Genomic DNA, 42,216 nt, shown 5'->3' with positions numbered 1-42,216 from the left:
CCCTTGCCCGGCCCCCCACCCGCCCCCCTAAAGTCAGGACAGCACCGCACCCCGGCCGTGTGCCCGAGTGGTTCAGGGACTCGCCTGCAAAGCGAGATACGCGGGTTCGATCCCCGCCACGGCCTCTGACGACAGCCGGCGTGTCCGCGGCTGGCCATAATCTGTCCCCCATCCATCGTGAGGGGGGCGGAATGCCGAAAGTGCCGGAAAGCCGGCGCATAGGACGTATGGCGGTGAACGCAGTGCGCGGACTGCTGGAGCGGCACGGCCACATCGTGCAGGAGATCGACGGCGGCAACGACCACGGCGAGGACCTGCACGTCACGTTCGTCCGGGACGGCCTGCGGACGGAGGATTCCGTGGCCGTGCAGGTGAAGGGCGGAGTCTCGACCCGGACCAGGCGCGGGCACCGCGTACCGGTCGGCGATCACGGGGGCAACTGGCGCGACGGCAGCATCCCCGTGCTCTGCGTCGTCCACGATCCCGAACGCGGCGGGCTCTTCTGGGCCAACGCCACCCGTCAGCTGCGCCGGGCCAGGGCGCTGCGCAAGGCGGTGAAGTCGATCGTCGTCTCCCGGGAGTCGCGGCTGGACGATGCCGGCATCGACGCGTTCGTCCAGGACATGCGGCGCTACCTGGCGTGGGAGCGCGAGGGGGTCGGCAGATGGGCGGATATGGCCGGTGTCGAGTTCGCCCCGGACGACATCGTCAAACCCTTCGAGAACGAGGTCGGCGAACCCATGGTCTTCTGGCAGCGCCGCGGGGAGCAGCACGCGACGCTGCTCCACCACGACATGGACTGGGAACCACTGGCTATCCGGGAGGGGATGCTCCGCTTCAAGCCGATCCCGTTGATCGGCGATGCCATCCTCGACGAGGCGGAAGCGCACTGGCTGATGGGCTGCTTCAAGTCCACGGAATGGTGGCGCCGGCCGATCGGGCAAGGCGAGCCCGTGTGACGCAACTCGCCTGCTTCCCCGGTGCGTTGCGGTGTGCATGGTGATCCCCCCGTCCCGCCGGCGGTGGTGGGCCGCCGGCGTTTTCGCCGTTGTCTCCGCCGGGCGTTGTCGGGCCGGCTGTGCGTCGGAATGACGCGTGGGAAATCACGGTACGTGACGGGTCTGACAATGGGCGTTACGGAGGGTGAAGGGGCAGGTCAGGGCGTGGGGAGGGGTTGGGCGACGGCGGCTTGGGGGCGGATGGGGAGGCGGCCGATGGGGCGGCCGGTGGCGGCGCGGACGGCGGAGGCCACGGCGGCCGGGGCGGTGACGACCGGGACGGCGCTGGCGGCCTTGGCGCCGAAGGGGGCGACCACGTCGCGTTCCTCGATCAGCTTGACGATCCGGATGTCGGGGGCGTCGAGCGCGGTCGGCAGGGGGTAGCCGGTGAGGTCCGGGTGGCGGACCTGACCGCGGGTGGTCCGGAGGTTCTCCATCAGCGCGGCGCCCAGGCCCTGGGTGACCCCGGCCTCGATGCGGGCGCGCAGCTGGCGCGGGTTGAGCACGCGGCCGACGTCCTGCGCGACGGCCATCTCCACCACCCGGACGGTGCCCAGCTCGATGTCCACGTCGGCGACGCAGCGGATCGCGCAGAAGGCGAGGCCGACGAACGCGTCGCCCTGGCCGGTGTCGTCGAGCGGTTCGGTCGGGTGCGGCCGGCACTGCGCGGTGGCCCACAGCTCCTTGCCGTCCAGCGCCTCGGCGACCGTGGTGCTCAGCACCCCGTCGTACGACGTGATCTTGCCGTCGGCGATCTGGAGCAGCTCGGTGGACATCCCGAACTTGTGGGCCAGCGGCTGGAGCAGCTGGGTGCGGACCATCTTGGCGGCCCGCTCCACGGCGCCCCCGGAGACCCAGGTGTGCCGGCCGTGGCAGGCCCGGCCGGCCGGCGGCTGGTCGGTGTCCACGCCCGCGACGTGCACCTCCTCGACGCCCAGCGTCTCCTGGACGATCTGCCGCGCCAGCGTGGCGAACCCGGAACCGGTGTCCACCGCCGCGCAGATGACGGTGGCGACCGACCCGCTGACCTTGACCGTCGCGGTGGACACCTCGTCGGTGCCCTCGGCGCCGAGCATGTGCACCATGCCCAGGGCGTAGCCGACCCCGCGCCGCACCGCGCCCGGCTCGCCGGCGCCCTCGGGGCCGCCCGGGAGCAGCCACTCCGCCTCGGGGGTGTCCTTGGGCAGCTCCGGCAGCGGCGCCTCGGTGACCGCGCGCAGCAGCTCGGCAACCGGGGCGGGGCAGGTGACGGTCTGCCCGGTGGGCAGCAGGTCGCCGGTGGCCATGACGTTGCGCCGGCGGATCTCGTCCGGCTCCAGGCCCAGCTGGGCGGCGAGCTTGTCCATCTGGCCCTCGTACGCGGCGCAGACCTGGAGCGCGCCCTCGCCCCGCATGTGGCCGGACGGCGGGTTGTTGGTGCGCACCGCCCAGCCCTCGACGACGGCGTGCGGGACGACGTACGGGCCGCAGGCGAACGAGACGGCCGCGGCCAGCGCCTCGGCGGAGGTGTCCGCGTAGGCCCCGGCGTCCATCAGGATCTGCGCCTCCACCTTGACCAGCCGGCCGTCGGCGTCGGCGTGGTGGCGGTAGCGCAGCAGCGTGGGGTGGCGGTGGGTGTGGGCGAGGAAGGACTCCTCCCGGGTGGCGGCCAGTTTGACCGGGCACCCCGTACGGAGCGCGAGCAGGCCCAGGGACAACTGGATGCCGGGGTCCTCGCGGTCCCCGGTGGCGCCGGGCACACCGGTCACCACGACCTTGACCTGCTCGGGCGCCAGCCCGAAGGACGCGGCGGCCAGGTCGCGGTCGGCGTGCGGGTCGGTGGACGCGGTGTAGATCTCCACCCCGCCGTCGGGGCGCGGCACGGCGAGCCCGGCCTCCGCCCCGATGGGCGCCGGGTCCTGGCGGCCGATCCGGTAGAACCCCTCGACCATCACCTCGCCGACCGCCTCCGCGTCGCCGAAGCGGAGCGGGATGTGCCGGATGAGGTTGCCGTCCGGGTGCAGCGGCTCGGCCTCGAAGGCCAGCTGGGGGTCGGTGACGGCCTCCAGGACCTCGTACTCGACCACGATGGCGGCGGCGGCCAGCCGGGCGGTGTCGGGGTGGTCGGCGGCCACCGCGGCGATCGGCTCGCCGTGGTAGCGGACCTCGTCCTTGGCGAAGACGGGCCGGTCGGCGGTGCCCCGCCCGTAACCCCGGTCGCCGGGCACGTCCTCATGGGTGACGACGGCACGCACCCCGGGCATCTCGGTGGCGTGCCGGGTGTCCACGGAACGGATCCGCGCCCGGGGGTGCGGGGAGCGCAGCACCGCCGCCCACAGCAGGCCCTCGGCCCACAGGTCGGCGGCGTACGGGAAGGTGCCCTGGGTCTTCGCGGCCGCGTCGGCGGCCGGGAGGGAGGCCCCCAGCCCGTGCGCCGGCGGCTCGTCGGGGATCGGGACGCCCGCCGCGGGCGTCGCGGTGACGGCGGCGCCGTCGGTCGTGCCGGTCATGCCCAGACCTCGCTTCGCTCACGCCCGCCCGTGCGAGGCGCGCGCCTGACGCTGTATCGCTCGCTCATCCGGTGCCCCCCGGCTGCGCGTCCTGGTTGTGCGGTGCCCCGTCCACCGGGTCGGCGGGACCCGCCTGGTGGGGGATGCGGGCGGTGCCGTCCGGCTCCCCGGCGGCGTCCGGCCCGGCGGTGTCCTGCCCGGCGGCCTCGGAACGGGACCTGACGACCTCGGCGACGGCGTCCAGGACGCCCCGGTAGCCGGAGCAGCGGCAGAGGTTGCCGCAGAGCGCCTTGCGGGTCTCCAGCTCGGTGGGGGCGTGGTTGCCCTCCAGGAGGTCGTGGACGGTCATCGCCATACCGGGGACGCAGAAGCCGCACTGCACCGCCCCGGAGGCGGCGAGCGCCCGCTGGACGTCGGAGGGCACGCCGTCGCGCGCCAGCCCCTCGACGGTGCGGACCTCGCTGCCGGCCGCGGTGGCGGCGGGCACCAGGCAGGACGCGACCAGCCGCCCGTCCACCTGGACCGAGCAGGCCCCGCACTCCCCCTGGGAGCAGCCGTCCTTGGCCCCGGCCAGGCCGAGCCGTTCGCGCAGCACGTACAGCAGCGACTCGCCGATCCAGGCGTCGGTGACCGGGCGGTCGGCGCCGTTGACGCGCAGCACGTAGGACGCGGAGGGGTGTTCGTCGTGGCTGTCGGGGACGGCGGGGGCCGGGTCGGCCTCCGGGGTCGCCTCGGGGGCCGGTCCGGGGGGCGTGGCGCCGCTGGAGGGCGCCGGCTCCTCGGTGGCGGCCGGGGCGGCGGGCGCGCCGGGGGCCGGGCCGGGGTCGGTGCCCGTGCCCGTGCCAGGGTCCGTGCCGGCCGTGGCGGGGGCTGTGCCGGGCTCGGCGGCCGGGGCCGGGCCGGGAGTACCGGGCTCCTCCGGCCGGTCCGCGTGCGGGGCCTGGGGGGCCTCGGGGGACGTGCCGGAGGCGCTCACGGCCTCGGCCGGCTCGCGGTCGCCGGACGGGCCCTCGGTCCCGGGCTCGGCCCCGGCCTCCGCCCCGGACAGCCCCTCGGGCGCGTACGGTTCGCCGCTCACGTGCTGGTCGGGTACGTGCTGGTCGTACGCCTGCTGGTCCCCGGGGGTGTGCGCTCCGCCCGCGGCCCCGGCTTCCGCGTACGCGTCCGGGCCCGCTCCCGCGTCCACGGCGGTCTCCGCCTCGGACGGAGCCGGAGCCGGGTGCGCCGCGGGCGCGGGGTGCTCGGCGGCAGGGGCGGGGTGCTCGGCGGGCGCGGCAGGTTCGTGCTCGCCGGGCGCCCCGGCGTCCACCGCGGCACCGGTCTCAGCGACGCGCGCGCCGGCGTCCGGAACACCGGCCTCCGGAACGGCGCCCGCGGCAGCCGCCTCCGTACCGTCCCCGGCGGCCCCCTGGCCCCCGCCGCCCGTGAACGCGTCCGCCGCGAACTGCCCTGTCAGGTCGGGGTGTTCGCCCTCGACCACCGGGACCGACCAGGTGTCCGCGCCCCCGGGGGCGGGCACCTCCTGGCCCGTCCCGTGGGCCGTCTCCGGGGCGGCCGGCGGCCACTGGGCCAGCGCGTCGGCGGGCAGCGACCAGTGGCCGGTCGCCGCCCCCGTACCGGCATCGTGCGCGCCGGCACCGTGCCCGTACGGGTCGTCCGCGGGCGCCTGGTGGTACGGCTCCTCGGCAGCGCCCCCGTGACCCTCCGGACCCGCGCCGACTCCGGGGTCGGCGGCGGTGCCGGCCAACCCGGCAGCGCCATCAGCGCCTACGGCCCCGTGAGCCCCGACAGCCCCGGCGTTCCCCCCGGTGGCGTCGAGGCCGGCGGTGAAGTTCCAGTGGCCGGTGGCGCCGGCCTCCCCGGGGCCGGACGCGGGCGCGCCGCCCTCGTAGGCCGGGGCGGGGTAGCCGCCATCCGCGTAGATCGAGGCGCCGCCGTGGCCGGGCAGCCGGTCGTCGCCGACCAGGTATTCGCCGGACTCCTCCAGGACGTCGTCCGCCGCCGGGACCGCCCACGCGCCGGCGGCCGCCTCCGGGCTGCCCGCGACCGGCCAGTGCACCTGCTCGCCGCCCCACGGCCGGCCGCCCTCGGGGGCGTTGGCCTGGTAGCCGGACGCGTCCTGGTGCGGGGCGCCTTGGTGGTGGCCACCCTGGTGCGGCACGTCCTGGTGCGGCATGTCCTGGTGCGCACCCTGATGCGCGCCCCCCTGGTGCGGGTCCTGGTGGGCGCCGACCGCGCCGTGCTGCCCCCCGTGATCCCCGTGGCCTCCAGGGCCCCCGTGCGCCCCGTAGCCCGCCGCCGGGTCCGCGTACCCGTCGTTCGGGCCGGCGAACGGCATGGTCCAGTGCCCCGTGGCCGCCGGGTCGGTGGCCGCGCCCGGTACCGGGGGCGCGGGGTGCGCGGGGAACGAGGCGGGCGGGGTGTAGCCGTGGCCGGGGGCGGCGAGCGGGTCCGCGCCCGGGGTGCCGTAACCGGCGCCGTACGCCCCGGTGGTGAAGCCCTCGGGGAGCTGGACGAAGGCGGTCGCCTCCGACTCGTACTCGCCGCCCTGCGGCAGCGGCTGCCAGCCCTGCTCGGGGTGCGGCTGCTGCGGTCGGCGGTTGTCGGCGTCACTCATGAGAGCGCCCTCCCAAGTGCGCGGCGGGCCAGGGCTGCCACCGTACGGCGCAGGTGCAGCGCGGCGGGCGGCAGGGTCACCGGTTCGGAACCGTCCGCGGGCGGCGCCGGGTCGGGGATGCAGGCGGCGGCCACGTAGTCGCCGAAGGCGGCCAGCGCCTCGGGGACCAGGCCGCGTTCGCCGTCCCAGTCGATGAGCGAGGCCACCCACTGCTCGGCCTCCAGGGGCCGCAGCGGCATCGCGGCGACCGCGCCGACCGCGCAGCGCACCGCGCGCCGCGCCGGGTCCAGGACCAGCGCGACGGAGGCGGTGGCGCGGCCGGGGCCGGTGCGGCCGGTGGCCTTCAGGAAGGTCTGCGGGGCGTGCAGCAGCGGTACCCGGACGAAGCCGACGAGTTCACCGGGGCGCAGCATCTCGCGGCCGGTCAGCAGGTGGCTGACCGGGATCTCACGGCGGGCGCCCCCGGGGCCGGCGACGATCACCGTGGCCTCCAGGGCGGCGAGCACCGGAAGGGTGTCGCCCGTGGGAGCGCAGGTGACGATGTTGCCGCCGAGCGTCCCGGCGTTGCGGATCTGCGGCGGGCCGGCCGCGCGGGCGGCGGCGGCCAGGCCGGGGATCAGGGCGGCGAAGTCGGGGCGCCCCATACGGGCGAGGGTGAGGCCGGCGCCGAGCAGGGCGTGGCCGTCGAGGTACTGCCAGCCGCGGATCTCGCTGATCCGGCCGAGGCCCACCAGGCCCGCGGGTCTGAGGAGTCCGGCGTTGACCGCCGCCATGAGGTCCGTGCCGCCCGCGACGGGCACGGCGGCGGGCATGGCGGTCAGTGCCGCCACCGCCTCGTCGAGCGAGGCCGGCAACGTCACCGATTGCGACGCGTGCGGTGCGTGCGTGGTCAACCCAGCTGCCCCTTCCCCGGTGTCCCGGCAGTTCCGCTCCGCCGTACGGTACGTGCTCACGGCCCGGACGTGGCAACTCTGGCACATCTTCGCGGGCCCGGTACGCGAGGGGCCGCGAAGCGGTGTTCCGTCCGCGCGGAGGGCGCCGTTCCGGCGGTCGTCGGCCGGTTCCGGTGAACGGGGACCACCGTCCCAGGGACCGGCCCGGCGGGCGCCCTCCTTGCGCGGGGGCTCACACGTTTGGGGGCGCCCCGTCGAAGGGGCGTCCGAGGATGCCGGGGCGTTTCTGCCAGGGCAGCGGGCCGCCGGGCGGGCGGTAGGCGACGCCGAGGGCGTCGAGGCGGGCGTAGTGGGCGGCCATCCGGCGGGTGAAGTCCTGGTAGTCGCGGGCGGCCGGGGCGGGCAGCCGGGACCAGGCGACCTCGGCGAACGCGGCCAGCCGCGGGAAGACCTGGTAGTCCAGGCGCTGCTGACCGTCCATCGCCTCGGTCCAGGCGTTGGCCTGCGTGCCCAGGACGCGCGCGGCCTGTTCGCGCGTCAGTTCCGGGGGCACCGGCTCGAAGCGGTAGACGTCCTCCAGGGTGCGGACGTAGCCGATCGGCACCGGCTCCTCGGGGCCCGCGTCCTGACGGTGGTCCAGATAGACGTGCTGCTCGGGGCACATGACGACGTCGTGGCCCGCCTTGGCGGCGGCGATACCGCCCGCGTAGCCGCGCCAGGAGGAGACCGCCGCGCCCTCCGCCAGGCCGCCTTCGAGGATCTCGTCCCAGCCGATGAGGCGCCGGCCGCGGTCGGCGAGCCAGCGGTCGAAGTGGCGCAGGAACCAGCTCTGCAGGCCGTCCACGCCGTCCACGCCCAGCTCGGCGATCCGGGCGCGGGCGGTGGGCGAGGCCCGCCACTGGTCCTTGGGGCACTCGTCGCCGCCCAGGTGCACGAAGCGGGAGGGGAAGAGCGCGAGCACTTCCTCCAGGACGTGTTCGTAGAAGCGGAGGGCGGTGTCAGTGGGGGCCAGTACGTTGGGACTGACGCCCCAGGTGTCCCAGACCTCCAGGGAGGTGGTGTCGATGACGTCGGTGTTGCCCAGTTCCGGGTATGCCGCGATGGCGGCCTGCGAGTGCCCGGGGATATCGATCTCGGGGACGACGGTGATCTGCCGCTCGGCGGCGTAGGCGACGATCTCGCGCAGATCGTCCTGGGTGTAGTAGCCGCCGTGCGGGCGCGGGTCCCACAGCGGCGAGTCGCGGTGCCCGAGCCGGGTGCGGCGGCGCCAGGCGCCGGTCGCGGTCAGCTCCGGGTAGCGGCGGATCTCGATCCGCCAGCCCTGGTCGTCGGTGAGGTGCAGATGCAGCACGTTCAGCTTGTGGGCGGCGAGCAGGTCCAGATAGCGCAGGACGCCGTCCTTGGGCAGGAAGTGCCGGGCGACGTCCAGCATCAGGCCGCGCCAGCCGAAGCGCGGCGCGTCCTCGATGGTCTGCTCCGGCAGCCCGGGGGCGCGGCCGGGGGCGAGCGGGGCGCGCCGGAAGGCGTCCGGGCCGAGGAGCTGACGGAGCGTCTGCGCGGCCCAGAAGACGCCGGCCGGGCCGCCGCCGGTGAGGCGCACGCCCCAGCGGGCGTCGGCGTCGAGGCGGTAGCCCTCCGGCGGGAGGGCCGGGTCGAGGGCGAGCGCGAGGGTGTCCGGGGCCTCGGCGGAGCCGGGCGGCAGCGGCAGCGCGAAGGCGGCGCCGAGCGTGGCGCGCAGCCAGCGGGCGGTGTCCTCGGTGCCGGGGACGGCGGCCAGCGCGGTCTGCGCACCGAGCCGTACGGTCCTGCGCCCGGTGCCCTCGCCGTCCGCGTCGCGGCTGAGCGGTGCCGGGATCAGGCCCGTGTGGGGAACGGTCTCCAGATCTGTCACGCCCGGAAGTCTTCACCTCCGCGGCGCCGGGGGAAACCCGCCGCGCGCGCCGGGGACGGCGACGGGCCCGGGCCGCTGCGGGACCCGGGCCCGTACGGGCCGCGGCGCGGGGGCGGCGGTGGCGTACCGGCCTACGGGAGGCCGGTCGCCCGCCCGCCTACTTCTTCCCGCCGTCCTTGTCCTTGTCGCCGCCGGCGCCCATGGACTCGAAGATCTCCTTGCACAGCGGGCAGACCGGGTACTTCTTCGGGTCGCGGCCCGGTACCCACACCTTCCCGCAGAGCGCCACGACGGGGGTGCCGTCGAGCGCGCTCGCCATGATCTTGTCCTTCTGGACGTAGTGGGCGAAGCGCTCGTGGTCGCCGTCGCCGTGCGACACCTGCGGTGTCGGCTCTACGAGGGTCCCCGTACCTGCCCCGCGCTCGGGCTCAAGAGTGCTCATAGGTGCCAAGGGTACTCACGCGCGCGGCGAGCCGGGAGCGGCGGCCCGCGGCCGCGTGCACCACCAGCCCCAGGGCCGCGACCCCCGCCGCCATCCAGGGCAGCGCCGCCGCGGACGGGCCGGCCGCCAGCGCCAGGCCGCCGAGCGCGGAGCCCACCGCGCTGCCCAGGTAGAGCGCGGAGTTGTTCAGCGCCAGGGCGACGGTGCCGCGCCGCGCGCTCGCGGCCAGCAGCCGGTGCTGCTGCGGCACCTGGAGCGCCCAGCCGGCCGCGCCCCAGGCCACCAGCGCCACCACCGCGCCGGGCAGCCAGGCGGCGGCCAGCGCCGGCAGCAGCGCCTGGGCGGCGGCGATGACCGCCAGCACCCCGCCGGCCAGCGCCCGGACCCGGCCGGTGCGGTCCACCAGCGGCCCGGCCAGCACGCTCCCCAGCACCCCGCCGGCGCCCCACGCCCACAGGTACGGGGTGACCTCGCGGACGCCGCCGGCCGCGGCCAGCACCGGCGCGAGGTAGGTGTAGAGGCCCAGGCTGGCCACCGCGGCCAGGAAGGACACCGCCACGACGGGCGCCACCGCCCGGTCGGTCAGCGCGGCCAGCCGGGCCCGTACGGGGACGGCGGGCCCCGCGGGCACCTGCGGCAGCAGCGCCGCCAAGCCGCCGAGCGCCACCGCGCCCAGCCCGGTGACCAGCCACAGCGTGGCCCGCCAGCCGGTGTGCTCGGCCAGCAGCACCCCGACCGGTACGCCCAGGACGGTGCCGGCGCTCATCCCGCCCATCACCAGGGCCAGCGCCCGGCCGCGCCGCTCCTCCGGGACGAGCGCGGCGGCGGCCGCGGTGGACAGGGCGGAGTACACCCCGGCGCCGGCGCCCGCGACGGTCCGGGCCGCGAGCAGGGTCCCCAGCGAGGGGGCCAGCGCGGTCAGGCCGTTGCCGAGGGTGAAGACCGCCAGCGCGGCCAGGATCAGCAGCCGGGGCCGGACCCCGGCGAGCAGCCCGGCGACCAGCGGCGCGCAGACCGCGTACGCCAGCGTGAAGACCGTCACCAGCTGGCCGGCCAGCGACACCCGGGTGCCGGTGTCGGCGGCGATCACCGGCAGCAGTCCCGCCATCACATAGGCGTCCAGGCCGAGGGTGAACGCCCCCAGCGTCAGCAGCCACACCTTCCGCATCGCTCCACTCCCCTGGTCCTCCGGGCCGGGGGCGGTCCCCGGTCCCGGTGCGGACCGACGCGGCGAAACGTAGGCAGTCTCCGGATGACGGCGGAAATGCCGGCGGGGAGCATTTATGCTCGGGCGGCATGAATGGCGGAGGCGGTATCCGGGAGAGCGGCGGCGGCCAGGGGGACCACGGCGGCGGGGCCGGGTACGCGGCCGGAGCGAGCCATGGCCGCGACCTCCCCGACCCGCTCGCCGACCCCGTGCTCGACGGCGTCGAGCTGCGGCAGCTGCGGGGATTCCTGGCCGTCGCCGAGGACCTCAGCTTCACCCACGCCGCCGCCCGGCTGCGGACCGGCCAGCCCGCGCTGACCCGCGCCGTCCGGGCCCTGGAGGGCGCGCTCGGCGTCCGGCTGCTGGAGCGGACCACCCGCCGGGTCGCGCTGACCGACGCCGGACGCCGCCTGTACGCCGACCTCGCGCCGCTGCTGCCCCGGCTCACCGCCGCGCTGCGCTCCCCGGCCGGTCCGGCGCTGCTGCGGCTGGGCTTCACCTCGCTGCTGCCGGCCGCCTGCCGGGCGCTGATCGCGGACTTCGAGGCGGCGACCGGGGCCGGGGTGCGGCTGGTCCGCCGGGACGCGCCGCTGGCCGGACTGGAGACCGGGGAGTCGGACGTGGCGGTGGTGCGCGGCGAGGTACCGGCGGACGCCGGGCTGCGCACCGTGCCGCTGCTCCGGGAGCCGCGGGTCGCCGCCGTACCGCGGACCGCCGCCCCGGAGGCGCTGGCCCGCCGGCGGGTGCTGGACTGGGCCGAGCTGGCGGAGCTGCCGCTGGTGGTCAACACCGTCACCGGCACCACCCGCCCCGACCTGTGGCCCGCCGATCGCCGCCCCCGGCCGGCCTGCACCGCGGGCAACGTCGACGAGTGGCTGGAGGCGGTCGCGGCCGGCCACGGCGTCGGGGTGACGACGGAGGCAGTCGCCGCCCGCCATCCGCACCCGGGCATCCGCTACGTCCGGCTGAAGAACGCCCCGCCGGTGCCCGTCCGCCTCGCGCTGCCGGCCCGCGACGCCCACCCGCTCGCCGCGCACTTCCTCGCCCTGGCCACCGCCCGGCCCCGGCCCTGACGACGGCGGGAAGCGGTCCCGGCAAGCCGGTCGGCCCCACCCGGGCCGCGCGGCACCTCCGCTACGACCCCACCGGCACCCCGCCCCGCTCCCGCCGCGTGCCACGCTCCCGCTCCCCCGCCGTCAGCCCCAGCTCGGCGGCGAAGGCCAGCGCGGCCTCCGGGCGGACCTCGTACCAGCAGTCCGGGCCGCAGACCGCGTCCAGGAGCGCGGAGACGTCGCGGGCGCGGACCGTGCGGGCCGCGGCGGCCGCGATGAACGCCCGGACCGTCGCCGCCGGATGGACCTCGGTCTCGGTGCGGGCCACGAGGTGCTCGGTGATCTCCCGGACCGCGGCGGCACCGGGCGCGGCCCAGCCCATCGCCATCCCCAGGCCGTCATCGGGCAGCCCCGCGGGATACGGGGCGCGGGCCCAGGCGCCGTGCTCGTACCAGTAGGCGAAGCCGAGGAGGTTGCCCTCGGCGTCCTCGCGCAGCCGCTCCCAGGGGAGCCAGTCGGGGCCGCCGGCCAGGAAGTCGACCGGTTTGTCGCCGCTGTGGGTGTAGCTGCCGTCGGAGTCCTGGCCGCAGAGCAGGGCGCGGCCGCCGTCGTAGAGGCGCAGGCGCCACCAGTACGCGCCGCCGGCGTTCCAGCACTGGAGGCCGTGCGGGCCGAAGGAGTACTCGTCGCCGTCGTCCATGGCCGCGGCGGCCACCGCCAGCGTCGCGGCCCGCGCCCACACCTGCTCCGGGGCGTCCAGATCCCCGGGCACGCTCGGCCTGTGCATGGTGCTCTCCCCCGTCCGTCCGGCGCGGCCGCGACCGGGGCTCCCCGGGGCAGGGGAGGCCGAGCCGGCGGAGCGTCCGCGCACCGTTCCTGGCACTGCGAACGATAGCGACGGGGTCTGACACTTCCCCATGACGAAGCCGTCACAAAAAGCCCGGCGAACGCCCGGGCGCACCACCCGGCGCGCACCACCCGTCCCGCGCCCCGGGGCGCCGACCGCCCCGACTCAGTTCAGCGACGGATCGTCCGGATACGTGGCCACCATCGCCAGCTCGTTCCGCTGCCGGCGCAGCACCGACCGCCACAGCCGCTCCGGATCGGGCGAGGAGACGTCCCCCGGCTCGGACTCGACGACGTACCAGGCGCCCTCCACCAGCTCGTCCTCCAGCTGGCCGGGCCCCCAGCCGGCGTACCCGGCGAAGATCCGCAGGCTGCCCAGGACCGCGGCGAGCAGCTCCGGCGGGGCCTCCAGGTCCACCAGGCCGATCGCGCCGTGCACCCGGCGCCAGCCCAGCGGCTCGTCCCCGGGGCCGGTGCCGTCCACCGCCGCGGCGTCCGCGCCGGGCGCCCCGCCGCCGGCCGCGGGCGGCCCGTCGCCGCCGGCCGCCCCGCCGGGCACCACGGCCACGCCGAGCGCGGAGTCCAGCGAGACCGGCCCGCCCTGGAAGACCACGCCCGGCTCCCCGGTCAGCCCGGCCCAGGGGGCGAGGATGTCGGCGACGCCCACCGGGGTGGGGCGGTTCAGGATCACGCCGAGGGAACCCTCCTCGTCGTGGTCGAGCAGGAGGACCACCGCGCGGTCGAAGTTCGGGTCGGCGAGCGCGGGGGTGGCGACGAGCAGCCGCCCTGTGAGCGAGGACACCTCGGTCATGGCCACATGATCCCGCACTTCCGCCCGGAAGGGGGAGTCGGCGTCCGGTCCGCCGGGTGAACAGGGCGGGCGTACGGCGGCAGCCCCCGGCGCACGCCCGGCCTCCCGTATGCCGCATCCGGAACATCCGGCACAAGCCTCACAAACAGCGATTACGAATCAAAGGGGGGCCGTAGCGCAGCGTGTTGTGACAAAGCCATTACACGGCCCTACCAGGGGCGCCGCCACGGGCACCCCCTCGGACGCCCTTACCATTTCTCGTGGCCCAGACCGACTCCAGGAACGCGAGATCCATGACCGTCTCTACTGACGACGTACTGCTTGTCCACGGCGGCACCCCGCTGGAGGGTGAGATCCGGGTTCGCGGCGCGAAGAACCTCGTCCCCAAGGCCATGGTCGCCGCCCTGCTCGGCAGCGGTCCGAGCCGGCTGCGCAACGTCCCCGACATCCGGGACGTGCGCGTGGTGCGCGGGCTGCTCCAGCTGCACGGCGTCACGGTCCGCCCCGGTGACGAGCCGGGCGAGCTGGTCCTCGACCCGTCGCACGTGGAGAGCGCCAACGTCGCGGACATCGACGCGCACGCCGGCTCCTCGCGGATCCCGATCCTGTTCTGCGGCCCGCTGCTGCACCGGCTGGGCCACGCCTTCATCCCGGGCCTGGGCGGCTGCGACATCGGCGGCCGGCCGGTGGACTTCCACTTCGACGTGCTGCGCCAGTTCGGCGCGAGGATCGAGAAGCGCGACGACGGCCAGTATCTGGAGGCCCCGCGCGGGCTGCGCGGCACCAAGATCCGGCTGCCGTACCCGTCGGTCGGCTCGACCGAGCAGGTGCTGCTCACCGCGGTCCTGGCCGAGGGCGTCACCGAGCTGTCGAACGCCGCGGTCGAGCCGGAGATCGAGGACCTGATCTGCGTGCTGCAGAAGATGGGCGCGATCATCTCCATGGACACCGACCGGACGATCCGGATCACCGGTGTCGACAAGCTCGACGGCTACACCCACCGGGCCCTCCCGGACCGCCTGGAGGCCGCCTCCTGGGCGTCCGCGGCGCTGGCCACCGAGGGCAACATCTACGTCCGGGGCGCCCAGCAGCGCTCGATGATGACGTTCCTGAACACCTTCCGGAAGGTCGGCGGCGCCTTCGAGGTGGACGACGAGGGCATCCGCTTCTGGCACCCGGGCGGCTCGCTCAACGCCATCGCCCTGGAGACCGACGTCCACCCCGGTTTCCAGACCGACTGGCAGCAGCCCCTGGTGGTGGCGCTGACCCAGGCGTCGGGCCTGTCGATCGTCCACGAGACGGTCTACGAGTCCCGGCTGGGCTTCACGTCCGCGCTCAACCAGATGGGCGCGCACATCCAGCTCTACCGCGAGTGCCTGGGCGGTTCGGCCTGCCGCTTCGGCCAGCGCAACTTCCTGCACTCCGCGGTCGTCTCCGGCCCCACCCGCCTCCAGGGCGCCGACCTGGTCATCCCCGACCTGCGCGGCGGCTTCTCGTACCTGATCGCGGCGCTGGCCGCGCAGGGCACGTCCCGGGTGCACGGCATCGACCTGATCAACCGCGGCTACGAGAACTTCATGGAGAAGCTCGTGGAGCTGGGCGCGAAGGTGGAGCTGCCGAACGGCAACCCGCGGGGCTGACCCCCGCCGCCCCGCCACAGGGGCGCTCACCGGGCCTCAGAAGGCGCCGCACGGCCGCGATCCGCTCCGGCCGGCGGCGCCTTCGCCGTACCCGGACGGGGCGCGGGGCCGTGCCTCGCGCGGCCCGGCCCCGTACGAAACCCGCGCGCGGCCCTGGACCGGGCGCAGGCGGGCATACGAGAGGGCGGCCACCCTCGGGAAGGGTGGCCGCCCGCTATGCCGTGGGAAGGGCCTTACTTGCCCTTGGCGGCTTCCTTGAGCTTCGAGCCCGCGGAGACCTTCACGCTGTAGCCGGCCGCGATCTGGATCGGCTCACCGGTCTGCGGGTTCCGCGCGGTGCGAGCGGCACGGTGGGTGCGCTCGAAGGTCAGGAAGCCGGGGATGGTGACCTTCTCGTCGCCCTTGGCGACGACCTCGCCGACGGTCTCGGCGAGCGCGGCCAGAACGGCGTCGGCGTCCTTGCGGGTCACCTCGGCGCGATCGGCCAGTGCGGCCACCAGCTCACTGCGGTTCATGTATGTACTCCCGTGTTCTTCTTGCCAATGCGGCGGGCCACGCGGCGGAGCCGCACATTTGGGGTCAGCGAAGCCGATGCTGCCAGGGCCCTCGGACAGTCTCCGGACCCGGGTCTGCGATGCCAGACCCTCGCGCCCGACTACGCATCCTGCCCCCACCTGCGGCGGTAAAGCCAATCCGGCACCCCTGGAGGGTCACCCGCCACCCTATGGGTGGCCCGGTGGAGGCCAGATCCGCGACGCGCCGTCTCAGACGCCCGTGGCGGCCGTCACAGCCTCGCCGGCGGCCTTGGCCGCGTCCCGTACCGCGCCGGCCACCGCGCCCGCGACCTTCTCGTTGAAGACGCTGGGGATGATGTAGTTCGCGTTGAGCTCGTCGTCCAGCACGACGTCGGCGAGCGCGCGGGCGGCGGCCAGCATCATCTCGGTGTTCACCGTACGCGACGCGGCGTCCAGCAGGCCGCGGAAGACGCCGGGGAAGACCAGGACGTTGTTGATCTGGTTGGGGAAGTCGGAGCGGCCGGTGGCCACGACGGCGGCGGTCTGACGGGCCAGCGCCGGGTCGACCTCCGGGTCGGGGTTGGCCAGCGCGAAGACGATCGCGCCGTCGGCCATCTTGGCCACGTCGTCGCCGTCGAGGACGTTGGGCGCGGAGACGCCGATGAAGACGTCGGCGCCGACCACGGCCTCCTTGAGGGTGCCGGTGACGCCCTCGGGGTTGGTGTTGTCGGCGATCCAGCGCAGCGCGGAGTCGGGGTCGGCGTCGACGAGGTCGGCGCGGCCGGCGTGCACCACGCCGTGGATGTCGGCGACCACCGCGTGCCCGACGCCGGCGGCCAGCAGCAGCTTGAGGATGGCGGTGCCGGCGGCGCCGGCGCCGGACATCACGACCCGGACGTCGCCGATCTTCTTGCCGACCACGCGCAGCGCGTTGGTGAGCGCGGCGAGCACCACGATGGCGGTGCCGTGCTGGTCGTCGTGGAAGACCGGGATGTCCAGGGCCTCGCGCAGCCGGGCCTCGATCTCGAAGCAGCGGGGCGCGGAGATGTCCTCGAGGTTGATGCCCGCGAAGCCGGGGGCGATGGCCTTGACGATCTCCACGATGGCGTCGGTGTCCTGCGTGTCCAGGCAGATCGGCCAGGCGTCGATGCCCGCGAACCGCTTGAAGAGGGCCGCCTTGCCCTCCATGACGGGCAGGGCGGCCTTGGGGCCGATGTTGCCGAGGCCGAGGACGGCGGAGCCGTCGGTGACCACCGCGACGCTGTTGCGCTTGATGGTCAGGCGGCGGGCGTCCTCGGGGTTGTCGGCGATGGCCTGGCAGACCCGGGCGACGCCGGGGGTGTAGACCATCGACAGGTCGTCGCGGTTGCGGATCGGGTGCTTGGACGACATCTCGATCTTGCCGCCGAGGTGCATCAGGAAGGTCCGGTCGGAGACCTTGCCGAGCGTGACGCCCTCGATGCCGCGCAGCTTGGCGACGATCTCCTGGGCGTGGTCGGTGGAGGTGGCGGCGATCGTGACGTCGATCCGGAGTTTCTCGTGGCCGGACGCGGTCACGTCGAGGCCGGTGACCGACCCGCCGGAGGACTCCACGGCCGTGGTGAGCTGGCTGACGGCGGTGCCGCTCGCGGGAACTTCCAGTCGCACCGTCATCGAATACGAGACGCTAGGCGCCGTTGCCATGGCCGACTTCCTCTGCTTTCCCTGGTTTCTCTCTGGGCGGCCCCGGTACTCAGGGGTGCCCGAGCCGGAGCGCGTTGTTCGATCGTCCCACCTACCAGCCGGTACACGGTAACCAGCTACGAATTTCGGAAAGACTCTTCCACCATACGAGAGTTACTCGGTGAAGTGGAAGCCCCCTCCAGGGTCGCGATCCGGCCATCCGGAAACCGGCGCCGGCGCGGCGGTGGAAAACGACCGCGGGCGCCCCTCCGGAAGGAGGAGCGCCCGCGCTGTGCTTGATGACACCGACCCGCCATGCTCGCCTCGCGGCAAGTGGTCGCTCGTAGCGACGATGGTTGGGCCCGGGGGCTTGGATCGGGCCGGTGCCACACCCAGGCTAACAAACCCTCCCGGCAAGCGAATCCCGTCCCGCGCAATCACGTAAGCCACGCGGCGGACGCCGGCCGCGGCCGTCAGTCGCGCAGCAGGTCGGGGACCCCGTCCGCGTCCGGGTCGTCCGGGGCGGCGGAGAGCACCGTCAGGCGCTGGGTGGCGCGGGTCAGGGCCACGTAGAGCACCCGCAGGCCCGCCGGGGACTCGTCGGCGATCTCGGCGGGCGAGACCACCAGCGTGGCGTCGTACTCCAGGCCCTTGGCCTCCAGGGAGCCCAGCGCCACCACCCGGTCGCCGAGCCCGGCCAGCCAGGCGCGGGCCTGCTCGCGGCGGCGCATCGCCACCACCACGCCGACCGTGCCCTCGACCTCGTCCAGCAGCCGGGCGGCCTCGGCGGCGGTGGCGCGGGCCAGCGCCGCCTCGTCCGTACGGGCCGCGCCCCCGGAGCCGTCCGGGCCCGGTACGACCGCGAAGCGGGGCGTAAGGCCCGTCGAGCGGACCGCCCGGGGGGCCGGGGTGCCGGGCATGGCCAGCGCCAGCACCCGGGACGCCAGGTCGGCGATCTCGGCGGGATTGCGGTAGTTCACGGTGAGGGTGAAGCGGCGGCGGGGGCGGGTGCCGAGCGCCTCGTCGCGGGCCTGCGCCGCCTCGTCCGGGTCGGACCAGGAGGACTGGGCCGGGTCGCCGACCACGGTCCAGGTGGCGTGCCGGCCGCGGCGGCCGACCATCCGCCACTGCATCGGCGTCAGGTCCTGCGCCTCGTCGACGATGATGTGCGCGTAGTCGGCGCGCTCCTCCTCCAGCCGGTCGCGGCGGGAGCGGCCGCCGGCGAGCCGGTCGGCGTAGGTGGTCAGCTCCTCCAGGCCGGTGAGCTGGTCCAGCGGGTCGGCCTCGCGCGGGCGGGCCGGGCGGGCCGGGGCGCCGAGGATCTGCTGGAGCTCGTCCAGCAGCGCGACGTCGTGGACGGACAGCGGGCCCTGCCCGTCGTCGCCCAACCGCCGCAGGGAGCGGGCGAGTTGGCGCGCCTCGCGGGGGTTGAGCAGGCGGCGGGACCAGCGGCCGAGGCGGCGCTCGTCGGCCATCGCCGCGAGCACCCCACGCGGGGTCAGCTCCGGCCACCAGGCGTCCAGGAACGCCTGGAACTCCGGCTCGGTGGTGAGGTCCTCGTCGAAGCCCTGGCGGGCCTCGGCGACCAGCTCCGGGTCGGTGTAGCGGCGGGCGGCGCCCGACTTGGCCCACAGGGCGTCCAGGATGAGCCGGCGGGCGCGCGGGCGCAGGAGGTTGACCGGGGCGGTGCCGCCCAGCGCGGTCTGCCGGACGGTGCGCAGCTCGGCCGCGTCCAGCTCCAGGCGGGCGCCGAACGCGACGACCCGGAGGCGGTCCGGGACGGCGGGCGCCGCCTCGGGGTCGTCCAGGGCGAGCTGGCCGGTGTCGGCGGCGCGGGCGGGCGCGGTGGCGCCCTCCAGCGCGCCGCGGGCGGCCCGGCGCAGCAGCTTCGCCATCCGCGCCGAGCCCTTGATCCGGGCCACCGCCGGCGGGTCGTAGGCACTCGCCTCGGCGCCGTCGACGAGCGAGCCGAGCGCCCGGATGGCGACCTGGCCCTCCTCGCCCAGCGAGGGCAGTACGCCCTCGGTGTAGGCCACCAGGAGCGGGGTCGGGGAGACGATCAGGATGCCGCCGGCGTAGCGGCGGCGGTCCTGGTAGAGGAGGTAGGCGGCGCGGTGCAGGGCGACCGCGGTCTTGCCGGTGCCGGGGCCGCCCTCGACCTCGGTGACGGAGGCGGCGGGCGCCCGGATCACCAGGTCCTGCTCGGCCTGGATGGACGCGACGATGTCCCGCATGGTGTGGCTGCGGGCCCGGCCCAGCGCGGCCATCAGCGCGCCGTCGCCGACCGCCGGCAGCTCCTCGCCGTCCAGGGTCGCGGTGACCTCCGGGCGCATCAGGTCGTCCTCGACGCCGAGCACCCGGCGGCCCTTGGAGCGGATGACGCGGCGGCGGACGACCCGGCCGGGGGCGACCGGGGTGGCGCGGTAGAAGGGGGCGGCGGCCGGCGCCCGCCAGTCGATGACCAGCGGGGAGTAGTCCGCGTCCAGGACGCCGAGGCGGCCGATGTGCAGGGTCTCGGCGATCGCGGCGCGGCCGTCGCGGATCGCGCCGTCGGCGGGCTCGACGGAGGTGTAGGCGCCGTCCGGGCCCTTCTTGCCGTCCTTGCCCTGGAGCAGGTCGATCCGGCCGAAGAGGAAGTCCTCGTACTCGGAGTTGAGCCGGTGCAGGTGCATACCGGCCTGGAAGACCTGGGCGTCGCGTTCGGCGAGCGCGCCGGGCGTGCCGACCTGGCCGCGCCGGGCGGCGTCGTCCATCAGGAACTCCGCCTCGTGGATCTTCTCCTCGAGGCGCCGGTAGACGCGGTCGAGATGGGCCTGTTCGGCCTCGATCTCGCGGTCGCGGACGGAATCCGGTGCGTTCTCCGGTGCGTGCGTGGCGTTGTGCGCGGCCACCCAGGCCCCCTTCTGCTGTGCGTAGGGCAGCCGTCAACCGTACGCGAACGCGGCACCGCGCGCACCTGGCGGTACGGACAAAAACGGACGGAGCCGGTCGGATGTTGTCTCAAGGCGCGGTCCGGACGGGCGGGAGGCGACCCGGGGCGCGGTCCGGACGGGCGGGAACGGTCAGCGGGCGCCCCCGGAGCGGCGGCGGTGGCGGGCGACCCGGGCGCGGTTGCCGCAGACCGCGCCGGAGCACCACCGGCGCCGCCGGCCGTGCGAGGTGTCCAGATAGACCAGCGCGCAGCCGTCGCCGGCGCACCGGCGCAGCCGGCCGCGCGCCGCCGGGTCGGTGAGCAGCGCGACGGCGTCCCGGGCGACCGCCGCCAGCAGCCCGGCGCAGTCGGGCGGCGTGGCCAGGGTGGCGGCGAGGGTGCCGTCCGGGGCGCGGACGGCGCGCAGGGCGGGCGGCGGGGCGGCCGCGGCGGCGGCGTTGAGCCGGGCGAGGTCGGACGGGGCGGCGCGGCCGTGGAGTTCTTCCGCGACGACCCGGCCGAGCAGGTCGCGCAGTGCGCGGAAGCGGGCGACCCACGCGGCGTCGAGGCCGCCGGGCGGGGCGCCGGACGGGCCTCCGGTCGGGTCTCCGGGTGGGAGGAGCCCGGCGCCGGCCAGCCAGGCGGCCAGCGGGCCCGGGCCGGTGAGGCGTTCGGGTCCGGCCGGTCCGGCGCCGGCGGTGGCGATCAGGTCCAGGCAGATCCGCCCGCAGTCGAACCGGAAACCGTAGGGGGCTGCCATGTGCCTGTCACTCCTCGGGCGGACGCGGGCGGCGGTGCGTACGGGGTGGCGGTGCGGTGCGTACAAGGGGGCGCCGGGGGCGTCTCCAGGGTGCCCGGACGGGGCGCGCGCGGGAAGGCCGTGGGGGGCGGGCCGGGCCACCCGGGGTACGCACCTCACGTGCGCCACCCCACCGGGCGCAGCTATACAACGCGCGTAGACAACCCATGTAGACACCGCGCGTATACCTCTCATGTATAGTCCGGCGGCATGTCGTCCTCCCCGCTGCTGAAGAACCGCGCCAGCCTGGCCCACAAGCTCGGTTACGCGGTCCGCAACCCGGCCCGGATCGCCCCCTACGTCAAGCGCCACGCCCGCGACACCTGGCTGCGCCTGAAGCACCCCGACCACGTGGCGTACTACCGGGCGGTGATGGCCTCCGACGCCGGCCGCAGCCCCGAGGCCGCGGTGGGCAGCCGCAGCCACGAACGCTGGCTGGCGCTCGGCGAGATGCAGTTCGACTACCTCGTCGAGCACGGGCTGCGCCCCGGGCACCGGATGCTCGACATCGGCTGCGGCAACCTCCGGGCCGGCTGGCGCTTCATCGCCCACCTCGAGGCCGGCCACTACTACGGCATCGACATCTCGCCGGACATCCTGATAGCCGCCAAGCGCACCCTGACGACGTACGAACTCCAGGACAAGCTGCCGCATCTGACGATCACTCAGGACCTGACGCTGGACTTCCTGCCGGCCGGGCACTTCGACGTCGTGCACGCGCACAGCGTCTTCTCGCACTCGCCGCTGACCGTCATCGACGAGTGCCTGGCGAACGTCGGCCGGATCCTGGCGCCCGGCGGGTTCTTCGACTTCACCTTCGACCGCACCGAGGGCGCCGAGCACCAGGTACTGCGCGAGGACTTCTACTACCGGACCGAGACCCTGCTGGCGCTGGCCCGCAAGCACGGCCTGGAGGCGCGGTTCATGGCGGACTGGGAGACCCGGCCGCACGGCCAGTCCAAGATCCGGGTGGCCAACCCGGCCTGACCGGGAGCGGCCCGACCGCCCGCCCCGGCTACCCGGCGGCGTACTTCCCGCTGACCGCCGCCGGGTCCAGGGCCAGCCGGTAGCCGCGCTTGACCACCGTCTGGATCAGCCGGGGCTCGCCCAGCGCGGTCCGCAGCCGCGCCATCGCGGTCTCCACCGCGTGCTCGTCCCGGCCCGCGCCCGGCAGCGCCCGCAGCAGCTCGGAGCGGGCCACCACCCAGCCGGGGCGCCGGGCCAGGGCGCGCAGCAGCGCCATCCCGGCGGGCGGCACCGGGCGCAGCGCGCCGTCCACCACGGCGGCCCGGCCACGGATCTCCAGCCGCCGCCCGGCCACCGGCAGCGGCCGCACCCGGGCCGGCAGCTCCCGGCACAGCAGCCGCACCAGCGGCCCCAGCCGGAAGCGCTCCGGCTGCCGGGTCGGCACGTCCAGCGCCTCCAGCGGGAGCGCGGTCACCGGGCCCACGCAGGCCGCGAGCACGTCCTGCCGCAGCGCGGCCAGCAGCTCCGGCCGGATGCCGCGCTCCTCGGCGCGGCGCAGCAGCGACGCGGCGGCCGGCGCGCTGGTGAACGTCACCGCGTCCACCTGGCGCGCCAGGACGCCGTCCAGCAGCCGGTCCACGGGGCCGAGGTCGGCCGGCGGCAGCCAGCGGTAGACCGGCACCCCGACGACCTCGGCGCCGGCCGCCCGCAGCGCCTCGGTGAAGCCCGGCAGCGGTTCGCCGTGCAGCTGCACCGCGATCCGCCGGCCGGCCGGGTCCCCGGCCAGCAGCCGGTCCAGCACCTCGGCCATCGACTCCGAGGCCGGCGACCAGGTCTCGGTCAGCCCGGCGGCCCGGATGGCGCCGCGCACCTTCGGGCCGCGGGCCAGCAGCTCCGTCCCGGCCAGCCCGGCCAGCAGCGCCTCGCCCAGCCCCCAGCCGTCCGCCGCCTCGATCCAGCCGCGGAAGCCGATGGCGGTGGTGGCCACCACCACGTCCGGCGGGTCGGCGGCCAGCGCGCGGGTGACCGCGAGGAGTTCGGCGTCGTCCGGCAGCGGCACGATGCGCAGCGCCGGAGCCGCCACCACCTGGGCGCCGCGCCGCTCCAGCAGCGCGGCCAGCTCGTCGGCGCGGCGCGCCGCGGTCACCGCGACGGTGAAGCCGTCCAGCGGCCGCACCCCCGGATCCGGTGCCGCCGGCCGCCGCCCGGTGTCCGCCCGCCGGTCCTCCTGCTGCTCGTGCATCGCTTACGTCCCACTCCGCCCCGCCAGGTACTGCCCCAAGGTTGTGAGCCTGCCAACAGCACATGACAGACCCGGTGCGCCAGTATTTCCCGCCCGTTACGGAAGCCGCCTCCTGGTGCGCGGTTTTCAGACGTCGGCACCGACCGGGCGGGGCGCCGCCGCGTCCCGCTCCGCACCGTCCCCGGCCGCCGCCGGCCCGCCGCGCCCCGGCCCGCGCAGGTACACGCCCCAGGTGACCGCCCCGCACACCGCGTAGAAGACCAGGAACGCGGTGAACGCGCCCGCCCCGGAACCGGTGGCCGCGAACGCCGCCCGGAAGGCGAGGTCCACGCCCAGCCCGCCCAGCGCCCCCACCGCCCCGATCAGCCCCATCGCGGCCCCCGACAGCCGCCGCCCGTACGCGTCCGCCGCCGCGCCGGCCAGCCCCCGGCGGGCCGCCCGGTCCCGGAAGACGCCCGGGACCATCGTGTACGTGGCGCCGTTGCCGGCCCCGGTCAGCACGAACAGCGCGGTGAAGCCGGCGAGGAACAGCGGCAGCGAACGGGTCCCCGACGCGGCCAGCACCACCCCGGTGGCCGCGCCCATCGCCGCGAACGCGCCCAGCGTGATCCGCGCCCCGCCGTACCGGTCCGCCAGCCATCCGCCGGCCGGGCGGGCCAGCGAGCCCAGCAGCGGCCCGGCGAAGGTCAGCGCCGCCGCCTGGAGCGGGGTGCGCGCGAACTGGTACTGGAGCACCAGCCCGAACGCGAAGCTGTAGCCGATGAACGACCCGAACGTGCCCAGGTAGAGCAGCGCCAGCACCCAGGTGTGGCGGTCCCGGACCGCCTCGGCGGCCGCCCCGGTGTCGTTGCGGACCGGCCCGAGGTTGTCCATCCGCCGCGCGGCCAGCGCCGCCGCCAGGAGGATCAGCGGGAGGTAGACGGCCGGGACGAGCCAGGGGCGGCCGGTACCGGCCGTGCCGATCACCGCCAGCCCCAGCAGCTGCACCGCCGGCACCCCGAGGTTGCCGCCGCCGGCGTTCACCCCCAGCGCCCAGCCCTTCTTCCGCCGCGGGTAGAAGGAGTTGACGTTGGTCATCGAGGAGGCGAAGTTCCCGCCGCCGAGGCCGGCCAGCGCGGCCGCCGCCAGGAACACCCCGTACGGCGCCCCGGGCGCGGCCACCACCACAACCGCCGCGGTGGCCGGCGCGAGCAGCAGCAGCGCCCCGGCCACCGTCCAGTTCCGGCCGCCGAACCGCGCCACCGCGAAGGTGTACGGCACCCGCAGCACCGCGCCCACCAGCGTCGCCACCGCCACCAGGCCGAACTTCCCGGCCGCGTCGATCCCGTACTCCGGGCCCAGGAAGAGCACCAGCACCGACCACAGGCTCCACACCGCGAAGCCGATGTGCTCGGTGAGGACCGAGACGACGAGGTTGCGCCGGGCGGTCCGCTCGCCCGTCTCCCGCCAGAACGCCTCGTCCTCCGGGTCCCAGTGCTCGATCCAGCGCCGCCCGCGCCGCATCCGGCCGCCGTCCGCGCCGGTGCCGCCGGCCGCCGCCGCGGTCCCGTCCGTCTTCCGGTCCGTCATCGCGCCTCCCAAGGCTCGCCCGGTCCGCGGACCGGCTTGTCGCCCAGGACGCTAGGGACCCCGGATTACCGCCCTGTGGCGACAGGTGACCGGGGCGAAACCTTGCCCTCACGCGGGCCCGGTGCACACCGTGAGGCGCCGCGGCACGCCCGCGGCGTACCGCCCGCGGCCCGCGCGCCGCCGTGCCCCACGCGCCCCTCGGCTCACCCGTACGGGGTAATGGCACGTGCCCCCTGACGCTGCCAGCCTGAATATCCGGCGCACGGAGTGACCGTACGGCCACGCTCCGTCGCCGCACACCCCTGCCAGGGCGCCTCACCCGCCCCCGCAGGGAGGCCGGACCCCGGACACGCAGGGAAAGGGAAGGGATGCGATGCGTGAACCACCGCCGCGGACCGCCGGCGGCCGGTCCGGCTCCTGACGCACGGCCGCCCCGCGGACCCCGCGCCGGGGCGCCTCACCGCCCCGGCCGGGGACGGCCGGCCCGCACGGCCGGCGGCCCCGTCAGCCGCCCGGCGCCCCGGGGGGCCGCCTCGGCGCCTCAGCCGCCGAGCTGGACCGGCGGGGTCATCCAGACCGTCTCCTCGCAGACGTTCATCCGGGTCTTGTGCCCCTGCTCGTCCCGGACCTTTATCACCTTCTGGTGCCGGTCGCGGGGCGCGCCGACCGCCACCTCGTCATTGCTGACCAGGCAGTCGGCGGGCGACATCCCCGGCACGTGGTCCTTGTAGCGCAGGCTGGTGGTGACCGTGCCGCCGCGCCGGAGGTCTATGGGCATGGTGCGGCCCTGGCCCTTGCCATCCGACTCCGGCCCCTTGCCGACGTGCACCGCGAAGGTGGGGAAGCCGTCGAAGACGCACGGCTGCGAGCCCTTGTTGACGACCGAGAGCCGGGCCTCCCGGCGGGCGCCGTTCGGCGCGGCCTTGAGCACGGTGACCTTCCAACTCAGGGCTTTGGTACGGCAGTTGGCGTGCAGCGCCGCCATCCGCCCCGAGCCGCAGCCGGTCAGGGCCAGGCAGGCGGCCGCGGTCAAGGTGAGTGCGGCCACCGCCGTCGCGAGTCCGGAACGTCGCTGCACGACTCCCCCTGTTCTATCCGTTCGTCCTGTACGCGCACCCCGGCCGCGCCGTCGGCGCGTGCGCCGCGCGTGCACGCTGTCCTTCCGTAAGGAAGCGTTTTCGGATCCGTTGGTTGCCTGCGCGGCGGCCGGGATATGCCCCGCATAAAGAGACGTTGATCACGTCAGGGCGGTCCGCGGCCCGCCGGCCGGGGCGTCGCGCGTACGGCCGCACGCCCAGCCCGTCCGCCGCGCGCGGGACCTCACGCCCCCTCAGCGGCCCGCGCCGCCACGCCCATCGCCGCCGCGTCCTCCCCGGGCAGCCACCACGCGCCGTCCGGCGGCGTCCGCCAGCCCTCCCGCTCGCCCAGCTCCCGGGCGGCGGCGCGCAGCGCGTCCAGCCCCGGATGCCGCAGCCCCCGCCGCCACACCATCCCCACCGGCGACAGCGGCACCGGATCCACCAGCGGCCGCAGCACCATCCCCGGCACCTCGATGAACTCCACGCTCGCCAGCACCGACCAGCCGCGTTTGCGCACCACCCGGACGAACTCCTCGGCCCCCGCCAGCTCCGGGAACGGCTCGGCCATCGCGATCCCCCGCCCCGCGAACAGCCGCGCCGCCAGCTCCGTCCACTCCGCGGTCCGGGGATTGCCGGCCGCCGCGTACAGCGTCTCGCCGGCCAGCCGGTCCAGCGGCACCGCCGCGGCCCCGGCCAGCGGATGGCCCTCGGGCAGCAGCACCGCCATCGGCTCCAGCCGCACCGGCTGGTGGCCGAGCCCGGCCCGCACCCCCTCCGGCAGCCCCGCGAACCGCCCGAACGAGACGTCCAGCCGCCCGGCCGCCAGCTCCGCCGCCGCCCCGGTCAGCCCGCTGTGGAACCGCGCGACCAGCTCGCAGCTGTCCGGCAGCCGCCGCCGCGCCTCCGCCAGCACCCGGTACGCGGTCCCCACCGGCGCCGCCACGTCCACCACCAGCGGCCCCGGCGCCGCCCGGAACGCCGCCGCCAGCTCGTCATGGGCCGCCAGCACCCGCCGCGCGTACGGCAGCAGCCGCTCCCCCTCGGCGGTCAGCGCCACCCGCCGGGTGGACCGGACGAACAGCTCGGCGCCCAGCTCCCGTTCCAGCCGCCGCACGTCCCGGCTCAGCGCCTGCTGGGCGACGTACAGCCGCGCCGCGGCCCGGGTGAAGTGCAGCTCGTCGGCGACCGCGGTGAACGCGCGCAGCAGCCGGGGATCGATGTCGTACGGCACGCCCCATCCTCACACCCGGCGGCCGGGCCCCAACACCCCCGTCCCCGCCGCCCATTGACAACACCACCGCGTCAATCGCGCCCGCCCAGGTGTTGGACCCCGGACCGGTTCCGCCGCGACCGTGGAGGCATGATCCTCTTCCTGGCCGCCCGCCCCGTCACCGCCCGGCCCGTCCGCCCGGCCCGCCGCCGCTCCCCCTACGCCCGGATCTTCGCCGTCCCCGGCACCCGCGCCTTCACCGCCGCGGGCCTGCTGGCCCGGCTGCCGATGGGGATGTTCAGCGTCAGCGCGGTCCTGATGATCGCCGGCGGCCGCGGCTCGTACGCGCTGGCCGGCGCGGTCACCGCCACCGGCCTGGCCGCGACCGCGCTGGCCGGCCCGTTCACCGCCCGGCTCATCGACCGCCACGGCCAGGCCCGGATCGCCGTCCCGGCCACCGCCCTGGCCGTCCTCGGCTCGCTGTCGCTGGTGGTCTGCGTCCGCGCCGGCGCCCCGGACTGGACCCTCTTCGCCTCCTACGCGGCCACCGCCACCACCCCCAACACCGGCGGGATGGCCCGGGCCCGCTGGGCGCACGTGCTGCGCGGCGACCCGGCCGCCCGGCACACCGCCGCCTCCTTCGAGCAGGCCGCCGACGAACTGTGCTTCCTGCTCGGGCCGCTGCTCGCCACGCTGCTGTGCACCGCGGCCGCCCCGGAGGCCGGCACCGCCGCGGGCGCCGCGCTGCTGCTCACCGGCGGGCTGCTGTTCGCCGCCCAGCGCCGCACCGAACCGCCGGCCGCCCCGCCGCCGCCCGGCCGCGCCGGCTCCCCGCTGCGCGCCCGCGGCCTGCCGCCGCTGCTGCTCACCTTCCTGGCCACCGGCGCGGTCTTCGGCTCCCTGGAGGTCGTCACCCTGGCGTACGCGGACGCGCACGGCGTGCGGGCCGCGGCCGGGGTGCTGCTCGCGCTCCAGGCGGCCGGGTCCGGGGCGGCCGGGCTGCTGTACGGGCTGCGGCCCGCGGCGGCCCGGCCCGAGCGCCGCTTCCTGGTGTGCGTCGCCGCGATGGCCGGGCTGCTGGCGCTGCCGCTCGCGGCCGCCGCCACCGGCGCCGTACCGCTGCTGGCCGCGGCGCTGCTGATCGCCGGGACGGCCACCGCCCCGGCCATGGTCACCGGGACCGTGCTGGTGCAGGCCCGCACCCCGGCGGGCCGGCTGAACGAGGGGATGACGCTGATGGTGACCGCGCTGCTGGCCGGTATCGGGGCCGGTGCGGCGGCCGGCGGCTGGGCCGCGGAGGCGCTGCCCTCCCCCGCCGCCGGCTACACCGTCCCGGCCGCCGCGGCGGCCCTGGCCCTGGCGGTCACCGCGGCGGCGGGCACGCTCGCGGCCCGGCGGCGGTGACGGCGGTCACTCCCGGCGCACGGGGCGGAAACGACGAAGGCGACGTGCCCCGCGCTCTTCGCGCGGCACACGTCGCCTGTCGTCAACAGTGGAGATGGCGGGAATCGAACCCGCGTCCAACGGTGCGGAATCAGGGCTTCTCCGAGTGCAGTCCGCTGCGATTTTCTCGGCCCCGGAGATCACGCGGACAAGTCTCCGACGGGCTCAGTCACTGTCTGGTGTCCTTCTGAACCCCGTGACCGGGCTCAGAAGTGCAGTCCCCTAGCTGATGCCAGGATCCGGGTCGGGAACAGCCCCGGGCTGACACTTCGCAAGTCGCTACTTAGGCAGCGAGGGCGAAGGAATCGCGCTTGGTGTTGGCGATTATTGGTTTCGGCATATGGTTTACGAGATCATTGCCGCTTCCTCGACTCGCTTCCCCTGCTTCGACATCCGCTGTCGAAACCGATCATCCCCATGTTTTCTTTTCAAGGTGGTGCCGCACCCTCGTCGGGGTGCGTACCCCATCGTACGTGACCAACGCACGACGGTGCCAGCACATTCCCGGGACCGCCCGCGGATCCCGCCGCGGGGGCCGCGGCCCCGGCCCGGCCCCGCGTCCGTCAGGCCCGCTGGCGGCGCCGGACGGCGGAGATCGCCCGCTCCGTCTCCCGGCGGTCCTGCTTCTCGCGCAGCGTCTGCCGCTTGTCCCACTCCTTCTTGCCCTTGGCCAGGGCGATCTCGACCTTGGCCCGGCCGTCCTTGAAATACAGGGACAGCGGCACGATCGTGTGGCCCGACTCCTGGGCCTTGACCTCCAGCTTGTCGATCTCGTCCCGGTGGAGCAGCAGCTTCCGCTTGCGCCGCGCACTGTGGTTCGTCCACGTGCCCTGCGCGTACTCCGGGATGTGGACGTTGTGCAGCCACGCCTCCCGGTCGTCGATCTGGACGAAACCGTCCACCAGCGACGCCCGCCCCTGCCGCAGCGACTTCACTTCCGTCCCGGTGAGCACCACACCGCACTCGTAGGTGTCCAGAATGAGGTAGTCGTGGCGCGCCTTCTTGTGCTGCGCGACGAGCTTGCGCCCGTCGTTCTTGTCCTTGCCCTTGCCCTTGGTAGCCATAGTGCGGCCATTTTCGCACTAGGCGCCGGTACCGAGGCCACTCAATACTGTGCGGGCCCGCCGCTCGGCGTGGTCCCCGGCGAGCACGTCGGGGGTGATCCCGGCGCCGTCCACCGCCCGCCCGGACGGGGTGCGGTAGTGGCCGACGGTCAGCTCGGCGACCGAACCGTCCGGGAGCGTGCGCGGCATCTGCACCGAGCCCTTCCCGAACGTCGGGGTGCCCACCACCACCGCCCGGCCGCGGTCCTGCAGCGCCCCGGACAGCAGCTCGGCGGCGCTCATCGTGCCGCCGTCCACCAGCACCACCAGGGGCGTACGGGTGTCGCCGGCGCCGCGGGCGTACAGGGCGCGCTGGCTGCCGTGCACGTCGTAGGTGGCGACCAGTCCGCCGTCGAGGAAGACCGAGGCGGTGGCCACCGCCTCGGTGACCAGGCCGCCGGTGTTGCCGCGCAGGTCCAGCAGCAGGCCCCGGCGCGGGTCGGCGGCGGCGACCGCGCGGCGCACCGCGGCGCCGGTGCCCCGGGCGAACGAGGTGATCCCGATCCGGGTGGGGCCGCCGCCGGACGGGCGGTCCACGGTGACGTTCGGGGTCCGCAGCCGGGCCCGGCGCAGCGTCACCGACCAGTGGCGGTCCCCGCGCCGCAGCTCCAGCCGGACCGGGCTGCCCGCGGCGGCCGGGCCCGCGCCGGGGCCGTCCGGGCCGTCGCCGCGCAGCCGGGCCACGGTCTCGGTGACCGGCCGCCCGCGCACGGGCCGGCCGTCGATCGCGTCGAGGCGGTCGCCGGCGGCGATCCCGGCGCGGTCCGCCGGGCCGCCGGGCCGCACCCGGGAGACGGTGACCTCATCGCCGTCCCGTTGGCGCACCGACAGCCCGACGCCCACGTAGGCGCCGGCCAACGCATCCTGGAAATCGGCGAATTCACCGGGGCTGTAGACGGCGGCCCAGCGGTCGCCGCTGCGGCTGACGGCCTCGGCGGCGGCCTGCGCACCGGACTTGCCGTCCGCGGCGCCCCGTTCACCGGCCGCGCGGCCCAGGGCCGGGGTGTCGGCGGGGCGGTGGGCGAGGGACTCCGCGCCGTCCGCGGCGCGCTCGTCCCAGGTGCCGGTGACCGCCCCCGCGGCCACCACCCCGGCGAGGAACAACGTCAGGGCCGCCCCGCGGCGGATGCGGCGGGGCCGGTCGTACGCACACGGGCCCGGCATGGCGGTGAGTCTAGGTGAGACAAAGGCGCCGTACGGCGAGTTGACCGTACGGCGCCTGGGCGGAACGTCACACCTTCAGGTACTTGCGCAGTGCGAAGAAGGCGGCCAGCGCGGGCATCAGCAGGCCGATGGCGAGGACCAGCGGAAGCACCGAGAGGACGGAGTTCCAGCCGATGAAGTTGACGACCTGGATCTGCTTGGCCAGCCACTGGTTGATCAGCACGTACTTGCCGCCGACCAGCAGGACGCAGGCGAACGCGGCGCCGATCAGGCCGGCGATCGCGGCCTCCATGATGAACGGCATCTGGATGTAGAAGCTGGACGCGCCCACCAGCCGCATGATGCCGGTCTCCCGGCGGCGGCTGAACGCCGAGACCCGCACGGTGTTGACGATCAGCAGCAGCGCGACGATCAGCATCAGACCCATCACGCCCAGCGCCGCGTACCGCATCCCGTCCAGCAGCCGGAACAGCGGCTCGACGGTGTCCCGCTGGTCCTGCACCTGCTCGACACCGGGCCGCTCGGAGAACGCCGACTTGATGACGTCGAACTTCGTCGGGTCCTTGAGCTTGACCCGGAACGACTCCGGCAGCTGGTCCGGGGTCACCAGACCGGCCACCGGGGTGTCGCCGAACTGCTCCTTGTAGTGCTTGTACGCCTGGTCACTGGTCTCGTGCTGCACGTTCTGCACCAGCGGCAGCCGCTTCAGCTCGGCGAGGATGTCGCTCTTCTGCTGCTCGGTGGCCGCGCCCTTGGCGCAGTTGGCGGCGGTCTCGGCGTCGTTCTTGTTGCAGAAGAAGATGGAGACGTTGACCTTGTCGTACCAGTAGCCCTTCATGGTGTCGACCTGGTCGCTCATCAGCAGCGACGCGCCGAACAGGCCGAGCGAGAGGGCTACGGAGACGATGACGGCGAAGGTCATCGTGAGATTTCGGCGGAGACCGACGCCGATCTCCGACAGGACGAACTGGGCGCGCATGGCGTCCTTTCAGTGCTGGTAGCCGTACACGCCGCGCGACTGGTCGCGTACGAGCCGGCCCTTCTCGAGTTCCATGACCCGCTTGCGCATCTGGTCGACGATCTGCTGGTCGTGGGTGGCCATGACCACCGTCGTACCGGTGCGGTTGATCCGGTCCAGCAGCTTCATGATGCCGACCGAGGTCTGCGGGTCGAGGTTGCCGGTGGGCTCGTCGGCGATGAGCAGCAGCGGGCGGTTGACGAAGGCCCGGGCGATGGCGACGCGCTGCTGCTCGCCACCGGACAGCTCGCCGGGCATGCGGTCCTCCTTGCCGCCCAGGCCGACGAGTTCGAGGACTTCGGGCACCGTCTTGCGGATCTGGCCGCGCGGTTTGCCGATGACTTCCAGGGCGAAGGCGACGTTCTGCCCCACCGTCTTGTTGGGCAGCAGCCGGAAGTCCTGGAAGACCGTGCCCACCTGGCGCCGCATCTGCGGCACCTTCCAGTTGGAGAGCTTGGCCAGGTCCTTCCCCAGTACGTGGACGGCGCCATGGGTGGCGCGCTCCTCGCGCAGCAGCAGCCGCAGGAAGGTGGACTTGCCCGAGCCCGAGGAGCCCACCAGGAAGACGAACTCGCCGCGCTCGATCTCCAGGGAGACATCCCGGAGGGCGGGGCGGTTCTGCTTCGGGTAGGTCTTGGAGACGTTGTCGAATCGGATCACTGATGCACCACGGTCGACCTGGGTAGGGGTACGGGTTGCCGGTCACGGCTCCCGTCGGTGAGCGTGACCCTACGCGAACCTCCGGTGGGGGCGAAGTCGCCGGCGGGGGTTGAGGCGTTTCCGCATGGGCGCTACGGGACAAAAGACGCACAATGCCGGGTGGGCGGGGGCCGGCGGCCCTCGGGGCGCGCCGTACGCCGGCGGACCTGGCACAGTGGTAGAGGGAACCCGCGCGCCTCCTGGTGCGTTGGAGCGGTGAGGTGAGGAGGTCGCATGACGTACGACCGATTGGTGTGCGCCAACTGCGCGGCCCCTGTGAGCGAGGGCCGCTGCCCCGTGTGCCGGGCCAGCAGGGAGCGGCTCCAGCAGCAAGGCGGCCTTTTCGGCCACTTCAGCCCGGTGGTGCTGGCGGTGCTGCTGATCGCGCTGATAGCGGTGGCGGTGCTGCTGCGGCAGGTGGGCTGAGGCCGGGTGGCGCAAGGCCCGCGGTGCGAGGCCGGGGCGTGAGGCCCGCGGCGGTTCCGGTGGGTGACGGCGTCGGCGCGCAGGGTGCGTGACCGCCGCTCGTCAAGTCTTCGTTGACGCTTGTTTTTTTGGCGCTTGCTCTGTGCGGTTTGGCGCTTGCCCTGTGCGGGCCGGTGGACGCCCGAGGGGCCCGGGACGCGCTGTGCGTCCCGGGCCCCTCGTTGTCATACCGCGCGCCGGTGTCAGGCAGCCGCCGCGCCGCCGCCCTTGTTGATCAGACGGGGCAGGACCCGGAAGCCCACACCGCCGGCGATCATCGTGGCCGCGCCGATGAGCAGGAAGGTGGTGCCGGACGAACCGGTCTCGGCCAGCTGCTGGCCGCCCTTGGCCTGCTGCTTGGCCTGGCCGGGGGTGTCCACGACCTGCTCCTTGCCCTGGCCGGGCTGCTCGATCGGCTTGGAGCCCTCGTTGTCGGTACCGGTACCGGTGCTGTCGCCGCCGGTGGTGGTGCCGCCGGAGTGACCGCCGGTCTGACCGCCGCTCTGGCCGCCCGACTGGCCGCCGCTGTGGCCGCCGGTCTGCCCGCCGCTCTGGCCACCGGAGTGACCGCCGGACTGGCCACCGCTCTGACCGCCCGACTGGCCGCCGGACTGGCCACCGCTGTGACCACCGGACTGGCCGCCCGACTGGCCGCCGGACTCGCCGCCGGACTGACCGCCGCTCTGGCCACCCGACTGGCCACCGGACTCGCCGCCCGACTGGCCACCGCTCTGGCCACCGGTCTGGGCGCCCGACTCACCGCCGGACTCGCCGCCGGTGGACGGACCGCCGGTGTCCTGACCGCCGATCTCCTGGCCACCGGAGTCCTGGCCACCGATCTCCTGACCACCGGTGTCCTGGCCGCCGATCTCCTGGCCGCCGCTGTCGCCACCGTTGTCGCCGCCACCGATGCTGGTGCCGCCGAAGAGGTTGAGGAACCCGCCGATAGCCCCACTGCTCTGGTTGTGCTGCCCCTCGGTGGGGCTCGTACCGGCCGCGGACGCCGCGCCCGCCGCGGTGAGCGACGCACCGGCCGCGATCACCGCACCGGCCGCAATGCGCGCCACGCGCAGCCGCGTCTTCTTCGTCATGTAGTGCTACCCCCAGTAGCTGAACTCGTCATTGGAGCACCGCCGCACGGGGCAACGACCGATGGGGGCACGCACGCCACGGCCCCGCTGCGCGGGCGGGCCACTCGTCTCCCCGTTCCTGCACGCGCCCCATGACACACGCATGCCGCGCTCAGCCTTCCCACTTCCCGGACCATCGTCAAGGCCGAATAAAGGCTTGTTGCCTGAATTGCCATGAGTTGGGCGATACATGGTCGTACGACTGTGACCTAACCGCCACGGCAAAAGGCAACTGCCCCCTTCGAGGGAGCAGTTGCCCGGTGCTTCCGCGCGTCTCGCGCCGCGCCCGCGTGCGCCGCTACTTCGCCTGCTGCTCCTGCTGCTTGCGCCAGCGGATGCCGGCCTCCAGGAAGCCGTCGATGTCGCCGTCCAGCACGCCCTGGGGGTTGCCGACCTCGAACTCCGTCCGGAGGTCCTTGACCATCTGGTACGGGTGCAGGACGTACGAACGCATCTGGTTGCCCCAGGAGTTGCCGCCGTCGCCCTTGAGGGCGTCCATCTTGGCCTGCTCCTCCTGGCGGCGCCGCTCCAGCAGCTTCGCCTGGAGGACGTTCATGGCGGTGGCCTTGTTCTGGATCTGGGAGCGCTCGTTCTGGCAGGAGACCACGATGCCGGTGGGGAGGTGGGTCAGCCGGACCGCGGAGTCGGTGGTGTTGACGCCCTGGCCGCCGGGGCCGGAGGAGCGGTAGACGTCGACCCGCAGATCGCTCTCGTCGATCTCGATGTGGTCGGTCTGCTCGACGACCGGCAGCACCTCGACGCCCGCGAAGGAGGTCTGGCGGCGGCCCTGGTTGTCGAACGGCGAGATGCGCACCAGGCGGTGCGTGCCCTGCTCCACGGAGAGCGTGCCGTAGGCGTAGGGCACCTGCACGGCGAAGGTGGTCGACTTGATGCCGGCCTCCTCGGCGTACGAGGTCTCGTAGAGCTCGGTCTTGTAGCCGTGGCGCTCGGCCCAGCGCAGATACATCCGCTGGAGCTTCTCGGCGAAGTCGGCGGCGTCCACCCCGCCGGCCTCGGCGCGGATGCTGACGAGCGCCTCACGGGCGTCGTACTCGCCCGAGAGCAGGGTGCGGACCTCGAGCTCGTCCACCGCCTTGCGGACGTCGGCCAGCTCGCGCTCGGCCTCGGCGCGGGTGTCCTCGTCGTCCTCGGCCTCGGCGAGCTCGAAGAGCACCTCGAGGTCGTCGACGCGGCCGCGCAGCTCCTCGGCGCGGCGCAGCTGGCCCTGGAGGTAGGACAGCTGGCTGGTGATCTTCTGCGCGCTCGCCGGGTCGTCCCACAGGGACGGGGCCGCTGCCTGCTCCTCGAGCACGGCGATATCTGCCCTCATCTTGTCGAGGTCCAGGACGGCCTCGATCGACCCCATGGTCGAGGAGAGGGACTTCAGCTCTTCGGATACATCGACGACTGCCACGCACCCAGCCTAACGGCTGGCACCGACAATCCGTCCCGGCGCGTCCCCGCTCCGGCGGCCCCGGACCGGTGCGCGGCGGGCCGCCGGGGCCCGCCGGGCGCGGGCCGTGACGCGCCCGCGCAGGTCAGGGCGCCGGCGGCGGCTCCTCGGAGCGGTGCACGCCGGGCGTGGCGCCGCCCGTCCCGCCGTCGCCGCCCCAGGCCAGCCAGCCGCCGACCGCGGCCGCCGCGGCGACCAGGGCGGCGGCCAGGCCCACCTTGAGCCGGCGGCGGCGCACCGCCTCCGGGGCGGAGCGGTGCCGGGCCGAGCCCGCCCGGCGCTCGCCCGCGGCGCGCGGGGTGCGGGCGGTGCCGTGCGCGCCGCCGGCCAGCTCGTCGGGGCCGGGGACCCGCATGCTGGTGTGCGTCTCCCGGTTGGAGTCCGGCTTCGCGCCCTGGACGAGGGGGATGGCGCCGCGCGGCGGACCCTCGGGTTCGAGCGCCGGGTAGCGGGCCTCCTGGCGGGCGCCGGCCGCGCCGCCCTCCGGGTCGTCGGCGGGCGCCTCGTCCTCCGGCTCGTCGATGTCCAGCGGCGGCAGCCCGGCAAGGCCCGGCAGGATCTCGCGCAGCCGGGCGGCCAGTTCCGGGGCGCGCAGCCGGGAGGCGGGCGCCTTGGCCAGGCACTGGAGGAGCAGCTGCCACAGCTCGTCCGGGATACCGGGCAGCGGGGCGACGCTCTCGGTGACGTGGCGGCGCAGGACGGCGCCGGGGTGGCCGCCCCCGAAGGGCGTGAAGCCGGCGAGCATCTCGTACAGGACGGTCGCCAGCGCGTAGACGTCCACCGAGGCGCGCGGCGGCAACCCCTCGATGATCTCCGGGGCGAGGTAGTCGGGGGTGCCGATGACCTTGGTCGCGCGGGTCCGGCGGGGGGAGTCCACCAGGCGCGCGATGCCGAAGTCGGTGAGCAGCGCGGGGTGCGCGCCACCGGGGCCGAGGGGTCCCTGCATGTCCAGCAGGACGTTCTCCGGCTTGACGTCGCGGTGCACGATCCGGGCGGCGTGCGCGGCGGCCAGGCCGTCGGCGACGTCGGCGGCGATCGCCACGGCGGCCTCCGGGGCCAGCCGCCGTTCGCGCTCCAGACGGGTGCGCAGGTCGGTGCCGCGGACCAGGTCCATGACCAGCGCGAGGTCGGCGCCGTCCACGACGAGGTCGCGGACGCCGACCACCCGCGGGTGTGCCAGGCTCAGCAGCGCCGCCCGCTCCTGGACGAAGCGGCCGACGAGCTCCTGGTCGGAGGCGAGGTCCTCACGCAACAGCTTGATGGCCACGGCCCCTTCGGGACCCTCGCCCAGCCATACCGTGCCGGCACTGCCGCGCCCCAGGATCTGGTGGGCGGTGTACCGGCTGCCGATCTTCCGTGCCAAGACTGCTCCGACGTGTCGGGCCCCCGAGCGTCCTGCGGGGGCTGAGGTTGGCGTCAAAGCTACGCGGGCGCCACCGGGTTCAGTGCCCCCAATGGCGGCAACCTTCACTTCTGTCCCGGAATTCACCGGCAGGAAGTCGACAAATCCACAATGCCGCGGGGATCCGTCCGTACGGGCCGTCAGCCGCCGAGCTTCTGTACGAAGTGCTGCACACCCGCGAAGACGTCGCCGAGCTGCTGGAAGAAGCCCTTGGTCGTGCCGATCCACTCCTGGAGCGGGGTGAACTCCCAGATCAGCCAGGCCGCCACGAACAGCAGCAGCACCGTGAACAGGCAGCCCTTCAGGCAGCCCAGCCCCGGGATCCGCATCGGATTGGCGCTGCGCTGCCGCGGCTCGCGCCGGGGGCGGGGCTCCCGGGCGGGCGGCGGGGCCGGCTCGTAGCGCTGCGGCGGCGGCTCCTGGCGGCGCTGCGGGGCGGCCGGCGGGCGCTGCGCGTACGGGGCCGGCTGCGCGGCGTAGGGCGGCTGCTGCGGGGCCGGGGCGGGCGCCTGGCGGCGCTGCGGACGGCGGCGCAGCGGGTCGTCCTGCGGGTCCAGATACTGCACCTGGGTCTGCTCGTTGCGGTCGCGGGCGGCCCGCAGCTGGGACTCCCACGGATGCGGACCGGCCGGCTCCGGCGGGCCGCCCTGGGGCGTGCCCGCCGGCATCGGGGGCACCGGCGGCATGGCCCGGGTCGGCGCGGGGCCCCGGCCACCGGGGGCCGCGCCCGGCGCACCGGTGGACGGCAGGACGCTGGTCGGCGCGCCCGGGTCGTAGGAGGACGCGCTGGTCGGCAGCACCTGGGTGGGCGCGGCGGCGTCCGCCCCCGGGGAGCCGTCCGCCCCCGTACCGGGCACGGTGGCCGGATCCGGGTCGGGGACGAGCAGCGCGGCGACACCCAGCGCGGCCTGGGCCTGCTCCGGGGTGGCGCCGGCGCCGATACCGGCCGCGACGGCGCGCAGCCCGCGCGCCAGATTCTCGGCGCTGGGGCGCTCCTCGGGCCGCTTGCGCAGGCAGCGCTCGACGACCGTCCACAGCGGCTCGGGCAGCGACGCGGGCCGCTGCGGCTCCTCGCCCAGGTGCTTGTGCAGGACCTCCAGGGCGGTGGCCCCGGCGAACGGCGGGCGGCCGGTCAGCAGCTCGTAGAGCAGGATGCCGGCGCCGTAGATGTCCACCGCGGAGGTCTGCGGGCGGCCCTCGGCGGACTCCGGCGCCACGTAGGCGGGCGTGCCGACGAACTCGTGCGTACGGGTCAGACCCGGGGAATCGGCCAGCCGGGCGATGCCGAAGTCGGTCAGCATCGGGTGCATCTCGCCGCTGCCGTCCGCGCCGGCCAGCAGGACGTTGGCGGGCTTGAGGTCCCGGTGGACGACGCCGTCGGCGTGGCTGGCGGCCAGCGCGTCGGCGATCTGGGCGGTGAGCAGCGCCGCCGCCACCGGGCTGAACGGGCCGTTGTCGCGGAGGTAGCGGTGCAGGTCCGGGCCGTCGACGAGGTCCATCACCAGCGCCAGCAGATCGCCCTCGACGACCAGGTCGCGGGTGCGGACGATGTTGGGGTGGGTGAGCCGCAGCAGGACGGAGCGCTCCCGCAGGAAGCGCATCACCACGTCCGCGTCGGACGCCAGCTCCTCCTTGAGGACCTTGATCGCGACCGTTTCGCCGGGCTCCCCCGGGACGGCGGCCTCGGCGCCGGCCGTCTCCCTCTGGCGGGCACGCCAGACGGTGCCCGTGGCGCCGCGCCCGAGCGGCTCCTCAAGCAGGTACTTGCTGCCTACCGGCCGCACGTCATGCGCTCCCTGGTCGTGGTGGATCGTTGCCCGGCCCGCTGGGTCAGCTCGCGGCCCTCCGCCCCACTGTAGTGCCGTCGCACAAACATCTCGGGCGCGCCGAACAGGCGGGCTCCCGGGTAGACGCGGGTGGCGGAGGGTTGGTTGCTCGGGGCGGGTGGGGCGGAAGGGGCGCGCCTTGCGCGTAACCGGGCGGCACCGGCGGGCAGCGGCCCGTCTGCCGCCCGCCCCTGACCGCTTCCGCGACGCCCACTGATCGGAAACGTCCGTTTCGCCGGCCGCCGGCCGGCGGTTTTCCGCCGGGGCCCGACCAATCAAGATCATTAATTGCCGGTCGGCGGGCGTGTTGTCAGTGGCAGGTGCGAGGATGCATCCCAGCACGCACGCGGTGGGGGCGCGCGGTCACCGTCGCGTCGTGCGTGGGACATGTCCGTGCCGACGTGCCCGGGGTGCGGTGGGGGAGCGAGCGCGGCCCCTGCCGGATACCCGGCAGAAGGGACCGTTGACGGCGATGCAGATCCGGCTGACCGTCCTCGGGCCGCGCAGCGGCCACACCACACGGGCCTGCGACGTCTTGGTGACGGCCCCCGCCGGGACCGCCCTGGCGGCCGTGGCCGGCTCCCTCGCGGCGGCCGTGGCGGGCTCCGGCGCGGACGTCGGCGCCCCGTCCGGCGGCGCGCCCGTGGTGCTCTACGCCGGTTCCGAGCGCCTCGACCCGCAGCGCGCCGCGCTCGGCGAGCCGCCCCTGATCGACGGCGCGGTGCTCTCCCTCCAGGGCCCCGGCCCGGCCCCCGCCCACGGCCTGCCCCGGCACGGCTCCGCCCGGCTGCACGTGGTCTCCGGCCCGGACGCCGGCGGCGTCCATCTGCTGCACGGCGGCCAGATCCGCATCGGCCGCTCCGCCGACGCCGACGTCCCCCTGGACGACCCGGACGTCTCCCGCCTGCACTGCGCCGTCACCGTCGAGCCGGACGGCGCCGTCCACGTCGCCGACCTGCGGTCCACCAACGGCACCGCCGTCGACGGCACCGAGCTCGCCGACCGGGCCGTCCCGCTGCCGTCCGGCGCCCTGCTGCGCATCGGCGAGTCCGCCCTCCGCTTCCGCTCCGCGCCCGGCGCCCCGGACCCGGCCCTGCCCGCCACCCCGGACGGCGAGGGCCACCTCCGCGTCACCGCCCCCGCCACGCCCCCACCGGCCACCGCCCCGACCACCACCGGCACCCTCTACACCGGCCCCGGCCACTCCCCCGCCGGCGCACCCGGGGCGTCCTCGGCCGTTCCGCAGCCGAGCCCGGGCATCGGGGGCGCGCCCTCGGACCGACTGTTCCCCGAGGGTGGCAGCCGCCGCGAGACCCCGGTTCGGGGGACCTCCGTCGCTCGGGGAGCAGGGGATCCCGCGGGGACACCGGGCTCCCGGGGCGGGGCGCCCTCCTGGACGGCAGCGGGCGAACCGCCGTCGCCCACGGGGACGGCGTACGACGACCACGGGCCCCAGGCCGCCGGCCGGACCCACGGTGCGGGCACCTCGTACACGGCCCACGAGGCGTACGGGGCGGGCCCGGTTCCTGGCGCGCGCACGGTGTACGGCGTCGGCTCCGCCACTTCCTACGGGACGGGCGACGCGGTGTACGAGGCCCGGCCCGAGGCCGCGCCCCTCGACGGTTCCGGTCTTCCTGTGGCCATGCCCGGCCATGGGGCGGTTTCCGGCCAGTTCGCGTCCACCGGCCACGGGGCAGCGCCCCACCACGGGGCACCGCCCGCCCACGAGCCGTTCCCGGGCCACGAGCCGTTCCCTGGCCGTGAGGCAGCCCCTGGCCACGGGGCCGTTCCCGGCCACACCCCCGCCGTATACGGGAGCCCCGGCCATGGAGCCGTAACCGGGCCGGCCGTGCAGGGCGCCGTAAGCGGACCGAGTGGGCAAGGGGCCGCAACGGGGCCGGCCGTCCGGGAGGGCGTAACGGGGCCGGCCGTGCACCACGGCGTCGCCGGGCCCGCCGGGCACGAGTCCGTAACCGGGCGCGCCATGCCCCCCGCCCCCGGGGCGACGCACGGCGGGCAGCAGTCCCTGGCCCCGGCGCCGACGCCTGCCCCAACGCCCGCCCCGGCCTCGGCCGACCCGGTGACCCGTAAGGCGGGCCGGCGCGGCGGTATCGGCGCCTGGGCGCGCCGGCTGGCGGGGGCGCGGCCCGCCGTCGAGCCGCGCGTTCCCGGACCGGAGGCGGCGTACGGCGACGGGGGCTCGGCCCCGGTGGCCGCCCCGTCCCCCGCCACCCCGGGGAGCGCCACCCCCTCCGGCCCGGCCGCCGAGGAGCGCTGGCCGGACGCCGCCGCCATCCTGCTCACCGCCCTCGGCCCCGGCCCCCGGCTCTGGGAGCGGGGCCCGCACCACCCCGACGCGCTCACCGTCCGCCTGGGCACCGCCGACCGGCCCGATGGCCGGACGGTCGCGCCGGTCACCGTCGAGCTCCGCCGGGCCGGCGCGCTCGGGCTGGCCGGACCGCGCGCGCGGCTCGTCGGACTGGCCCGTTCCGCCGTGGCCCAGCTGGCCGCGCTGCACTCCCCCGGCTCCCTGGAGATCGTGCTGATCAGCACGGACCGGGCGCACCCCACCGAGGAACGGGTCGCGGACTGGTCCTGGCTGGGCTGGCTGCCGCACGTCCGCCCGGCCCGCGGCCAGGACTGCCGGCTGCTGCTCGCCTACGACAAGGAGCAGGCCGCGGCCCGTACGGCAGAACTGGTGCGCCGACTGGACGACGGTCCCCTGGGCCCCGGCTGGCCCAGCGCCGAACGCGCCGAGGTGGCCTCCGCCGCCGCCCGCCACCAGGGCCCGTACACCCTGCTCATCGTGGACGGCGACCCCGGTTCGTCGGCACTGCGCGAGACCACCGCGCGGCTGGCGGCGGGCGGGCCGGCCGCCGGCATCCATGTGCTCTGCCTGGCGGAGACCCCGGCGGCCTCGCCCGCGTTCCCGCTGGCCGCGACGTACGAGGCGGCGCGGGTGGCGAGCCCGGCGTTCGGCGAGTGCGGGGCGGTCGCGGTGCTCAGCGGCGATGTCGCCACGGCCCTGCGGGTCGTCCAGCCGGGGTCCGGGCCCAACGGGACGGTGGCCACGGTGGACGCGGTCTCCGGAGCCTGGGCGGAGAGGTTCGCCCGGGCGCTGGCGCCGCTGCGCGAGGCCGAGGCGGCCGGCGGGGCGGGCGGGGCGGCGGCCCCGCGCACGGCCGTGCCGCTGCCGGAGTCGGCGCGGCTGCTGGACGAACTGGGGCTGGCGCGCGCCACCCCGGCGTCCCTGCTGGCCCGTTGGGCGGCCGCGCAGGACACCGACCGGCCGGCCGCCCCGGCGGTGCTCGGCGCCGGGCCGCACGGGCCGGTGACCGCCGACCTGGCCGCGGACGGCGCGCATCTGCTGGTCGAGGGCGCGGCGGCCACCGGCAAAACGGAGCTGCTGCGGTCGCTCGCCGCGTCACTGGCCGCCGCCGACCGCCCGGACCGGCTGTCGCTGGTCCTGGTGGACGGCGCGGGCCCCGAACGCGGCGAGGGCCTGCGTCCCTGCACCGAACTCCCGCACGTCACCACGTACTTGGCCGCGTCCGACCCCGTGCGGATGCGGGAGTTCGCCCAAGCGCTCTCCTCGGAGCTGAAGCGCCGCGCCGAAATCCTGGCCGGCACCCCCTTCTCCGAATGGCGCGCCCACCACCCCCTCCCCACCCCC

At 75.6% G+C, this 42,216-nt stretch carries 31 protein-coding genes, 1 tRNA gene and 1 other RNA gene; 8 read left to right on the top strand and 25 right to left on the bottom strand.

Annotated elements, in window-relative coordinates; all coding sequences use genetic code 11:
- Positions 1 to 53: 53 nt before the first annotated feature.
- Together ADL22_RS24805 and ADL22_RS24800 are read left to right on the top strand one after the other, a co-directional pair.
- Positions 54 to 125 (top strand) — tRNA-Cys (locus tag ADL22_RS24805).
- A 102-nt stretch (positions 126 to 227) separates the two neighbouring features.
- On the top strand, positions 228 to 959 hold the full coding sequence (locus ADL22_RS24800; protein ID WP_066983962.1) for a DUF4365 domain-containing protein: 732 nt from the start codon (positions 228 to 230) through the stop codon (positions 957 to 959).
- Between the two features lie 197 nt (positions 960 to 1,156).
- On the opposite strand, the gene ADL22_RS24795 is transcribed toward ADL22_RS24800, so the two are convergent.
- The 6 genes from ADL22_RS24795 to ADL22_RS24770 form a co-directional block, all read right to left on the bottom strand.
- On the bottom strand, positions 1,157 to 3,487 hold the full coding sequence (locus ADL22_RS24795) for a xanthine dehydrogenase family protein molybdopterin-binding subunit (RefSeq protein ID WP_199836369.1): 2,331 nt from the start codon (positions 3,485 to 3,487) through the stop codon (positions 1,157 to 1,159).
- A gap of 64 nt (positions 3,488 to 3,551) precedes the next feature.
- Positions 3,552 to 6,104, bottom strand: a complete 2,553-nt coding sequence (locus tag ADL22_RS24790; protein WP_066983959.1) for a (2Fe-2S)-binding protein — start codon at positions 6,102 to 6,104, stop codon at positions 3,552 to 3,554.
- Positions 6,101 to 6,997, bottom strand: coding sequence for an FAD binding domain-containing protein (locus ADL22_RS24785; protein ID WP_066983956.1), 897 nt, complete (start codon positions 6,995 to 6,997; stop codon positions 6,101 to 6,103). Before ADL22_RS24785 ends, ADL22_RS24790 begins: the two co-directional genes overlap by 4 nt.
- Positions 6,998 to 7,229: 232 nt before the next feature.
- Entirely contained in the window at positions 7,230 to 8,888 is a 1,659-nt protein-coding gene (locus ADL22_RS24780) for a beta-N-acetylhexosaminidase (protein ID WP_066983953.1), read from the bottom strand.
- Between the two features lie 157 nt (positions 8,889 to 9,045).
- Positions 9,046 to 9,330: a DUF3039 domain-containing protein gene (locus ADL22_RS24775; RefSeq protein WP_026247947.1), complete on the bottom strand. Its 285-nt coding sequence runs from the start codon at positions 9,328 to 9,330 to the stop codon at positions 9,046 to 9,048.
- On the bottom strand, positions 9,317 to 10,498 hold the full coding sequence (locus ADL22_RS24770) for an MFS transporter (protein WP_066983950.1): 1,182 nt from the start codon (positions 10,496 to 10,498) through the stop codon (positions 9,317 to 9,319). The genes ADL22_RS24775 and ADL22_RS24770 overlap by 14 nt, the downstream gene beginning before the upstream one ends.
- Before the next feature lie 128 nt (positions 10,499 to 10,626).
- Here ADL22_RS24770 and ADL22_RS24765 point away from each other — a divergent pair, with 128 nt between their 5' ends.
- On the top strand, positions 10,627 to 11,610 hold the full coding sequence (locus ADL22_RS24765; protein WP_079064398.1) for a LysR family transcriptional regulator: 984 nt from the start codon (positions 10,627 to 10,629) through the stop codon (positions 11,608 to 11,610).
- Positions 11,611 to 11,671: 61 nt separating this feature from the next.
- On the opposite strand, the gene ADL22_RS24760 is transcribed toward ADL22_RS24765, so the two are convergent.
- Positions 11,672 to 12,376, bottom strand: a complete 705-nt coding sequence (locus ADL22_RS24760; RefSeq protein WP_066983948.1) for a hypothetical protein — start codon at positions 12,374 to 12,376, stop codon at positions 11,672 to 11,674.
- Positions 12,377 to 12,601: 225 nt separating this feature from the next.
- On the bottom strand, positions 12,602 to 13,246 hold the full coding sequence (locus tag ADL22_RS24755) for a YqgE/AlgH family protein (protein ID WP_066983945.1): 645 nt from the start codon (positions 13,244 to 13,246) through the stop codon (positions 12,602 to 12,604).
- Between the two features lie 293 nt (positions 13,247 to 13,539).
- On the opposite strand from ADL22_RS24755, the gene murA reads away from it, so the two are divergent.
- A complete protein-coding gene (gene murA, locus ADL22_RS24750) occupies positions 13,540 to 14,886 on the top strand; it encodes a UDP-N-acetylglucosamine 1-carboxyvinyltransferase (RefSeq protein ID WP_066983942.1) in 1,347 nt (448 codons plus the stop codon).
- Between the two features lie 233 nt (positions 14,887 to 15,119).
- Here murA and ADL22_RS24745 read toward each other — a convergent pair whose 3' ends face one another.
- From ADL22_RS24745 to ADL22_RS24730, 4 genes are all read right to left on the bottom strand, one after another.
- Entirely contained in the window at positions 15,120 to 15,401 is a 282-nt protein-coding gene (locus ADL22_RS24745; protein WP_004951951.1) for an HU family DNA-binding protein, read from the bottom strand.
- A 249-nt stretch (positions 15,402 to 15,650) separates the two neighbouring features.
- Positions 15,651 to 17,084, bottom strand: a complete 1,434-nt coding sequence (locus ADL22_RS24740) for an NAD-dependent malic enzyme (protein ID WP_066983939.1) — start codon at positions 17,082 to 17,084, stop codon at positions 15,651 to 15,653.
- 452 nt (positions 17,085 to 17,536) lie between these two features.
- On the bottom strand, positions 17,537 to 19,954 hold the full coding sequence (locus tag ADL22_RS24735) for a HelD family protein (protein WP_066983937.1): 2,418 nt from the start codon (positions 19,952 to 19,954) through the stop codon (positions 17,537 to 17,539).
- Positions 19,955 to 20,125: 171 nt separating this feature from the next.
- Positions 20,126 to 20,734, bottom strand: a complete 609-nt coding sequence (locus ADL22_RS24730) for a CGNR zinc finger domain-containing protein (protein WP_066983935.1) — start codon at positions 20,732 to 20,734, stop codon at positions 20,126 to 20,128.
- Positions 20,735 to 20,983: 249 nt separating this feature from the next.
- Between ADL22_RS24730 and ADL22_RS24725 the strand changes: the two genes are divergently transcribed.
- Positions 20,984 to 21,760: a class I SAM-dependent methyltransferase gene (locus tag ADL22_RS24725; protein WP_066983931.1), complete on the top strand. Its 777-nt coding sequence runs from the start codon at positions 20,984 to 20,986 to the stop codon at positions 21,758 to 21,760.
- A gap of 28 nt (positions 21,761 to 21,788) precedes the next feature.
- Here the strand turns inward: ADL22_RS24725 and ADL22_RS24720 are convergent, their stop codons facing one another.
- The 4 genes from ADL22_RS24720 to ADL22_RS24705 all read right to left on the bottom strand — a co-directional run bounded on the left by ADL22_RS24720 (position 21,789) and on the right by ADL22_RS24705 (position 26,861).
- Positions 21,789 to 22,982, bottom strand: a complete 1,194-nt coding sequence (locus ADL22_RS24720) for a uroporphyrinogen-III synthase (protein ID WP_066983927.1) — start codon at positions 22,980 to 22,982, stop codon at positions 21,789 to 21,791.
- A 126-nt stretch (positions 22,983 to 23,108) separates the two neighbouring features.
- Positions 23,109 to 24,551 (bottom strand): MFS transporter, encoded by a 1,443-nt coding sequence (locus ADL22_RS24715; protein WP_079064397.1) that lies wholly within the window; start codon positions 24,549 to 24,551, stop codon positions 23,109 to 23,111.
- A 541-nt stretch (positions 24,552 to 25,092) separates the two neighbouring features.
- A complete protein-coding gene (locus tag ADL22_RS24710) occupies positions 25,093 to 25,629 on the bottom strand; it encodes a DUF4232 domain-containing protein (RefSeq protein ID WP_234430847.1) in 537 nt (178 codons plus the stop codon).
- Positions 25,630 to 25,871: 242 nt separating this feature from the next.
- Positions 25,872 to 26,861: a LysR family transcriptional regulator gene (locus ADL22_RS24705; RefSeq protein WP_066983922.1), complete on the bottom strand. Its 990-nt coding sequence runs from the start codon at positions 26,859 to 26,861 to the stop codon at positions 25,872 to 25,874.
- Positions 26,862 to 26,990: 129 nt separating this feature from the next.
- On the opposite strand from ADL22_RS24705, the gene ADL22_RS24700 reads away from it, so the two are divergent.
- Entirely contained in the window at positions 26,991 to 28,244 is a 1,254-nt protein-coding gene (locus ADL22_RS24700; RefSeq protein ID WP_066983919.1) for an MFS transporter, read from the top strand.
- A gap of 86 nt (positions 28,245 to 28,330) precedes the next feature.
- On the opposite strand, the gene ssrA is transcribed toward ADL22_RS24700, so the two are convergent.
- The 5 genes from ssrA to ftsE form a co-directional block, all read right to left on the bottom strand.
- Positions 28,331 to 28,700: a transfer-messenger RNA gene (ssrA, locus tag ADL22_RS24695) on the bottom strand.
- A gap of 146 nt (positions 28,701 to 28,846) precedes the next feature.
- On the bottom strand, positions 28,847 to 29,347 hold the full coding sequence (smpB, locus tag ADL22_RS24690; protein WP_066983916.1) for an SsrA-binding protein SmpB: 501 nt from the start codon (positions 29,345 to 29,347) through the stop codon (positions 28,847 to 28,849).
- Positions 29,348 to 29,365: 18 nt separating this feature from the next.
- The gene (locus ADL22_RS24685) at positions 29,366 to 30,550 is read right to left on the bottom strand and encodes a S41 family peptidase (RefSeq protein ID WP_066983913.1); all 1,185 of its coding nucleotides are present in this window, start codon (positions 30,548 to 30,550) and stop codon (positions 29,366 to 29,368) included.
- Positions 30,551 to 30,617: 67 nt separating this feature from the next.
- The gene (ftsX, locus tag ADL22_RS24680) at positions 30,618 to 31,529 is read right to left on the bottom strand and encodes a permease-like cell division protein FtsX (protein WP_066983909.1); all 912 of its coding nucleotides are present in this window, start codon (positions 31,527 to 31,529) and stop codon (positions 30,618 to 30,620) included.
- A gap of 9 nt (positions 31,530 to 31,538) precedes the next feature.
- Entirely contained in the window at positions 31,539 to 32,228 is a 690-nt protein-coding gene (gene ftsE / locus ADL22_RS24675; RefSeq protein ID WP_066983906.1) for a cell division ATP-binding protein FtsE, read from the bottom strand.
- 273 nt (positions 32,229 to 32,501) lie between these two features.
- Here ftsE and ADL22_RS24670 point away from each other — a divergent pair, with 273 nt between their 5' ends.
- Positions 32,502 to 32,693, top strand: coding sequence for a hypothetical protein (locus tag ADL22_RS24670; protein ID WP_066983903.1), 192 nt, complete (start codon positions 32,502 to 32,504; stop codon positions 32,691 to 32,693).
- Between the two features lie 242 nt (positions 32,694 to 32,935).
- Here ADL22_RS24670 and ADL22_RS24665 read toward each other — a convergent pair whose 3' ends face one another.
- From ADL22_RS24665 to ADL22_RS24650, 4 genes are all read right to left on the bottom strand, one after another.
- A complete protein-coding gene (locus ADL22_RS24665; protein WP_066983901.1) occupies positions 32,936 to 33,823 on the bottom strand; it encodes an LPXTG cell wall anchor domain-containing protein in 888 nt (295 codons plus the stop codon).
- A gap of 337 nt (positions 33,824 to 34,160) precedes the next feature.
- On the bottom strand, positions 34,161 to 35,276 hold the full coding sequence (gene prfB / locus ADL22_RS24660; protein WP_066983898.1) for a peptide chain release factor 2: 1,116 nt from the start codon (positions 35,274 to 35,276) through the stop codon (positions 34,161 to 34,163).
- 124 nt (positions 35,277 to 35,400) lie between these two features.
- Positions 35,401 to 36,678 (bottom strand): serine/threonine-protein kinase, encoded by a 1,278-nt coding sequence (locus tag ADL22_RS24655; protein ID WP_066983895.1) that lies wholly within the window; start codon positions 36,676 to 36,678, stop codon positions 35,401 to 35,403.
- Positions 36,679 to 36,857: 179 nt separating this feature from the next.
- Positions 36,858 to 38,501, bottom strand: coding sequence for a serine/threonine-protein kinase (locus ADL22_RS24650; protein WP_066983892.1), 1,644 nt, complete (start codon positions 38,499 to 38,501; stop codon positions 36,858 to 36,860).
- Positions 38,502 to 39,015: 514 nt separating this feature from the next.
- Here ADL22_RS24650 and ADL22_RS36415 point away from each other — a divergent pair.
- Positions 39,016 to 42,216, top strand: a 3,201-nt coding sequence (locus tag ADL22_RS36415) for an FtsK/SpoIIIE domain-containing protein (RefSeq protein WP_324615607.1), incomplete at its 3' end; no start/stop codon positions are given.

This window comes from Streptomyces sp. NRRL F-4489, assembly GCF_001509485.1.
Lineage (GTDB): Bacteria > Actinomycetota > Actinomycetes > Streptomycetales > Streptomycetaceae > Streptomyces.
The sequence above is the reverse complement of the archived record's forward strand: the minus strand, read 5'-3'. Positions and strand labels throughout refer to the sequence as shown.

Excerpts from the sequence above, each read along its gene's own strand:
- ADL22_RS24800 (WP_066983962.1), top strand. The coding sequence starts at position 228 with ATGGCGGTGAACGCAGTGCGCGGACTGCTGGAGCGGCACGGCCACATC.
- ADL22_RS24795 (WP_199836369.1), bottom strand. The coding sequence starts at position 3,487 with ATGACCGGCACGACCGACGGCGCCGCCGTCACCGCGACGCCCGCGGCG.
- ADL22_RS24790 (WP_066983959.1), bottom strand. The coding sequence starts at position 6,104 with ATGAGTGACGCCGACAACCGCCGACCGCAGCAGCCGCACCCCGAGCAG.
- ADL22_RS24775 (WP_026247947.1), bottom strand. The coding sequence starts at position 9,330 with ATGAGCACTCTTGAGCCCGAGCGCGGGGCAGGTACGGGGACCCTCGTA.
- ADL22_RS24770 (WP_066983950.1), bottom strand. The coding sequence starts at position 10,498 with ATGCGGAAGGTGTGGCTGCTGACGCTGGGGGCGTTCACCCTCGGCCTG.
- ADL22_RS24765 (WP_079064398.1), top strand. The coding sequence starts at position 10,627 with ATGAATGGCGGAGGCGGTATCCGGGAGAGCGGCGGCGGCCAGGGGGAC.
- ADL22_RS24760 (WP_066983948.1), bottom strand. The coding sequence starts at position 12,376 with ATGCACAGGCCGAGCGTGCCCGGGGATCTGGACGCCCCGGAGCAGGTG.
- ADL22_RS24755 (WP_066983945.1), bottom strand. The coding sequence starts at position 13,246 with ATGACCGAGGTGTCCTCGCTCACAGGGCGGCTGCTCGTCGCCACCCCC.
- murA (WP_066983942.1), top strand. The coding sequence starts at position 13,540 with ATGACCGTCTCTACTGACGACGTACTGCTTGTCCACGGCGGCACCCCG.
- ADL22_RS24745 (WP_004951951.1), bottom strand. The coding sequence starts at position 15,401 with ATGAACCGCAGTGAGCTGGTGGCCGCACTGGCCGATCGCGCCGAGGTG.
- ADL22_RS24740 (WP_066983939.1), bottom strand. The coding sequence starts at position 17,084 with ATGGCAACGGCGCCTAGCGTCTCGTATTCGATGACGGTGCGACTGGAA.
- ADL22_RS24730 (WP_066983935.1), bottom strand. The coding sequence starts at position 20,734 with ATGGCAGCCCCCTACGGTTTCCGGTTCGACTGCGGGCGGATCTGCCTG.
- ADL22_RS24725 (WP_066983931.1), top strand. The coding sequence starts at position 20,984 with ATGTCGTCCTCCCCGCTGCTGAAGAACCGCGCCAGCCTGGCCCACAAG.
- ADL22_RS24720 (WP_066983927.1), bottom strand. The coding sequence starts at position 22,982 with ATGCACGAGCAGCAGGAGGACCGGCGGGCGGACACCGGGCGGCGGCCG.
- ADL22_RS24715 (WP_079064397.1), bottom strand. The coding sequence starts at position 24,551 with ATGACGGACCGGAAGACGGACGGGACCGCGGCGGCGGCCGGCGGCACC.
- ADL22_RS24700 (WP_066983919.1), top strand. The coding sequence starts at position 26,991 with ATGATCCTCTTCCTGGCCGCCCGCCCCGTCACCGCCCGGCCCGTCCGC.
- smpB (WP_066983916.1), bottom strand. The coding sequence starts at position 29,347 with ATGGCTACCAAGGGCAAGGGCAAGGACAAGAACGACGGGCGCAAGCTC.
- ADL22_RS24685 (WP_066983913.1), bottom strand. The coding sequence starts at position 30,550 with ATGCCGGGCCCGTGTGCGTACGACCGGCCCCGCCGCATCCGCCGCGGG.
- ftsX (WP_066983909.1), bottom strand. The coding sequence starts at position 31,529 with ATGCGCGCCCAGTTCGTCCTGTCGGAGATCGGCGTCGGTCTCCGCCGA.
- ADL22_RS24670 (WP_066983903.1), top strand. The coding sequence starts at position 32,502 with ATGACGTACGACCGATTGGTGTGCGCCAACTGCGCGGCCCCTGTGAGC.
- ADL22_RS24665 (WP_066983901.1), bottom strand. The coding sequence starts at position 33,823 with ATGACGAAGAAGACGCGGCTGCGCGTGGCGCGCATTGCGGCCGGTGCG.